The organism is Streptomyces sp. NPDC007971 (genome assembly GCF_042958635.1).
Taxonomy (GTDB): domain Bacteria; phylum Actinomycetota; class Actinomycetes; order Streptomycetales; family Streptomycetaceae; genus Streptomyces.
The window spans coordinates 422,304-478,437 of sequence record NZ_JBIBJK010000001.1 but is presented as its reverse complement, the minus strand read 5'-3'; the positions used below and the strand labels follow the sequence as shown (position 1 = coordinate 478,437).

Here is a 56,134-nt window from a genome sequence, read left to right as displayed (position 1 = left end):
GCGACCGGGCCTTCTGCGTGGGCCAGGACCTCAAGGAGCACATCGGGCTGCTCGCCGCGGACCGGGAGACCGGGTCCGGGCAGACGATGAGCACGGTCAAGGAGCACTACAACCCGATCGTGAAGGCGCTGGCCGGGGCGTCGAAGCCGGTGGTAGCCGCGGTGAACGGGGTGGCGGCCGGGGCCGGCTTCGGCTTCGCGCTCGCCGCGGACTACCGGGTGGTGGCCGACACCGCCGCCTTCAACACCTCCTTCGCGGGCGTCGCGCTGACCGCGGACTCCGGCATCTCCTGGACGCTGCCGCGGGTCGTCGGCCCGGGCCGCGCCGCCGACCTGCTGCTCTTCCCGCGCAGCATCAGCGCCCAGGACGCACTGCAGCTGGGCATCGCCAACCGGCTGGTGCCCTCCGCCGAGCTGCGCGCCGAAGCCGAGAAGGTGGCGCGTGCGCTGGCCGAGGGGCCGACGGTGGCCTACGCGGCGATCAAGGAGGCGGTGGCCTACGGAATGACGCACTCCCTCGCCGAGACGTTGGAGAAGGAGGACGAGCTGCAGACGCGGGCGGGACAGTCCGAGGACCACACGATCGCGGTGCAGGCGTTCGTGAACAAGGAGAAGCCGAAGTACCTGGGCCGCTGAGCCGGGGGGCGTAGGCACCGTGGGGAACCGCGGGCCCGCCGAGGCCGGCCGCGCCCACGCGGCAAAGCCGCCTGCCGACGCGGGCCCGCGCCCCTTATGCGGGCGGCGCTCCTTATGAGGGTCGCGCTCCTTGTGAGGGGCTTCTCGCCACGCAGGTCTCCAGGTGGTCGTTCACCAGACCGCATGCCTGCATCAGGGCGTACGCCGTGGTCGGGCCGACGAATCTGAGGCCGCGCTTCTTGAGGGCCTTGGACAGGGCCGTGGATTCCGGGGTGACCGCGGGGACGTCGGCCAGGGCCTTCGGGGCGGGCCGGGCGGACGGGTCGGGGGCGTGGGACCAGATCAGTTCGTCCAGGTCGCCCTCGGCCCAGTCGGCGAGCACGCGCGCGTTGGCGAGTGTCGCGTCGACCTTGGCGCGGTTGCGGATGATGCCCGGGTCGGCCAGCAGCCGCTCGCGGTCCTCGTCCGTGAACACGGCGACCTTCTCGATCCGGAAGCCGGCGAAGGCCGCCCGGAAGCCGGGGCGGCGACGCAGGATCGTGATCCAGGACAGGCCCGACTGGAAGGCCTCCAGGCTGAGCCGCTCGAAGAGGGCGTCGTCGCCGTGGACCGCACGGCCCCACTCCTCGTCGTGGTACGCGACGTAGTCCTCGGTGGACAGGGCCCAGGGGCAGCGCAGCGCGCCGTCGGGTCCGGCGAGGGCCGCTCCGTCGCTCATCGCTGGTCCTCCTCGTGGGCGGGCTTGTCCAGCCGGACGTGCGCGGCGGCGCGGGCACCGGCCAGTGCGGACTCCAGGTCGGCGATACGGGCGTCCCGCTCGGCGAGTTCCGCGGCGAGGCGGCCGAGCGCGTCGTCCACGTCGCTCATGCGGTAGCCGCGCGGGGCCAGCGGGAAGCGCAGGCTCTCCACGTCCGCCCCGCGGACCGGGCGGTCCTCGGGCAGCGGGTCCTGCAGCCGCTCCGGTGCCACCTCGGGCAGCGGGCCGCTCTCGCCGCCGCCCACCACGGCGAGTGTCACCGCGGCCACCACGACAGCGAGGGCGACGACCAGGAACAAGAACATAACCATCGCTAGAGGTCCCCACGCTCGAAGTGCCGGAAGCCGAATCTCTCAGGTCCGATCGTGCCATGCGAGTCTGACAGTTAGGGTCGCAGGCGGCCGTACTGCGGAAGGTACTAGGAGAGGTCACAGCGGATGCTCAGGCTGGGCAGGCGGGAATTCGGGGCGCACGAACCGGTGATCATGGCGATCGTGAACCGGACCCCGGACTCCTTCTACGACCAGGGGGCCACGTTCCGCGACGAGCCTGCGCTCGCACGCGTGGAGCAGGCGGTGGCCGAGGGCGCCGCGATCATCGACATCGGCGGGGTGAAGGCCGGGCCGGGCGAGGAGGTCACGGCCGAGGAGGAGGCGCGGCGGACGGTCGGTTTCGTCGCGGAGGTACGGCGGCGCTTCCCGGACGTGATCATCAGTGTGGACACCTGGCGGGCGGAGGTCGGCGAAGCGGTGTGCGCGGCAGGGGCGGATCTGCTGAACGACGCCTGGGGCGGGGTGGACCCGGGGCTGGCGGAGGTTGCCGCGCGCCACGGGGTGGGGCTGGTGTGCACCCACGCGGGGGGTGTGCAGCCGCGTACCCGACCGCATCGGGTGACGTACGACGACGTCGTGGACGACATCCTGAAGGTGACCCTCGGGCTTGCCGAGCGGGCGGTGTCGCTGGGGGTGCCCCGGGAGTCGGTGCTGATCGATCCCGGGCACGACTTCGGGAAGAACACGCGGCACAGTCTGGAGGCGACCCGACGGCTGGACGAGATGGTCGCCACGGGGTGGCCGGTGCTGGTGTCCCTGTCCAACAAGGACTTCGTCGGGGAGACGCTGGACCGGCCGGTGAAGGAGCGGTTGCTCGGCACGCTGGCGACGACGGCGGTGTCGGCGTGGCTGGGGGCACAGGTGTACCGGGTGCATGAGGTGGCCGAGACGCGGCAGGTGCTGGAGATGGTGGCGTCGATCGCCGGGCACCGTCCGCCTGCGGTGGCCCGGCGGGGGCTGGCCTGAGCACCAGGGAGCTCCGCTGCCCGCCCCCCCCCCCCCCCCCCCGACGCCGCCCACCCACACCACCCGACTCGGCCGGCCGACCGACCGGCCGACAAGCAAGGCAAAGCCCCCCACACCCAAGCCCCGGCCCCACTCCCCCAGCCCCACCTCTCCAACCCCCAAACCACCGCCCCCACCTCGGCCCACCGCCCCCGTCTCACACTCCTCAGCGCGCGAGGGGGCGGGCGAGAACCGAGGGGGCGGGCGGCAAAAGGGTGGGGAAGCGATGGGAAACCGATGGGCGGGCCATCTCCCAGCCGACCCAACCCCGACTCACGCCTCACAGCTGACCGAGGAGGCCAGGCAGGAAGGGGAGTGGGAAAGCGGCGAGCGGGCCACCTCCCAGCCAGCCGAACCCCGGCTCACGCTTCTCAGGGGACCGAGGAGGGCGGGCGGACAGGCAAGGGCGGGGCGGACACCAGGCCCCCCAAGCTCACCCGTGGCGGACCGAGACGGGGCGGGTGGGTGGGCGAAAGGGCCGAGGCAGCCCCCGGCGCACCTCCCAGCCCAGACCAACCCGCCCAGCCCCGACGCTCACCCCTCGGCGGACCGAGACGGGCGGGTGGGTGGGCAAAGAGGGGGCGCCGCCTAGCGGGCCGCCTCCTTGGAGACCAGGGCCACCGCCTCGTCCACGTCGTCCGTGACATGGAACAGCAGCAGATCCTTCTCGGCGGCCTTGCCCTGCGCCACCAGCGTGTTCTTCAGCCAGTCCACCAGCCCGCCCCAGTACTCGCTGCCGAACAGGACGATCGGGAACCGCGTGACCTTCTGGGTCTGGACCAGGGTGAGGGCCTCGAAGAGTTCGTCGAGGGTGCCGAGGCCGCCGGGAAGGACGACGAAGCCCTGCGCGTACTTCACGAACATCATCTTCCGGACGAAGAAGTACCGGAAGTTCAGGCCGATGTCGACGTACGGGTTCAGCCCCTGCTCGAAGGGCAGCTCGATGCCGAGGCCGACCGAGATGCCGCCCGCCTCGCACGCACCCCTGTTGGCCGCCTCCATGGCGCCCGGTCCGCCACCGGTGATCACCGCCCAGCCGGCCTCCACCAGCCCCCGGCCGAGCCGCACCCCCGCGTCGTACTCCGGCGAGTCCACGAGCGTACGCGCCGACCCGAACACACTGATGGCGGGCGGGAGTTCGGCGAGCGTGCCGAAGCCTTCGATGAACTCCGACTGGATGCGCAGGACCCGCCAGGGGTCCGTGTGGACCCAGTCCGAGGGGCCGCCCGCGTCCAGCAGGCGCTGATCGGTCGTACTCGGCGTGACCTGGCCACGCCGCCGGAGGACCGGTCCGAGCCGCTGCTCGTCCGGCGGCTGCTTCTTCCCCTCGGGGTTTCCGGTAGCCATGTGCGCTCCCTCCGCTTGCCGGTAGTTCGACCTCAGCCTAGATCTACGCGGGTTACGGAGGGGGGACGTGAGCATGTCCGCCCGAGAGGCCCCACGGGGTCCTTACGCCGTGAGCCAGTCCCGCAGGCGCTCCTCGCCCGCCAGAATCTTGGCTGTTTCGACCCTTTCATCCCTCTTGTGCGCCAAGTGCGGATTGCCCGGACCGTAGTTGACCGCGGGGACGCCGAGCGCGGAGAAGCGGGAGACGTCCGTCCAGCCGTACTTGGGCAACGGGGTGCCGCCCACCGCCTCGATGAAGGCGGCCGCGGCCGGGTGGGAGAGGCCGGGCAGCGCGCCGGGGCTGTGGTCGTCGACCACGAACTCGGTCACCCCGCAGTCCGCGAACACCTCGCGGACATGGGCGACCGCCTCTTCCTCGGTGCGGTCGGGGGCGTAGCGGAAGTTGACCGTGACCACGCACTCGTCCGGGATGACGTTGCCGGCCACTCCCCCGGAGATGCCCACCGCGTTCAGGCCCTCGCGGTACTCCAGGCCGTCGATGAGCGGCCACCGGGGCTCGTAGGAGGCCAGCCGGGCGAGGATGGGGGCCGCCGCATGGATGGCGTTGGAGCCCATCCAGCCGCGCGCCGAGTGGGCCCGCTCGCCCGAGGTCTTCAGCAGCATCCGCAGGGTGCCCTGGCAGCCGCCCTCGACCTGCCCGTCGGAGGGCTCCAGCAGTACGGCGAAGTCGCCGCGCAGCCACTCCGGGTGGGCCTCGGAGACATGCTTGAGGCCGTTGAGCTCGGCGGCGACCTCCTCGTTGTCGTAGAACACGAAGGTCAGGTCGCGGTTGGGGGCGGGAACCGTCGCCGCGATGCGCAGCTGGACGGCCACACCGGACTTCATGTCGCAGGTGCCGCATCCCCACAGGACACCGTCCTCGTCCAGCCGGGACGGCACGTTGCCGGCGATCGGCACCGTGTCGATGTGGCCGGCCAGGACGACCCGCTCCGCGCGGCCCAGGTCCGTCCGGGCGATCACGTTGTTGCCGTACCGGTCCACGGCCAGGTGCGGAAGGGCACGCAGGGCGGCCTCGATCGCGTCCGCGAGGGGCTTTTCGGTACCGCTCTCGGAGGGGAAGTCGACCAGCCGCGCGGTGAGCTCGGCGGCGTCCAGCGTGAGGTCAAGCGAGGTGTCGGCCATGGCTTCGACCCTAGCGTGCGGCCGGCGGGGCCCGGGGCGGCGCAAGCTCCGAGGCCGGGCGCAAGGGGCGCACACGGCTCCAGTACCTTGTACGCGTGCCAGAGCCGTCCCCCACTCGCCCCAAGCGCCGCGGCCGCCTCCTGCGTATCAGCGCGGCGCTGTTGGTCCTGTCCGCCGTCGCCGCTTACCTGGTGGTGCAGTACGTCACCGGGGGCGGGGGTGCGCCCGGCTGCAAGGTGCTCTCCGGCACGGGAGACGGGACGTCGTACGAGTTCACGCCCGAGCAGGCGGCGAACGCGGCGACGATCGCAGCCGTCGGGACCGGGCGGCGCATGCCGGAGCGTGCGGTGACCATCGCGCTGGCCACCGCCCTGCAGGAGTCGGGGCTGCGCAACATCGAGCACGGCGACCGGGATTCCCTGGGCCTGTTCCAGCAGCGGCCCTCGCAGGGCTGGGGCACCGAGCAGCAGATCATGGACCCGGACTACGCGTCGGGCATCTTCTACGCGCACCTGGCGAAGGTGCCGAACTACACCGACCTGCCACTGACGGTGGCCGCCCAGCGGGTGCAGCGCAGCGGCTACCCGGAGGCGTACGCGAAGCACGAACCCGACGCCACGCTCCTTGCTGCGGCCCTGACCGGGCGCGCGGCGGCCACGCTGACCTGCGACGGGCGCCCGGAGCGCACCGCGGCGGCAACCGGTCCCGATGCGGTGCGGGCCGCGCTGGTACGGGACTTCGGGCGGGACGCGCTGCAGGAGACCGGTGCGGAGGTGGGCGGTACGGCGGTGCCCTCGCCCTCGCCGTCCCCGAGCGTGACGGCGACCGCGCACGGGCGGACCGTGACCGTGCCGGTGCCCGACGGCACGAGGACGGACGCGACCGGGCGCGGGGAGCGGCAGCGGGGCTGGCAGCTGGCGCACTGGGCGGTCGCCAACTCCTCGGCGCTGCACATCGACCGGGTGGTGTACGCGGGCCGGGAGTGGACCGGGAGCGGCGGCGACGGCCAGTGGCACACGACCGGTTCACAGGGGGCCGGTGGTGCGGAGCAGTCCGCGGGGGCGGTCCGGATCGTGACCGGACAGTAGTACGGCAGCTCACCCGGCCGGGTTGTGCGACCTCGGGGCGGGCGCATTTCCCCGGGAATTTCGGCGCGATCGCGAAAATCCCGGGAATTCAAGGGCCGTAAGGATTCTGCATGATCTTGAACGGGCGCCCTTTGCCCGTTTTTATCCACAACTGATAATGCGATGCGTTATCCATTCTTTACCTTCGCCGTCCGCAACCTTCCTCGGCTTCGAGCGGTAGTCACGGCGTCCGAGAACGGACACACAACCCAGTTCTCTCCCGTCGAATGGAGCATCATGTCCCTCCCCCTGACCCGCCGGATCGCCCGTGCCGCGCTGATCGTCGCAGCAGGAGCGGCCGCCGGGGTCGGTGCGGCCGGCTCTGCCGGCGCGGCCACGAACCTGCCGGCGACCACCCCGGAACTGAGCGGTCTGACCGCCCTGGACACGGCGAACGCCGGCACCGCGGTCGACGGTGCGACGACGCACGTCACCGGCGTCGCGGGTGACGCGGGCACCCAGGCGATCCGGAAGGCGGTGCCGACCGTGAGCAAGACCGCCGGCGGTGCCGCGAAGAAGACGACGCCCACCGTGCAGAAGACCGCGGGGACTGCGGTCGGGACCGTGGGGAGCACCCTCGGCGAGACCGCGGCCACCGCGACCAAGAGCGGGCTGTCGACGGGCTCCATCGGCAAGGGCGGGCTGCCGGTGAACGGCGTGTCGCCGCTGGGCGGCTGAGCTCGGCAGTCGTCGACCTGACGGAGACGGGGTCCAGGGAATTCCCTGGACCCCGTCTCCGTGTCTCCGTGTCTCTGCGTGCCCGCGTACCAGCGTGTCCGTGTCCGTGTCCGTGTCCGGCGGCCGGCCTACGCCTTGAGGCGGGCCACCGCCGCCCGCACCCGCTCGTCCGTCGCCGTGAGCGCCACGCGCACGAACTTCTCGCCCGCCTCGCCGTAGAAGTCGCCGGGGGCGACCAGGATGCCCAGGTCGGCCAGGTGGGCGACCGTCGACCAGCAGGACTCGTCGCGGGTGGCCCACAGGTAGAGGCTGGCCTCGCTGTGCTCGATGCGGAAGCCGTGCTCCAGGAGGGCCGCACGCAGGAGCGCACGGCGGGCCGCGTAGCGCTCGCGCTGGACGCGGACGTGCTCGTCGTCGCCCAGGGCCGCCACCGCCGCCGCCTGCGTCGGCGCCGAGGTCATCATGCCGCCGTGCTTGCGGATCTCCAGCAGGGGGCCGAGGACGGCCGGGTCGCCCGCCAGGAAGGCCGCACGGTAGCCGGCCAGGTTCGAGCGCTTGGAGAGGGAGTGGACGGCCACGATGCCGTCGTAGGAGCCGCCGTTGACGTCGGGGTGCAGGACCGAGACCGGGTCGGCCTCCCAGCCCAGCTCCAGGTAGCACTCGTCGGAGAACAGCAGCACGCCGTGCTCGCGGGCCCAGGCGACGATCTCCGTGAGTTCCCGCTTGCCCAGCACCTTGCCGGTGGGGTTGGACGGCGAGTTCAGCCACAGGAGCTTCAGGTTCGCCGGGTCCAGGTCGCGCGGGTCGTCGTAGACCTCGTGGCCGGCGCGGGCCAGGCGGGCGCCGACCTCGTAGGTCGGATAGGCCAGGCGGGGGTGGGCCACCCTGTCGCCCGGGCCGAGGCCCAGCTGGGTCGGGAGCCAGGCCACCAGTTCCTTGGAGCCGACGATCGGCAGCACGTGGCGGTCGGTGACGTCGCGGGCGCCCAGGCGGCGCTCCAGCCAGCCCGTGATGGCGGCACGCAGCGCGGGGGTGCCCCACACCGTCGGGTAGCCCGGGGAGTCGGCCGCGTCGATCAGGGCCTTCTGGATCAGCTCGGGGACCGGGTCGACCGGGGTGCCGACGGAGAGGTCGACGATGCCGTCCGGGTGGGCTGCGGCCGTCTTCTTGTACGGCTCGAGCCTGTCCCAGGGGAAGGTCGGAAGGCGGTCGGATACTGCGGACACGGGATGTGCTCCCTTTCGTCGGTACGGCAGACGCCTCTTCGTCGGTAGGGCGGACGCCTCTGGGCCAGTACGGCAGGCGCCTCTGGGCCGGTACGGCAGGCGCCTCTGGGCCGGTATGGCAGGCGCCTCTTCGCCGGTACGGCAGGCGCTTCCCGGCCCGCACTACGGCGCACGCCTTTCGGCCGGTACGGCAAACGCCTCGGTCCCGTACGGCGGTGATCGGGTGATCGGGCCGTACGGGACCGAGGCGGCGCTGGGGCCCCGGTTCCGGCGCGGCCGGGAACCGGGGAAGCGGGCCGCTAGGCCGCGGCCGCGGTCACTCGCCCTGCGGCGGCAGCGCGGCGATGAAGGGGTGGTCGCGCTCGATCAGCCCCAACTTGCTGGCGCCGCCGGGAGACCCGAGCTCGTCGAAGAACTCGACGTTCGCCTTGTAGTAGTCCTTCCACTCCTCCGGAGTGTCGTCCTCGTAGAAGATCGCCTCAACCGGGCAGACCGGCTCACAGGCACCACAGTCGACGCATTCGTCCGGGTGGATGTACAAGGACCGCTGGCCCTCGTAGATGCAGTCGACCGGGCACTCCTCGATGCACGCCTTGTCCTTCACGTCGACACAAGGCTGCGCGATGACGTAGGTCACGCTGTCGTTCCTCCTCGATAGGGCGCTGGCGGGCCTCCTCAGGCTCCGCCGCCTGGCGCGCGGGAGCGCGGCGTCGTCGATGCCCGCCTCTAGTATCTCCGTTCCGGGGCATGATCCATACAGGAGGGGTGAACCGACCAGTGGAAATATCGGCGCAGGGACGCCCAGAGGTCCGCATCACCGCTGCTGACGTGGGAAAACGGGTCTCCGTGAGGCGCTTGAACACACCCAGGGTGACAGACGAGAAGTTCACCGACACGGTGGGTGTTCTCACATCATGGGACGACGGCGTGCTCATGATCACACGTCGGGATGGACAGAGCGTCCACATCCTGGAGTCCACGCTGGTCGCGGGCAAGGTGGTACCGGCCGCGCCGGCCCGCCGCCGTGGCCCCGCCGCGAGCTACCCGGAGCTGGCGCACGTCGCCGCCCGCGCGTGGCGGCCGGTGCAGAGCGAGCGGCTCGGCGAGTGGGAGCTGAGGGCCTCCGGCGGCTTCACGCGGCGGGCGAACAGCGTGCTGCCGCTCGGTGATCCCGGGCTTGCGCTCGACGCGGCCCTGGATGCCGTACGACGCTGGTACGGCGAGCGTGGCCTGCCCGCCTACGTCCAGACCGCCACCGGCGCCGAGGGCACGCAGGAGCTGCTGTGCGCGGAGCTGGAGCGGCGCGGCTGGGTCCGGGAGGTGACCGCCGAGCTGTGGATCGGGGCCCTGGCGCCGGTCGCGGACCGGGCCGAGGGCGCTGCGGTGGTGCTGTCCCGGGAGGCGGACGAGGCCTGGCTCGCCCGGTACCGGCGCAAGGGGGTGAGTGAGGTGGCACTGCGGGTGCTCGGGCCGGGGTCCCCCCGTTCGGGCGAAGCCGGGAGCGGAGGAGGCCCCTCGGTGTGGTTCGCCTCCGTGCCGGGCGCGGCGGCCGGCGCGCCCCCGGCGGCGATCGGGCGGTGTGTCGTGGACGGACGGTGGGCCGGGTTCGCCGCCGTCGAGGTCGACCCCGCCCGGCGCCGGCAGGGGCTGGCGACCGAGGTGATGGCCGCGCTGGCCCGGCGGGCCCTGGACGAGGGCGCCTCGGCGGCCTGGCTCCAGGTGGAGGAGGACAACGAGGCCGCCCGGGCCCTCTACACGGCACTCGGCTTCGCCCGGCACCACTCGTACCACCATTACCGGGAGCCGGACGCCGCCGGCCCCGGACGGTCGTAGGAACCGTCGTGGAAGGGCATGAGCCAGGCATGCGGCACCCGCGTCTTCCTCCCCCGTATCCGCCCCCGCCGGAGCGGTCCGCCGAGGTGCGCCGGCGGTTCGGCGAGGAGGCGCGGTCCGAGCGGCCGGATCTGTCGGCGCTGTGCCTGCTGATCGGCGCGCAGGCGGACGGTTCGCTGGACGAGGCGGGCATCGACGCGGCCCAGCTGGAGCTGGACCGGCTGGCCGGCGAGCTGCCGTACCGTCCGGGCGGCCCGCAGGCGTGGGCGCAGGCGCTGTGCCGGCTGCTGGGCGAGCGCTACGGGTACGCGGGCTCGGCCGCGGACTACGACAGGCTGGAGTCCTCGCTGCTGCACGAGGTGCTGCGGCGGCGGCGCGGGTTGCCGATCCTGCTCTCGGTGGTGTGGCTGGAGGTGGCGCGGCGGGCGGGCGCGCCGGTGTACGGGGTCGCGCTGCCGGGACACTTCGTGGTCGGCTTCGGTCCGGCCGAGGAGCAGGTGCTGGCCGATCCGTTCGACGGGGGGCGGGTGCTCTCCGGTACGGATGCCGATCTGCTCGTGGTGGGGGCGACCGGGGCGCCGTTGCAGCCGTCGATGCTGGTGCCCGCGGCGCCGCTGGAGGTCGTGCAGCGGATCCTGAACAACGTCCGGGCGTGGGCCGCGTCCCGGCCGGAGCGCTCGGACGTGGGGTTGTGGGCCGTGGAGCTGGCGCTGCTGCTGCCCGCGCATCCGGCCCGGTTGCGCTACGAGCGCGGGCAACTGCTGGTGCAGCGGGGCGAGTACGTGCGAGGGGCACAGGAGCTGGACGCGTACGCCCACCTGATCGAGGTCGTCGACGAACCGGCCGCCCGCAAGATCCGGGAGCAGGCCCACTCGGCGCGCGCGATGCTCAACTGACCTGGCCGTCCGGGCTCGGGCACGTGCTGCGTCCGCCTTTTTGGCCCGAACGTGCGCCCACGGCGGAGCCGCAGATCGACTCGGCCCCGCGCCCCCGAAGGGCGGGCCTCCTCACAGCCAGCCCTTCTCCCGTGCGATCCGCACCGCCTCCGCCCGGTTGCGCACCGCCAGCTTCTGGATCGCGGTGGAGAGGTAGTTGCGGACCGTGCCCTGGGAGAGGTGGAGGGCCTTGGCCAGCTCGGCGTTGGTGGAGCCGTCGGCCGCCGCGCGCAGCACCTCGCGTTCGCGCTCGGTGAGCGGATTGGCGCCCTCGGCCAGGGCGGCCGCGGCCAGGGTGGGGTCGATGACCCGCTCACCGGCCAGCACCTTGCGGACGGCGGCGGCGAGTTGCGCGGCCGGAGCGTCCTTGACGAGGAAGGCGTCGGCACCGGCCTCCATGGCGCTGCGCAGATAGCCGGGACGGCCGAAGGTGGTGAGAACGACGAGCTTGACCGCGGGGAACGCGCGGTGCACCTCGGCCGCCGCCTCGATGCCGGTGCAGCCGGGCATCTCGATGTCGAGCAGCGCCACGTCGACGCCGTGCGCGCCGACGGCCGCCAGCACCTGGTCACCGCGGGCGACCTGAGCGACGACCTCGATGTCGTCCTCAAGGCCGAGGAGTGCTGCCAGCGCCTCCCGGACCATGGACTGGTCCTCGGCCAGAAGAACCTTGATCGTGCTCGTCATGCCCCGGATCCTACGTCCACCGAAGTGGCCGTGGGTACGCGGGCGACCAGCCGGAATCCACGCCTGATGCGGACCGCCTCCAGGGTGCCGCCGGCCTTCTCCAGACGCTCCGTGAGACCGGTCAGGCCGTTGCCGGGCCCGTTGCCGCTGCCGCCGGATCCGTTGTCCTCGACGGAGAGTTCGAACCTCGGGCCGTCCAGGGTCTGCCGGTGCACGAGCTGGATCAGGCACTTGTCGGCGCCGCTGTGCCGGACCACGTTGGTGACGGCCTCGCGCAGCGCCCAGGCGAGGGCCGACTCGGCCTCCTCGGGGACACCGGTGAGGTCGGGTTCGGCCGGGACCTCGGCGACGACTCCGGCGGCCGTCAGGGCGACCTGGGCGCCGGCGAGTTCCTCGGCCAGGCGGGGGCGGCGGTAGCCGGTGACGGCCTCGCGCACGTCGACCAGGGCCTGGCGGCTGACCTGTTCGATGTCGGCGACCTGCTGGGCCGCCTTGTCGGGGTGGTCGGGCAGCATCCGGCCGGCCAGCTCGCTCTTCAGCGTGATCAGGGAGAGCGAGTGGCCGAGCAGGTCGTGCAGGTCGCGGGCGAGCCGCAGCCGCTCCTCGTTGGCGGCGAGCTGGGCGACGGTGGCCCGCGCCTTGCGCAACTCCACGGTCGTACGCACCAGCTGGCCCACGCCGACCATCGCGAACCCGAGGAGCACGACCAGGAGCAGGCTTTCGTCCACCTCGCTGTGGCCGTCGGCCAGTCCGGCCAGATACATCGTCACGGTCGTCGCAGGAACCGCCCAGAAGGCGGCCCGGACCGGCAGGGTCGCCCCGCAGGCGACCGACACGTAGACGAAGAGCCCGAGCCAGTCGCTGCCGAGGGTGAAGGCCAGCAGGGGCGCGAGGACTCCGAGGACCGCCAGGAGCGAGACGACGACCCGCGGTGTGAACGGCCGTCCGATGTTCCGGAAGACCAGTGTCAGATAGGTGACGACGAAGGCCGTGAGGCCGGCCCAGCCGGCGACGGTGGCAGCGGCGGTGTGGTGCGCCGAGGTCAGGTCCCTCACCGGGGTCCTGAGGAAGACCAGCCAGACGCCGATCCACAGCGACTTCACCAGCACCTCGCGCCGGTTTCCGGGTCCCTGGCCGATGCGCACCTGCACCTCGGACCGTTCCTCGCGGGCTCGCGGGTCTTCCGTCATCGTGTTCACGCCTTCAGCGTGTCCTTCCGGTACAGCCAGGCCGCGCCGCCCGCGAAGAGGACGAAGTAGACGGCGAGGACGGCGACGTCCGTCGCGCTGGGGGCCTGGTTCTGTTCGATGGCCCGTCCCAGTTCAGCGTACGCGTGCGTGGGCAGCCACTTGGCTATGTCCTGCAGGATCTGCGGGAACGTGGTCGAGGGCATCCACAGGCCGCCGAGGATCGACAGGCCGAAGTAGACGATCATCGTGATGGGACGGACCGCGTCCCCGGAGGCGACGTAGCCGATGGCGACGCCGAGCGCGGCGAAGACGAGGCTGCCCGCCCAGATGACACCGGCGAGGGCGAACCACTGCCAGGCGTCCAGGCGTACGTTCTTCACGGCGGCGGCGACCACGAACACCATGACGATCGACGGCAGGCTGACCACGGCCGCGCTGGCCGTCTTGGCGAGGACGTAGCCGCGCCCGGGCAGCGTGGTGAGCCGCAGCTGGCGTACCCAGCCGCTCTCGCGCTCCTTGGCGATCCGCTCGCTGTTGCCCATCAGGACGGCGGTCAGGGCGCCGAAGGAGGCCATGGAGACCATCAGGTAGGTGGCGACGGTCAGTCCGGTGTCGCTGACCTTCTCGTTCGAGCCGGAGCTGCTGGAGAAGATCAGGTAGATCATCGAGGGGTAGAGCACCGAGAAGAACAGGAACTTCTTGTTGCGCAGGGCGCGGGCGAGTTCGAGCTTGATCAGGGCGTTCATGACTGCTTGGCCTCCTCGGCCTCCGTGATGGCGACGAAGGCCTGCTCAAGGCCGAGCCCGGCGACTTCGAGATTGCGGGGGAAGACGCCGAGGCCGTACAGGGCGTGGACGGTGGCGTCGGCGTCGGAGGACTGGATGCGGACGGTCTGGCCCGACCCCGCGGCGGAGGCGCTGTGGGACACGGTGATCGAGGTGAGGAACGGCAGGGCGCGCAGGGCGGCCTCGTCGGTCTCCCCCTCCAGGTCGAAGGAGACCTTGCGGGCGCCCGCCTTGGCCTTGATCTCGGCGGCGGTGCCGTCGGCGAGGAGCCGGCCGCGGTGCAGCACCAGGACCCGGTCGGCGATGGCGTCGGCCTCTTCGAGGTAGTGGGTGGCGAAGAGGACGGTACGGCCCTGGTCGGCCTGCTCGCGCATGGTGGCCCAGAAGGCCTGGCGGGCGGAGACGTCCATGCCGGTGGTCGGCTCGTCCAGGATGATCAGGTCGCTGTCGCCGGCGGTGGCGAGGGCGAAACGGACGCGCTGGGCCTGGCCGCCGGAGAGCTTGTTGACCTTGCGGTCGGCGATCTGCGTGATGCCGGCGCGGGCCATCACGTCCGCGGCCTTGTACGCCTTGGGGTGCAGCGAGCAGGCCAGCTTCACCAGTTCGGCGACGGTGACCTCGTCCATCAGGCCGCCGCTCTGCAGCATGGCTCCGACGCGGCCGGTGACGATGGCCTCACGGGGGGTGCCGCCGAACAGACTCACCGTGCCGCCGTCTGCCTGCTTGAGGCCGAGGAGCAGGTCGAGGGTGGTGGACTTGCCGGCCCCGTTCGGGCCGAGAAGGGCGACGGTCTCACCCGGGTACAGCCGGAGCGAGATCCCGTCGACGGCCTTCACGTTCCCGTAGGTCTTGGTCACCTGGTCGAACCCGACCACCGGGCTGGTGGTGGCCGGTGCCGCTGTCGTTGTCATGCCCTCCATGCTGGCCGAGGGTGCGCGTGCCCGGCAGTGTCGGGGGTCCCGAGTGCCGGATGACAGTTGTCATACCGAGCGGCACCGCCCTGTCATGTCGTGCGGCGTGGCCGCCGGGAACGCGTGAAGGCCCGTCCTCGCGGACGGGCCTTCGTGCGTGCGTGTCAGCTCGGGTTGGTCTCGATGACGGCGACCCGGTTGGTCTTGCTCGTCAGCGCCTGGCGCAGGGCGACGTAGACGTCCTGCGGGGTGACGGCCGTCTTCTTGCCGTTGGCGCGGGTGATGAGTACGCCGTCGAAGGTCTTGCCGTACAGCTGCTGAAGGGCGGCCAGATCGGGCTTGTCGACCAGTTTGGCGTCCGGGGTGGACACCACCCTGAGGAACTTCCAGAGCGATTTCTCGGGGCTCATCAGGACGACGTGCGTCGCGTCGGTCTGCACCTTGACGTTGGCCGACATCGCCGGCTCGGCGAACTCCTTCATCTCCCGGTCGACCTCGGCGTTGGAGACCGTCGGCTGCTTGGTGGCCGTCGGCACGGTGACCGGGGCCGCCGTGCCCGTCTCCACCATCGTGCGGTACGCCTGCTCGACCGCCTGGGTCGAGCGGCCCGCGTCGATGGCCTTGCCCGCCTTGCCGTAGACCGCTACGGCCTTGCCGGCCCGGAAGGCGATGGAGCCCTCGGTCACCGCGCCGGAGCCGGAACCGCCGCCGGCCTGCTGGAGCGCGGCCTGGAGCTTCTCCTCGTCGACCGGCATGACCGGCTCCACGACCCGGTTCTGGCCGAAGAGGGAGCCGATCACGGAGACGGGGTTGTAGTCGCTCTTCGCGGCCGCGGCGACCGTGAGGGTGCTGTCGAGCTGGAGGCCCGCCTTGTCCGGCGTGAGCGGGACCGTCCTGCCGCCCACCGACAGCTTCAGCGGCTTGTTCACCCGGTCGCCGAACGCCTCGTCGAGCTTCTTGACGGCGTCGTCGCGGGTGCCGCCGCCGATGTCCACGCCGAGCACGGTGGTGCCCTTGGGCACGTCGGTGTGGTTCATCAGCAGCCCGGCGCCGTAGGCACCGCCCACGACGACGAACGCACCGACGCCGAGCAGCACGAGCTTGCTGCGGCCCTTCTTCTTCGGCTTGGCCTTGGGCTGCGGGGCCGGGGCGGGCAGCTTGGGCGCGGTGTGGGGCACCGGGCCGTCCTGGTTCGCGCCGGTGCCGAACGGGGAGTTCCCGGCGGCGGGGACGACCGGGATGCCGCTGGTGACGGTGTGCCCGGAGACGTTGTCCGGGGAGCGGTAGCCGGGCGCGCCGGATTCGGGGGCCGGCTTCTGCGGGGTGAGGATCGCGGTGTCGTCACTGAGCCCGCCGCCCGGAACACCCGGAACGCCGGGAAGGCCCGGAACACCCGGTCCCGCGAGGGCGCCGGGGGCGAGCGGACCGCCCTGGCCGTTGCGGTCGTTCGCGCCGCCGGGGCCGCCGTAGCCGCCCGGGCCGTCGAAGGACTCGGCGGGCTCGCCGACGAGGTTGCTGAGCGCGCTGGCCGGCGGGACGAGGGAGCTGTCGCCGGTGACCGGGCCGCCGGTCGGGCCCGCGGGGCCCTGCGGGCCGCCGGGGCCGCCCCGGCCGTTGGGTCCGTTGAAGCCGCTGGGGCCGCCCGGCCCGCCCTGGCCCCTCGTGCTGCCGGCACCGGTGCCGGCGCCGAGTCCGTTCTGGCCGCCCTCGGAGAAGTACGGCAGGTCGTCACGGCTCGGGTCGCCGCCGGAGGCGCCGGGCAGGGAACCGCCCCGCGAACTCGCGGCCAGCGCCTCGGTGACGTCGAAGGAGCCGGTGCCGCCGCCGTGCCCCGGGGCCACGGGGCCGCCGGTGGCGCCGGGCAGGCCCGAGCCGTTCGTGGAACCGGGCCGCGCGCCCGGCGCGCTCATGGAGCCGACCACGCCACCGGGGCGTCCGGCGCCGGGGCGGGCGCCGGTGGCGCCGGATCCGGCGGGGCTGCCCGGCAGGGGGCCGGGCGTGCCCGGGGCGGTCGCGGAACCGCCGGGTGTCCCGGCGCCGTTCGTGCCGCTGCCGCCCGGACCGCCCTTGGGGGCGGCCGACTTGCGGGGCGCGAACCAGTCGCTGGTCTTCTCCTCGCCCTGCGCCGCGAGCTCGGCGGGCGGCTCGGCAGGGCTCTGGGGCGGAGCGGCGGCGGGGGCGGGCGGCGCCTCGGCGCCCTTTTCGTCCCCGGCGCCCTCATTGTCCGCGACGGGCGTGCGCACGACGACCGGCGGGATGGGCCGCGATCCTGGGATGTTGATCCGGATCCGCGTCGTCAGCGTGGTCTCGGTCTTGCGTTCCTCCGGCTGGGTGGCCGAACGGCCCCCGTCCGTACCGGTGTCGGAAGCCATGGGGGTGCCGTACGGGGGCGTCCCCGAAGGGTATGCGGCTCCGCCGCGCCCGTTGGGCCCGGAGGACGGAGTGTCAGTTTCACGACTCAAGGCAGGTTCTCCCGGTTGGCTCCACCGCCCGTTACACCTCAGCGGGCAGCTCGGCGGCGCGCACCACCATACTGTCCGCGTCTGGCGCGCATCCCATGACCGCCGAGGAAACCCACACCGGACTCGCACCTGCGCCGCACGGCGAAGTGGTACGTCACTTGCCAAGTCGGGCGGGGCCGCCACCGGGTTGCCGCCCGGGGGCAAGGGTGGCACAGATCACAGCCAGGGCCATGCCGCCGAGCAGGAAGAGGTAGGAGCCGCCTCCCGCGCCGAACAGGAAATCGCCTTCCGGGCGGCTGTTGACGAGCAGGATGACGGCGATGATCCAGCCGACGACCGGCGCGACCGCCCCGCCCCGGCCGCCGAGCACGTACGCCCCGCCGACGAACGTCCCGGCCGCGCCCGCGAGGGCGAGCAGCAGGCCGCCCGGGAACCAGGCGGCCTGCACCAGGCTCCCGGCGAGCCCGACGAGCGCGCCGAGCAGGAACAGTCCGGCATAGGCGGCCATCCGCCCGGCGGAGGGGCGCTGCAGCGGCTGGGCGAGCAGGGGGCCGCGTCCGGCGTCGCTCATCACGCCTCCTCGATGCCGGCGAACAGGTCGCTCTCGCCGGGCTGTGCCGTCCCGCGCACCAACTCGTAGTACTCGGTGGTGAACAGCGGCTGGGCCAGGTCGTTGGAGAGCGCGAAGTACGGGCGGCCCGGGGCGACCTCGATCTGGGTGGCGTGGGCGCGCATCGCGGCGGCCTTGGCTTCGGCGTGGGCGGTGCCGTCGACGGCGGTGGTGATCCGCTCGTCGTCGACCACGCCCGGTACGTCGGCCACGGAGCCGCTCTTCTCGAACGGCAGTGTGTCCAGCTCGTCCTCCAGACGGGCGAAGGCGGCCTCCGCCACGGAGCGGGGGACCCGGTTCCAGTAGACCTTGGCGATCTCGTGCCCCTGCTCGGCCGCCCGTTCCACGGCGCGCATGGCGACGCGGTGGGCCTGGACGTGGTCGGGGTGGCCGTACCCGCCGTTGTCGTCGTAGGCGACGAGGACCTGGGGGCGGACCTCCAGGATCACCTCGGCCAGCAGGGCGGCGGCCTCGTCCACATCGGCCTGCCAGAAGCAGGCCGGATCGTCGTTGTCCGCGATGCCCATCATCCCGGAGTCGCCGTAGCGGCCCGCGCCGCCGAGCAGCCGGACGTCCTCGACGCCCAGCTCGCGCAGGGCGGCGGTGAGCTCGCCGCGCCGGTGCGTGCCGAGGGCGGCGCCGGTCAGATGGCGCAGGGCGGGCGGGATGACTTCTCCGCGCTCACCGAGGGTGCAGGTGACCAGGGTCACATGGGCGCCCTCGGCCGCGTACCGGGCCATGGTCGCGCCGTTGTTGATCGACTCGTCGTCCGGGTGCGCGTGCACCAGCAGCAGTCGCCGGGAGGGCCGTTCCGTCATGGGACCACCCTACGAGGCGGCCGCCTTCTCGCCTGCCACCTCCTGGTCGCTTCTCATTCTTCACTGTCCAGCACATGGGCGACAGCCAGCGCAATCCGCTCGATCCAGTCGATGGCGTCCGTCACCTCCGCCTCGTCAATGGGGCGCCGCTGCTCGAGATCGCCGTCGATCAGGTCGGCGTCGTGCGCGATTTTGTTGCGCCGCTGAGTGATCTCCAGATAGCGGCTGCGAAGCTTCTTCTCGTTGAGCGAGGTGCGCTCCTGGAAGAACTCCTTGTTGATGCACCCCGCCGCCTCGTACCAGACCTTCTTTTCCGTCACGAGCTTGAGCACTTCGGAGATCTTTCCGGGATGCTGGAGTGCCTGCCCCGAGAGCTTCTCCCGTAGGTGCTCGACCACAGCTTCGGACAGGGTGACGTCGCCGCGCCGCACGGCCTCGACCCTGTGCAAGGGCAACTCGTACACCCGGAGCTGGTACGGCATCTCGGGGCTGTCCTTGGCCGCCAGCTCGGCGACCCGACGCAGGACCTCCTCGTGCAGCCAGTGATCGATGGCCGCGACCGCCTGAACCCAGGCTGCCCTGTAGAAGTCGTCGATGTCGATCGTGGGAGACCGGAAGGGCGTGAGCATGGCACCCGCTTTGACCATGCGCCGGGCGTAGGACAGGTTCGTCATGAACGCATCGAACTGCCGTGTCTGCGGTCTGGAAATGGACATGCGCTACCCCGTGGGAACTCTTCGTGACGATCTTTACGAGAACGATTCCCGAGACTCAGGGGGGTCAGTCAAGCCAGGCGAGGGCGTCCCGGATCAAGGTGGCCGAAACCGGCCCATCCGCATCCGGAACACGCCCTTCGGCGTCAGGGCCGGGGATCCTCGCCGCTCTCGTCCTTGTACCGCGGCAGACCGTCCGTCGAGATCGTCCAGTCGGCGATCGTGATGTCCTCGCCATAGACGAAATCCTTGCGCGTGGCGTAGCGGGGGCCCTCCGGGGTGGAGTGGATGTCAGACAGGACGGCACCAGTGCCGGTACGAGGGTCGAAGATCGCGTAGACGGGGATGCCCATCAGGGGATAGTCGCGAACCTTGCCCACCCAGTCGTTGTCCGGGTTGGAGCGGGAGACGATCTCGATGGCGGCGATGAGCGCACGAGGGTCGATGGAACCCTCCGTATCCATGTCCTCTTCTGCGATCACCATGACGTCGGGGCGCCTCATGATGGCCTCGGGCGCGTCCTCCACGTCGGGCTCACCGGTATGAGCCACGATCTCTTCCGGCATCGCCTTCTCCAGGCGCTTTCGGAGCCGTAGCGCCGTCAGCTCATGCCGGCCGATGGGCGACATCATGTCGTGGACGATCCCTTCCTTGGTGATCTCGAATTTGCCCGGGACGGTGTCGTCCGTGGACTGCACGAAGTCCCGCATGGCCCGGTACCGGTGCGAAGCGCCCTGCCGTGAGTCGTCCGGTGCGATGGTCATGGCGCTCGCTCCTCGTCTTCTGTGCCCAGGGGCAAGGATCGTCACGTTCATGCTAGGCGGCCTCCGGGACATCGCATCGGCAGTCGCGGCAGCGGCCGGGTCCGGGCGCTCGGAAGGCGCGGTCACAGCCTTCGCAGGTCTGGAGCGGGTGCCGTACGGGCGGCGGGGCGGCCGGTGCGCGGAACGGGGGTGGGGGCGGCAGCTGGGCGGCGAGGCGGTGGGCCAGCAGGGCGGCGGGCCGGTGCAGCCCCTCGGACGGCAGGTCGGCGGTCAGTGCCTGCCGTACGGCGGTGGGGCTGACGTCGCGCTCCAGCCAGGCGGCGACGCCGGGGGCCAGGTGTGCCGCGTCGGCTGCTGACAGGAGTAGGCGTGGATCGTGGCGACGCAGATCGGCGAGGAGATCGGCGGCGGACTGGACCAAGGCCGGGGCGGTGCAGGCCGGCTGGGGTACAGCGGGGAGAGGTTTGCGGGTGCGGTCGGGTGTGTGGCCGCTGGGTGTCGCTGTCGTCCGGGGGACGGGGCGGTCGGGGCAGCTCGGCCTGTCGGCGTGGCGCCGGGCCGCAGGCTGGTTGCAAGAGGTCGTGCGGGTGACGATGCGGCCGCCGGGGACGCGTTGACGTTCGCGGCGGAGGTAGCCGTGGGACTCCAGTTCACGCAGTGCGGCGGCGATACGGGTCGCTCCCTCGGGGAAGCGGGCGGCGAGAGTCTTGATGTCGACGCGGGCGCCCTTCGGCAGCGACTGGATGTGACAGGCCAGGCCGATCGCGAGGAGGGAGAGGTCCGGGTGCTGGGTGAGGTGGTTGCCGATCACCGTGAAGCTGGTGGTGTGGCGGGTGTGGTCGTGGATGAGCCCACTGGCGTGGTGGCCCCGGTTCGGGTGCTTGTTGCCCGCGATACGGGCCTGGGCGCGCGGCGGCACGCTAGGGTGCTGGGTACCCATCGGGAAGCTCTTCTCTTCCTCGGTGGTCAGGCCCTCGCACTGGGATTGCCGTCCCGGCGGGGGCCGTCGCATGTCTGCGGTTGTGTTGCGCTGAGCGTAGGGGTGCCGGGGGCCGCGGAATCCAGTCGATCCGGGGATGTTCACCCGGCCGAGTGAGCGCGGGCCACGGGCGGGAGGGGTGGGGTTTGGTGGGGTTCTTTTCCCCGCGGTTCTTTGCTCTTCAGTCGCGGGCGTCACCGGAACCCGTGGGAGCGGGATCCGGTGCTGGAAGGCGCAGTTCGGCCCAGACGGTCTTGCGCGGGAAACGGCCCTCGGCGACACCCCAGCGATCGGCGAGCGCATCTACGAGCAGCAGGCCACGGCCGGACTCGGCGTGCGTGTCCGCCACTTGGAGCCTGGGCAGACGGTCACCGCGCGTGTCGGTGACTTCGACGCGCAGGGTGCGGCCGACCACGTACAGCGTGAGACGGAAGCTGCGCCCGGGAAGGCGGCCGTGAGTGGCGGCGTTGGCTGCCAGCTCGGCGACGATGTGGGTCGCGGGGGCCGGCGGAAGCCCCCAGTCGCGGAGCTGGTCGGCCGCGAGCAGCCGAGCCAGGCGGGCACCGCGCGGGGTACAGGACAGCAGAACGCTGAAGTTGAGGATGTGGCCATCGAGTTGAGCCGTGGCCTCGGCGATTTCCTGATTCACGTCACTCAGAGTGGCCGGTGACGCTTACCGTGATGAGTGATTACGCCGTTGCGTACGGTGACTGTCCGGTGGTTGTCCGGTGGTGTACGGGCTTGTCGGCAGCGGATGTACGGGTACGGGCGTTGCGGCACGACGGTACGACGGAGGGGCGCGCGCTGATGACGGTCGACGGAGATGCGGAACGGCTCAAGGATGAGACGGATGAGCCGGGTTGGGAGGTGGACCCGGACGACGAGTGGGGTGTCGCGGTCATCGCTACCGTCGGGCGGCAGCTGAAGCTGCGACGGGAGGCGGTGGGGATGAAGGCCGGCGATTTCGGCAAGGTCGTCGGCTACGGCGAGGACATGGTCTACAAGATCGAGGGCGGCAAGCGGATTCCCCGGCCGGAGTATCTGGACAAGGCCGACAAGCTGTTGAGGGCGGGTGGACTGCTCTCCGCGATGAAGGAGGACGTGGAGAAGGTTCGGTACCCGAAGAAGGTGCGGGAACTGGCCGAGCTGGAAGCCAAGGCTGTGGAGATGGGAGTGTACGTCGGGCTCAGCATCCATGGTCTGTTGCAGACACCGGAGCATGCGCGGGCCTTGTTCGAGGTATCCCAGTCCGCCTACTCGGAAACCGAGTTGGAACGCTTGGTCGCCGCACGCATGGGCCGTAAGTCCATCTTCGAGCGGGACCCGGCACCGGCACTCAGCTTCGTCCAGGAAGAGGTGACGCTGCGCCGAAGGGTTGGAGGCACAATGGTGTGGCGTCAGCAGCTCGAACATCTGCTGGAGGTGACTGGGCTACGCAATGTCACCCTGCAGGTGATGCCGACGGACTCCGGTGCCCACCCCGGACTGAGCGGCAAGATCGAGGTGCTGAAGTTCGAGGACGGTACGGCCGTAGGCCGCTCCGATGGAGCGTTCAACGGTCGCCCGACTTCTGATCCGAAGCAGCTCCGCATCCTGGAGCTGCGGTACAGCACCATCCGGGCTCAGGCCTTCTCCCCACGGGAGTCGCTGGCCTTTATCGAGCAACTGCTGGGAGAAGCATGATCCGCGAGACCGCTGCAGGTGGCATTTCCGAGCTGGCGTGGTTCAAGAGCAGTTACAGCGATGGTCCCGAGGGCGACTCCTGCGTAGAGATCGCCATAGCACCCCGTACTGTCCACGTCCGCGACTCCAAGAACGTCAAGGGCCCCCGGCTCATGCTGACGCCGGGGGCCTGGGCTCACTTCGTGTCGTACGCGTCCGAAGACTGAGCCGACGGGTCGGTTACTCGACCTCGGCCTCCGGTACATCGACCTCGCCGCCCAAGGAACGGGCGATGGCCGTGAACTCGTTGAGAGCGGACTGGAGGTCGCGGACGATCTCCTCGGCGATCACCTCGGGCGGCAGACCGCTGTCGGCGTCGTCGAGGGCCGGGTCCTTCATCCACGTGATGTCGAGGTTGACCTTGTCGCGGGCGACGAGTTCCTCGTAGCCGAACTTCTTGAACGGCCCGTTCTCGTCCTCGGACTCGACACGGGCCGACCGGGGCTCGCCGGGACGGTAGGCCGCCACGAAGTCGTTCAGGTGGCCTCGGGTGAGCGGGCGCTGCTTGAGCGTGAAGTGCTGGCCGGTGCGGAAGTCGTAGACCCACGTCTCGGTGGTGTGCGGCTTGCCGTCTGCGCGCGGGGGCTTCTTGTCGAAGAAGAGGACGTTGGCCTTGACGCCGCCTGCGTAGAAGATGCCGGTGGGCAGTCGCAGGATGGTGTGCAGGTCGAACTCGTCCAGGAGCTTGCGGCGGACCTTCTCACCGGCGCCGCCCTCGAAGAGGACGTTGTCGGGCAGGACGACGGCGGCACGTCCCCCGACAGCAGTGAGCGACATGATGTGCTGCAGGAAGTTGAGCTGCTTGTTGGTCGTCGTCGCGGTGAAGTCGTCGCGGTCGTACTGGATGTCCTCCTTCTCGACCTCGCCGTCCTGACCGATCACGGTGATCGCGGACTTGCGGCCGAAGGGAGGGTTGGCGAGGACGAGGGTGGCGTGCTTGCCGCTGGGCTTGTCGGCGAGGGCGTCGCCGACGGTGATGAGGCTGGGACCGTCGCTCTTGCCGATGCCGTGGAGGAGCATGTTCATGGCGGCGAGGCGGGCGGTGCCGGTGACGAGTTCGTTGCCCCAGATCTTGCGACCACCGTCGTAGGCCATGCGCTCGTCCAGCGACATGGTCTTCATGTGGTGCTCGCGGATGTAGGCGTGGGCCGCGATGAGGAAGCCGCCGGTGCCGCAGGCAGGGTCGGTGATGGTGTCGTCCGGGCCGGGCTGCATGACGTCGACCATGGCGTCGATGAGCGCGCGGGGCGTGAAGTACTGGCCGGCGCCGGTCTTGGTGTCGGAGGCGCCCTTGGCGAGCAGACCTTCGTAGGCGTCGCCCTTCAGGTCCGTCCCGGTGACGGTCCACTCTTCCCGGCCGATCAGCTCAACGACGAGCTTCTCCAGAAGGGCGGGCTTGGTGATCCGGTTCTGGGCGTCGGCGAAGATCGTGCCGATGGTGGTGTCGGGCTGGCTGCCGAGGTGTTCGAGGATGTCGCGGTAGTGCTTCTCCAACTCGGCGCCACGCTTGCCTGCCAGCGACTGCCAGTTGTACTTGACCGGGACGATCGCACTCATGTCGTGCCCGTCCCACGGATCATTCTCGATCTCGTCGACCATCTTGAGGAAGAGCAGGTAGGAGAGCTGCTCGACGTACTCAATGGTGGACATGCCGTTGTCGCGGAGGACGTTGCAGTAGTTCCAGAGCTTGGAGACCAGGGTGTTGGTCTGGGCAACGACCTTGGCCGTCTGGGCGGACTGTTCGGCAGGCTGCTGGGCGTCTGCGGGGGCGGTCACAGGTCGAACTCCTGCTGTACGGCGAGGGCGGGGGCGGGGGTTGGTTCGGGGGCGGGTCCGATTGCTTCTGCGGCTCGCGGGGCGGGGGCCTTTGCCGACCTCTTGACCGCGGCCTTGCGGGGGCGCTTGGTCTTGGGCTGAGCGGCGCGGTCGGCAGTGACACGGGCCAGCGCGACCTGGGCTGCTTCGTCGCGCGGATCCTGATGGACCAGTTTGCCGTCGAAGGCTGTGCACAGTAGCGCGTTTCGCAGTCCGACCGACCTTCGTCGTGCACGGTCCAGTTCCGAGGAGACACGGGCGACACGTTCCATTTCGTCGCGCACTTCCACGACGACGCGTTCCTGCACCTCAAGAGACGGAACAGGCATGGTGAAATTCTCGATCGTCGACTGATCGATCTTGGGCATCGAACCCGCGAGCCCTTTCGCCCGGGCCCTGAAATAGGAACGGCCACGTCGACTCTGCAAAATCAGGGTCACATATTCAGGGAGTACGTCATCATTCACGCGGACTCGAATCAGAAGATCCGGAAAGATAGCCCAATCATCGGCCCCCTCGTACATGGCCGTGGTGCCGACGAGCTCCGGCGTGTTCGACCTTTGAACGAGAATGTCTCCCCGGGTCAGCCACAGGTCCCGCACTCTGTGCGGGTCAGCCACGGTCAGCTTGGTATTGGTGTCGCTGAACACACCCTGAGTGACTGCCGTCAGATTGAGCGTACGAATACCAAACGGGTCCGAAGTCGCCTTCGCAGAATGCCCGTTACGCAGCGGCTCCTTTATAAGTTCGCCGAGCCGCTTCGTGGCCGCATCGTCAACCCTTTGCAGCGCGACCGTCATAGCTGCTGAACGCAAGCCGTGCGCCCGCCCTTGGCATGAATCCAAACTCGCGACGGCCGCATCAAGCCGCGACAACTGCTCTTCGAGCACCTCGACGATGCGGCGCTGCTCAGCAACCGGCGGCAACGGAACGGGTACCTCACGCAGTCGCTGCTGTGGTAGGTGCTTGATGGTGCTCCCTGTCGCAAAACGCACAAGCTTCCCAGAAGATGCGGCGTGCTCCAGGTAGTAGCGCAAGTACTTGGTCTCCAGCACAGACGAAGGGCGTACACGATGGAGCGCCTTCTGATAAGCGATGGGCTCAGGCACATTCCAAATAGCGCAGCGCCCGATCTCCCCGCCCTCGCAGACAATCAGGTCCCCCATGGAGACCGTGAACCGGCCTTTCTCCTCCGGCTCGATGTCCATAGTTGAGAGGTCAGTGCTGTCAATCCTGCCCCATTGCACATTGACGTTGCGCAAATAGGGTGTCGGGTGCAGTCCCGTGGACTGCTTCTTGTCCAGCATCTTACCGAGCGCCGTATCGGCGATGTCCCCCAACTTGGCCCAAGCCCACCCCGCCGGAAGCTCCCTCTCCCCGTCCACGCTCACACTCAAGCCAGTTCCTGATTCAGCTCATCCAACAGTTCCAACGCCTTGTCCTTCTCCCCGAACGCTCGCATGAAGCCCCGGCCTCCGCCGCGCTCGGAGAAAGGTGCGTGTCCGAAGTCTCCCGGCTCGATGCCGATGTCGGCGGCAATGGCGTTCCTTATCCGCTCCAGCCACCACAGCTGGTCGTCATTGAACTCCACACCCGCCTGCCGCTGCCGCAGCAGCCAACCCTCGAAGCGCTCCTCGACCACCGTACGGTACGGGCGGAGCTCGTCATCCGCGCCGAGCTCGTAGCGGATGAGGCGTATGAGATCGCCCAGGCCCGCCTCCTTGCCGGGGCTGGCTGCCGCCTTGCCGAGCTGCTCGTAGTGGTCCCACAGGACCGTCGGCGTCCAGGCGCGGTTGGTCGCGCGGACCTTGGCCGCGAGTTCCTTCAGCGCAGTACGCGCCTCGCGCGGACTGACACGCGCCCCGCTGCCCAGGGCGACGCGGATCGCCGCGTTCTCGTCCTGCTGCTCCTTGGTGAGGAGTCCGTTCCACTCCACGAGTTCCTTGCGGGCCCGCTCCTCGCGGGGTATCTCGCGAAGCTCCGTGACGAGCACCTCTGTCGTCTCGTCGTATGTGAGGTCCTGCTGGTGGCGGATCTCGAGGATCAGCTTGCGCAGCTCCGGGCGCGAGGTGAGGGGCGCCACGGCGTCCTGGACCTTCTTCCGGGCCAGCTCGGGGCCGCCTTCGTGGCGAGCCTGGTCCTGGGTGTCGACGTCCACCGCGTCCGCGATGCGCCGGGCCAGGTCGGCCAGGCTGACGCCGCCGGACGTCTGGGTCAGGAGGGTCTTCTCCTCCTCGCCCAGCTGGCGGTCGATGCGGGCCAGGCGGCGCCCCAGGGTCTCGGCCTCGTCCGCCGTCAGCGACCGTGTGCCCGCCTTGTCCAGCAGCTTCGCCAGCGAGACGCCGCGTTGTTCGCCGGCCGGGATCAGAGGCCGGGCGTCCACCAGAGGCGAGTCGGTCACACCCACCGCGTCCATGAGGACGAAACGGTCCTTCGTCAGGTCGGGTGCCGCATCCGGTGTCACCTTCTTCAGGTCGTCCGGGGCGATGGAGCGGGCCCCTCGTCCCTTCATCTGCTCGAAGAGCACCGGACTCTTCACCGACCTCAGGAAGATCACGCACTCCAGCGGCTTCACGTCCGTGCCGGTGGCGATCATGTCGACGGTCACGGCCACCCTCAGGCGAGGTGAGTTGCGCAGGTCGTTGATGAGCGAGTCGGGGTCGTCCCCGTTCGCCCGCGACCGATAGGTGATCTTCTTCGCGAACTCGTCGCCCCGGTCGAAGACCTCCTTGACCTGCTTCAGAACCTCTTCGGCATGGTCGTCACCCGCGGCGAAGACCAGGGTCTTGGGGAGGTCGGCGCGGCCGGGGAACCACCGCTGCCAGTTGTTCTTGTAGGTCGTCAGCACGGCCCGGATCTCGTCCTCGGTGATCACCGAGCGGCCCAGCTGTGAGGTGGTGTAGGTGAAGTCGTCGTCCAGTTCCTCGTACCGCTGGGCACGGGTCTGCCGGTCCCGGATCCGGACGGTCGTGCCCTTCTCGATCTTCGCACCGCCGTTCTCGCGCAGGTCGGTGTTGAGGCGCACGATGTCGAAGTCGACGTTGACCCCGTCGGCGACAGCCTGTTCGTAGGTGTACTTCGAGACCTCGTTGTTGTCGAAGAAGCCCTTGGTCTGGCGGGTGGGCGTGGCGGTGAGGCCCACGAGGTGGGCGTCGAAGTACTCCAGGACCCCGCGCCACAGTCCGTAGATCGAGCGGTGGCACTCGTCCACGACGATCACGTCGAAGGACTCGATGGGGACGTCCGGGTTGTACTCGACGGTGATCGGCTCGTCCGCCGTGTACGTCTCGTCCAGCGCGGCGCCCGCCGATTCGTCCGTCTCCGGTTCGTCCGTCGTCTCCGCTTCGTCCGTCAGTGGCTCGCCCTTGAGGAGCGCGTACATACGCTGGATCGTCGAGACCACGACCGAAGACGTGTCCTGGAGCCCGCCGCGGCCCAGCATGTCGACGTTGTAGAGGTCGGTCAGCTTCCGGTTCTCGTCCGGCGTGCGGTACTTGTCGAACTCCGCGCGGGCCTGGCGGCCGAGATTGTTGCGGTCGACGAGGAAGAGGACCCGGCGGGCACCCGCGTGGCGAAGCAGACGGTAGGTCTCCGTGACCGCCGTGAAGGTCTTGCCGGCGCCCGTGGCCATCTGGATGAGGGCACGGGGCTTGTCGGCGGCCAGCGAGCCCTCCAGGCCCGTGATCGCCTCCACCTGGGCCATGCGTAGACCGTGCGTCTCCAGCAGCGGCATGCTCGTGCGCAGCGCCGCCCGGAACGTGGGCGCGTCCGGGTGCTCGTCGGCGTACCGCATCCACGCCGCGAGGGTCTCCGGGCGGTGGAAGGTGAAGACCTCGCGGGAACGGGCCTCCGGGTCGATCCGGTTGACGAAGTACGTCTCCGTGCCGGTCGTGGCGTAGCGGAACGCGAAGGGCTCCTCGCGGCGCCACACCGCCATGGCGTGCTCCTTGAGCACACCCGCCGCGTAGCGCTCGTTCTGGGCGAGAGCACCGGACAGCGGCGTTCCCTCACGCTTGGCCTCGATGACGCCGACGATCTTCCCGTCGACGTAGAGGACGTAGTCGGCACGGCCGGTCGCCACGGTGAACTCGCGGACGGCGACGCCCTTGCTGCGCTCGTCCAGCGGGTTGGCATCCGCCTTGTCCTGGATCACCCAGCCCGCCTTGACGAGCATCGCGTCGATCTTCGCCCGGGCCTGCACCTCGTTGAGCGGTGCCGGGCGCTGGGCGCGCTCCACGATGGCCTCGCGCGCTGCGGAGGCGATCTTGCGGGGCTGGAGGCGTTCGAGGTCGTACCGGTGCTGGTGCGCTGCCCGGAGCTCCGCGACCTGCGCCTGCAATTCCTCGACCTGTGCGGCGTAGGTGGCCTTGGCCTGTTCGACATGGGCGATCAGTGCCTCGGCCTCGGCGCGTGCCCGCCGTTCGGCCTCCAGCCGGTCGCTGGTCTCCGAGAGCTTGACGCGAGACTCTGCCAGCGTGCGTCGATGCCCTTCCAGCGCCTCGCGCAGCTGTGCGGTCTCCTCGGGATCCGTCGCTACCGTCTCGGCCGGGAGCGTAGGGGGTACGAACGCCGTCACCGTGCGCGTGCCGCCCATGGCCCGGTCGAAGAGGTCGCCCAGCTGCCAGCACAGCTTCAGGGCTTCCAGCGCCTTCGTCGTGTCGAAGAGGTGGTTGTGCGCGGCGTCGTTGCGGCCCCGGCGCAGCTTGTCGAACGCCTCACGGCTCCAGCCGACGAGCACGCCCGCGCGCGTAAGCGCGTTGAGGCGGTCGAACTGTGTCGTGCCCTGGACGCAGGTACCCGTGCGGGTGACGAACTCCTCGGCCAGCACCTCACCGAACTGCCCCGCACTGACATAGGCGGCGTTCGGGTTGGTCAGGACGGTGAGTTCGGCCTGCGAACCGTAGATCGCGAGAAGCGGCTGGTACCCGTACAGACGCCCGAAGTTGGGTGATGCCTTCGCCAGTTCCCGGAGCCGTCTGTCCACGTCCTGCTCGTCCACCCGCCGCCCCCAGCGTTCGCTCGTCCTCGGAGGGTAAAGCTTACGAAGCCGGGCAGCAGGAGGCAGCAGAATGCGTCAGAACTTGATGCTGCCGATCATGCTGGCGACGTTCGTCGTCAGCTCGCTGATCGTGGGAGCGACCGTCGAGGAGGCGAGATAGAAGCCGAGCAGGACGCAGACCACCGCATGGCCGCCCTTCAGCCCTGACTTCTTGATCAGCAGGAAGACGATGATCGCCAGCAGCACCACCGCCGAAATCGAGAGTGCCACGGCGGCTCACCTCCAAAGATCCCAGGTACACGGGGGGTTCGGACTATGGGGGTTGTGACTCGGTTGTAGATCGGTAGATCAATTCCATGCACACGCCAGCGGGTTCATACCCACTCAGCGGTAGTGATCATAACTATCCGTGCTCGCGCATCGCTCGGCGCACGGCCGCACAAGGGGGCGCATGGCCAATATGGTCGGGGTATGACGACCGAGGCTGACTCCTTCCCCCGTCGGCACGCCCGCACGCAGCGGTTCACGCTCGGCGCGCCGCGCGCGTTCACCGTGGCACCCGACGGCTCGCGTGTCGCGTTCCTGCGTTCCGGTTCGGGCACGGACCGGGCCAACTCCCTGTGGATTCTCGATCCGGCGAGCGGCACGGAGCGCATCGCCGCCGACCCGCACGCCCTCCTGCACGGCGCTTCGGAAGAGCTCTCGCCCGAGGAGCGGGCACGCCGGGAGCGCAGCCGGGAAGGTGGCGCCGGCATCGTCGGCTATGCCACCGACGCCGCCCTGGAGTTGGCGGCTTTCGCCTTGTCAGGGCGGCTTTTCACGGCCGGACTGCCGACCGGCACGACCCGCGAACTCCCCGTGCCCGGACCGGTGATCGACCCGCGGCCCGCGCCCGACGGGCGGCACGTGGCGTACGTCGCGCAGGGCGCCCTGCGGGTGGTGGGCGCCGAGGGCGAGGACGACCGGGCGCTGGCCGAGCCGGAGTCGGACGCGGTCACCTACGGGCTGGCCGAGTTCATCGCGGCGGAGGAGATGTCGCGTTCGCGGGGATTCTGGTGGGCTCCCCAGTCGGACCGGCTGCTCGTGGCGCGCGCGGACGACACGCCGGTGCGGCGGTGGTGGATCGCGGATCCGGCCCACCCGGAGCGTGAGCCGGACCACGTCGCCTACCCGGCGGCGGGGACGGGGAACGCGGACGTACGGCTGTTCGTCATCGGCCTGGACGGCGCCCGCACGGAGGTCCTCTGGGACCGTGCGCGCTATCCGTATCTGGCGCGAGTGCACTGGTCAGAGGCGGGGGCGCCGCTGATCCTGGTGCAGGCGCGGGACCAGCGCAGCCAGCTGTTCCTGGCGGTGGACCCGGACTCCGGGGCGACCCGGATGGTGCACGCGGATGAAGATCCAACATGGCTGGAACTTTTCGCCGGTGTGCCCTGCTGGAACCCGTCCGGACAGCTCGTGCGGATCGCGGACGAGGGCGGGGCGCGGGTACTGGCGGTCGGTGAACGTCCGCTGACGGGGCCGCAGTTGCACATCCGTGCGGTGCTGGACGTGGGCCCCGGTGATGTGCTGGTCACGGCCTCGGCGGGCGAGGAGGCCCCGTCCCCGCAGACCGGCGAGATCCACGTCTACCGGGTGAACGAACTCGGCATGGAGCGCGTGTCGCAGGAGCCCGGGGTGCACTCGGCGGTGCGGGCCGGGGACACGACGGTCCTGGTGTCCGCCACGCTCGACAGGCCGGGCACGCATGTCCAGGTGCTGCGTGACGGAAAACCGGCGGCGACTGTCCGATCGTTTGCCGAAGATCCCGGTTTGTCCCCCGGCGTGACCCTCACCGAGGGGGGCGCACGCCGAATTCCGTGCGCCGTGCTTATGCCTAAGGACTACCCCGGTGACACTCCCCTTCCGGTGCTGCTCGACCCCTACGGCGGCCCGCACGGCGCCCGCGTGGTGGCCGCCCACAACGCCCATCTGACCTCGCAGTGGTTCGCCGACCAGGGCTTCGCGGTGATCGTCGCCGACGGCCGGGGCACCCCGGGCCGCTCGCCGGCCTGGGAGAAGGCGATCCACCGCGACTTCACGCTCACCCTGGACGACCAGGTCGAGGCCCTCCAGGACCTCGCGCGACGCTACCCGCTGGACCTGTCCCGGGTGGCCGTCCGCGGCTGGTCCTTCGGCGGCTATCTGGCCGCCCTCGCCGTCCTGCGCCGCCCCGACGTCTTCCACGCGGCCATCGCCGGCGCCCCGGTCACCGACTGGCGCCTGTACGACACCCACTACACCGAGCGCTACCTGGGCGACCCCGACCGGGACCCCGAGGCCTACCTCCGCAGTTCGCTGGTGACCGACGAGGGCCTGTCCTCCCCCGCCGGGCCGGACCGCCCCCTGATGATCATCCACGGCCTGGCCGACGACAACGTGGTGGCCGCCCACACGCTGCGCCTGTCCTCGGCGCTGCTCGCCGCGGGCCGCCCGCACGAGGTGCTCCCCCTGTCCGGCGTCACCCACATGACCCCGCAGGAGCAGGTCGCCGAGAACCTCCTGCTGCTCCAGGTGGACTTCCTCGAACGATCACTGGGGTGACCGCACCGACCGCCGTGAACTGCGTTTACACGCAGGCAACTTCGCGGAAGCGGCACCGATATACGGACGCGCGAGGCTGAACAGCGTACGGCCGTGCGGGTGCCGTGAGCGGGCCGGGACGCGCCATGTCGTCCCGGCCCGTTGCCGTCCGCAGGCCATGCCGGCCCGTTGCTGTCCACAGGTCATCCCGACGCGGTTGCCGTCCACAGGTCATGCCGGCCCGGTTTGCCGTCCGCAGGTCATGCCGGCCCGTTGCCGTTGTGCGCGGGCTTCGGCGGGTCCTCGGGGGCCACGACCCTCTTCTCCTCTGCGAAGTGGCAGGCCGAGTCGTGGGCCGCGGGACCGCCCGTGGGCCGGAACACTACCGGGACGGCCAGCGCCGGCACCTCCCGGGCGCAGCGCTCCTGGGCCTTCCAGCAGCGGGTGCGGAAGCGGCAGCCCGAGGGGATGGCCGTCGGGGAGGGCACGTCACCGGTGAGAATGATCCGCTCGCGGCGTTCGCGGGCCGCGGGGTCGGGCACCGGGACGGCCGACAGCAGCGCCTGTGTATAGGGGTGCGTGGGGTGGTCGTAGATCTCGGCCTGGCTGCCGATCTCCACGATCCGGCCCAGGTACATGACCCCGACCCGGTCCGAGATGTGCCGGACGATCGACAGGTCGTGCGCGATGAAGACGTAGGAGAGGTCGAACTCCGACTGGAGCCGGTCCAGCAGGTTGATCACCTGCGCCTGCACCGAGACGTCCAGGGCCGACACCGGCTCGTCGGCGACGATCACCTCGGGGCGCAGCGCCAGCCCCCGGGCGATGCCGATGCGCTGGCGCTGCCCGCCGGAGAACTGGTGCGGGTAGCGGTTGATGTACTCCGGGTTCAGGCCGACGACGTCGAGGAGTTCCCGCACCCGGCGGCGCCGGTCGCCCTTGGGGGCCGCCTCGGGGTGGATCTCGTACGGCTCCCCGATGATGTCCCCCACCGTCATCCGCGGGTTGAGGGAGGTGTACGGGTCCTGGAAGACCATCTGGATGTTGCGCCGGACGGCCTTGAGGGCCCTGCCGGACAGCCCGGTGATGTCCTCGCCCTTGAACCGGATCGAGCCCGCCGTCGGCCGCTCCAGGTGGCACAGCATCTTCGCCACCGTCGACTTGCCGCAGCCCGACTCGCCGACGATGCCCAGGGTCTCGCCCCTGGCGAGGGCGAAGTCGACGCCGTCGACCGCCTTCACCACGCCGACCTGCTTCTTGAAGAGGATCCCCCGCATCAGCGGGTAGTGCTTGACGAGGCCGCTGACCTCCAGGATCGGCTCAGCCATGGAGGCACTCCCTCCAGAAGTGGCAGGCGCTGCCCCGCTCCTGGTCGACCTCGTACAGCGGCGGCACGTCCGTGCGGCACAGATCCTGGGCCATCGGGCAGCGCGGATGGAAGGCGCAGCCGGGCGGGATGTCCATCAGGTTGGGCGGCAGGCCCTTGATGGCGTACAGCTCCTGCCCCTTCTGGTCCAGGCGCGGGACGGAGTCCAGCAGGCCACGGGTGTAGGGGTGGGCCGGCGCCTTGTAGATGTCGTGCACGGGGGCCGACTCGACGATCCGGCCCGCGTACATCACGGCGATGCGGTCGGCGACGTCCGCGACGACTCCGAGGTCGTGGGTGATGAGGATCAGCCCCATGTGGAACTCGCGCTGCAGCTCCGCGAGCAGCTCCATGACCTGGGCCTGCACGGTGACGTCCAGGGCCGTGGTGGGCTCGTCGGCGATGATGAGCGCCGGCTGGAGCGCCAGCGCCATGGCGATCATGATGCGCTGCCGCATGCCGCCGGAGAACTGGTGGGGATAGTCCCGCACCCGCTGGGCCGCGCCGGGGATGCGCACGCGGTCCATCAGCTCGACGGCCCTGGCCCGCGCGTCCTTCTTCGACATGCCCCGGTGCACGACGAACATCTCGCCGAGCTGGTCGCCCACGGACAGCACGGGGTTGAGGGAGGACAGGGCGTCCTGGAAGATCATCGCCATTCCGGCGCCGCGGAGCCTGCGCCGCTCCTCCTCCTTCAGTTTCAGCACGTCCCTGCCCTGGAAGAGGACCTCCCCGCCGGTGATCCGCCCCGGCGGCGTGTCGAGGATCCCCATCACGGCCTGGGCGGTGACCGACTTGCCCGAGCCGGACTCGCCGAGCACCGCCAGGGTCTCCCCCTCGCCGACGGCGTACGACACCCCGTTGACGGCCTTGGCGATCCCGTCCCGGGTGCGGAACTCCACGTGCAGGTCGCGTACGTCGAGCAGCACGGCGCCGTCACCTCAGCTTCGGGTCGAGGGCGTCGCGCACCGCGTCGCCGAGCATGATGAAGGCCAGGACGGTGACCGCGAGCGCGCCGGAGGGCCACAGCAGCGCGTGCGGGGCGTTGCGGATGTAGGGGGAGGCGGCGGAGATGTCGATGCCCCAGGAGACGCTCGGCGGTTTCAGTCCGACGCCGAGGTAGGACAGGGTCGCCTCCAGCGCGATGTAGGTGCCCAGGGCGATGGTCGCCACGACGATCACGGGCGCCACGGCGTTGGGCGCGATGTGCCGCAGCAGGATGCGGGAGTTCGACGCGCCGAGGGCGCGGGCCGCCTGCACGTAGTCGTTCTGCTGGGCGGTGATGACCGAGCCGCGCGCGATGCGGGAGATCTGCGGCCAGCCGAGCAGCACCATGAACCCGATGACGGGCCAGACCGTATTACTGGTCACCACCGAGAGAAGGACGAGACCGCCGAGGACGACCGGGATGGCGAAGAAGATGTCGGTGGTCCGGGACAGCAGCGAGTCCCAGACGCCGCCGAAGAAGCCCGCGAGGCCGCCGAGCACCGACCCGAGGAGAGCGACCCCCAGCGTGGCGCACACGCCCACCGTGACGGACGTACGGGCGCCGTAGACGGTCCGTGTGTAGACGTTGCAGCCCTGGCCGTCGTAGCCGAAGGGGGCGCCCGGCCCGGGCCCGTCCTGGGCCTTGGACAGCTGGCACTTCAGCGGGCTGCCGGGGGCGATCGCCGAGGGCCACAGGGAGATGAAGACCAGGAAGAGGATGACGAGGGCGGAGACCAGGAAGACGGGGTTGCGCCTGAGGTCCCGCCAGGCGTCGGACCACAGGCTGCGCGGCTTGCCCGCCGGACCGGTCCCCTCGGGTCCGCCCGGGATCTTCTCCAGCGTCTGCGCCTCGCTCGCCGCGAGGTCCATGGCGCCGCCCGCCCCGGTCCCCGCGATGGCCCGGTCGGACTCGTACGGCTGCTCAGGCATAGCGGATCCTCGGGTCGAGTACGGCGTACAGGAGGTCCACGAGCAGGTTGGCGACCAGGAACACCAGCACGAGGACGGTCACGAAGCCGACCACCGTCTGGGTGTTCTGGCGCACGATGCCCTGGTAGAGCTGGTAGCCGACGCCGTGGATGTTGAAGATCCGCTCGGTGACGATCGCGCCGCCCATCAGCGCGCCGATGTCGGCGCCGATGAAGGTGACCACGGGGATGAGGGAGTTGCGCAGCAGGTGCCGGGTGATGACCCGGCGGCGGGGCAGACCCTTGGCGATGGCCGTACGGACGTAGTCGGACCGTCTGTTCTCGGCGATGGAGGTGCGGGTCAGCCGGGTGACGTAGGCGAGCGAGACGGAGGCGAGGACCAGGCCGGGCACGATCAGTTCGCCGAAGGCCGCGTCCGGGGAGACGGACGGCTTGATCCAGCCCCACTGGACCCCGAGCAGCAGCTGGAGCAGCAGACCGGTGACGAAGGTGGGGACGGAGATCACGACCAGGGTGGCGAGGAGGACGCCGGTGTCGACGGGGCGTCCGCGCCTGAGGCCCGTCAGGACGCCGAGCGTGATCCCGATGACGATCTCGAAGAGGATGGCCACGACGGTCAGCCGGATGGTGACGGGGAACGAGGTGGACATCAGCTCGGTGACCGGCTGGCCGTTGAACGCCGTACCGAAGTCTCCGGTGAAGACGTTCCCCATGTAGGTCAGGTACTGCTGCCAGAGCGGCCTGTCCAGGCCGAACTCCTTCTTCAGCTGCGCGGCCGTCGCCGGATCACACGCCCGCTCGCCGCACAGCCCCGCGATGGGGTCGCCCATCACGTTCACCATCAGGAAGATCAGCAGCGTGGCCCCGATGAAGACCGGGATCATCTGGAGCAGCCGCCGGACGACATAGCGCCCCATGGCCGCTCAGCTGACCTTGATCTCGTCGTAGACGGGGACGCTGAAGGGGTTCAGTGCCACGTTGGACAGACGCTCGGAGTAGCCCGCGCTGCCGTTCTGGTACCAGAGCGGGATGGCGGCCATGTTGTCCCGTACGACGCCCTCGGCCTGCTGGAAGGTGGCGACGGCCTTGACCTGGTCCGTCTCCGCGTTGGCCTGGTCGACGAGTCGGTCGAAGTCCTTGTTGGACCACTTGCCGTCGTTGGAGGAGGCGTTGGTGTAGTAGAGCGGCTGGAGGAAGTTCTGGATGAGCGGGTAGTCCATCTGCCAGCCCGCCCGGAACGGGCCGCTCATCTTGTGCTGCCCGATCTGGTTGCGGAAGTCGGCGAACGTGCCGACCGGATTGCCGACGCAGGCCTTGTCGTTGCCGAGCGCGTTGTTCACGGAGTTGCACAGCGCGTCGACCCACTCCCGGTGCGAGCCGGTGTCCGCGTTGTACGTGATCTTCACCTGGCCGCCGGGGAGCCCGCCGCCCTCCTTGATCAGCCGCTTGGCCTCGGTGGGGTTGTAGTCGCAGGCGGTGCCGCACAGGCCGGCCTTGAAACCGCCGTTCGGGCCGAGCACCGGCGAGGTCCAGTCGGTGGCCGGGGTGCGGGTCTGCCGGAAGATCGTGTCGGTGATCTGCTTGCGGTCGATCGCCATGGACAGACCCGTGCGGACCTTCTGCGATCCCGGCTTGTTCCAGGCGGGGTCGTAATAAGGGAAGGCGAGGGTCTGGATGATGCCGGCCGGGTTGTTGATGTAGCGGTCGCCGAGGTCGCTCTTGACGTTCTTCAGCTGCGAGGCGGGGATGTCGTCGGCGAGGTCGAGGTTGCCGGCCAGCAGATCGGTGTAGGCGGTGTTGCTGTCGGTGTAGACCTTCAGGGTCACGCCGGCGTTCTGGGCCTTGTCCGGCCCGGGGTAGCCGCCCCACTTCTTGAGGACCATCTGCGAGCCCTTCGTGTAGGACTCGATGGCGTAGGGCCCGTTGCCGACCGGCCGGCTCAGCCAGCCCGAGTGATCGGTGAAGAAGGCGCGGGGCAGCGGGGCGAAGGCCGCGTAGCCGAGGGTGTCGGGGAAGCTGGAGAACTTCTGGTTGAGCTTGACGGTGAAGGTGTGGTCGTCCACGACCTTCAGGCCGGACAGCATGTCGGCGGTCTGCGAGCCGCCGGCGGGGTGGACCTTGTCGTAACCCTCGATGTAACCGAAGAAGTAGGCGTTCTTCTGGTTGTTCTTCAGGCTCGCCCCGTAGTTCCAGGCGTCCACGAAGGACCTGGCGGTCACCTTCTCCCCGTTGGAGAAGGTCCAGCCGTCCTTGACCTTGATCGTGAAGTTCTGCGAGTCCTTGGTGTCGATGCCCGCGGCGAGCATGTTCTTCGCCTCGCCGGTCTTCGGGTCGTAGCGCTTCAGGCCCCGGAAGACCATGTCGAGCACCTTGCCGCCCTGGACCTCGTTGGTGTTGGACGGCTCCAGCGGGTTCTGCGGGTCGCCCCAGGAGGAGCTGAGCACTCCGGCGCCGCCCCCGCCGCCCGAGCCGCCACCCCCGCAGGCGGTGGCCACGAGCGCCACTGCCGCCGCGCCGGCGGCCCATCGGGCGTGCGTGGTTCCGCGCATGGCATGCCTCCTCCGTGACCACTGACCCACTAACGGTCAATATCGGCCGAAAGGAGACATACCGCATGCCCGCCGCCCGATTGAGCGGCCTTTAGAGGGACACGTCATCCGAATGCAGGCAGCCGCCGGAGCAGGCCCGGACGATCTTGCCACCGTAACGCAATGGATCTCTGTACAACGATGCCGAAACGTTGGATTGCGACGGGCCGATGTACGCATGTCGACACACCACCGTCCGCATATCGAACTTCTTGACTGAATTGTCCGGTTAGTCCGATGTGAAGCACGGATTGATTACGGCGTGCTACCCGCGTAGCTACAAATTGGTCAAGCCAGAGTAAAGAAGGTAAATAGACAACCAAGGCGGTCGAGAATTTATTGACCTTGAATGAATTGCGTTGAAAAAGTCCGGCGTAGCCCGTAGGGGAGCGCCCTGCGGAGTCATCAGACCCTCCCGTGGGCCAGGAGCACCATGACCCCCCCTACTCCATCTGCGGCTGCCCCGCTTGAGGTGACCGACGAGACCGCGACGAAGTCGAACACTTCGGGCGGCTCGAAGGGCAGCGAGAACCGCTCTCCGGGCCGACTCGCCTGGAAGCGCTTCAAGCGTGACCGCACGGGCGTTATATCCGCCTACGTCGTGATCTTCTTCTTCGTGATCGCGATAGCAGCACCGCTCATAGCGAAGCTGTACGGCAAGGACCCGTACACCACCTACGCGAGCCAGGACCCGAGCCTGCTCGACCCCTTCGCCTACCCGGCGGGCCCGAACGGTGGCATGAGTTCGGACTTCTGGTTCGGCATCGAGCCCCAGCTCGGCCGGGACGTCTTCACCTTCCTGCTGTACGGCATCCGCACCTCGCTCGGCCTGGCCGTGGCCGCCACGATCCTCACCGTGGTCCTCGGCGTCGTGGTCGGCGTCACGGCGGGCTACCTGGGCGGCAAGACGGACTACCTGGTCAGCCGGGTCATCGACATCCTGCTGTCGTTCCCGTCGACGCTCTTCTTCATCGCCTTCATGCCGGTCGTCTACGGCCTCTTCGTCGCCCCCGACGACAACATCCCGACGTGGCTGCGCGCCCTCGCCCTGATCGTGGTGCTGACCGTGTTCGGCTGGGCCTCCATCGCGCGTCTGCTGCGCGGTCAGGTCCTCGGCCTGCGCGAGCGCGAGTTCGTCGAGGCGGCCAAGGTCACGGGCGCATCCCCGATGCGCATCGTGTTCAAGGAACTGCTGCCGAACCTGTGGACACCGATCATCATCCAGTCCACGCTGTTGCTCCCGGCGCTCGTCACCACCGAAGCCGGTCTGTCCTTCCTCGGCGTAGGCATCATCGACCCGACCCCGGACTGGGGTGTCATGATCGCCCGAGGTTCGCAGTTCTACTCCCAGGACATCACCTTCATGCTCTTCCCGGGCATCTCGATGGTGATCTTCGTCGTCGCCTTCAACCTGCTCGGCGACTCCGTGCGCGACGCGCTCGACCCCAAGTCCAAGCGGTAGCACTTCCTTTCCACCCGGTCCGGCTCGATGGTGTCCGACTGGTCCCGACCGTCAGAATCGACCCTCATAGGCAGGCTCAGCATGTCCTTTTCTCGTAGAAACTTCCTGATCGCCACCGGTGTGGCCGCGGCCTCCACGACTGTGCTGAGCGCCTGCAGCAGCGGCAAGAGCTCCACCGACAAGAACATCCCGTCGGTGAGCAAGGCCAAGACCATGAACATCCCGGTCGGCACCAAGGCCGACTCGGCGGGTCCGGCCCCCGAGGTCACGGGTGCGGTCAAGGGCGGGACGATCTACTCGCTCGACCAGTTCGACATGGACCACCTTGACCCGGCGCAGATCTACGTCTCGACCGAGCAGGCCATCACGCGCCCGATCCTGCGTGGTCTGACCGGTTACAAGATCGACGAGAAGGGCGGCTGCACGCTCGTCGGCGACGTCGCCACCGACGCCGGCACCATGAAGGACGGCGGCAAGACCTGGTCCTTCACGATCAAGGACGGCATCAAGTGGGAGGACGGTTCCGACCTCTCCATGGACGACGTCCGCCACACCGTCGAGCGCCTCTTCGCCTCCTTCGTGACCGAGGGTCCGCGCTACGTCCAGCAGTGGATGGTCGGCGGCGACAAGTACAAGGGCCCGTACGACGGCAAGAAGCTCGACTCGATCGAGATCTCCGGGAAGACCGTCACCTTCCACCTCACCGAGCCGCGCACCGACTTCAACTACACGCTGGCCATGGCGGGTTACAGCCTGGTCAACAAGAAGCACGACACCAAGGAGAAGTACGACAAGCGCCCGTTCGCGCTGGGTCCGTACAAGATCGGCAGCCGTGACATCGGCAAGTCGCTGACCTACGTGCGCAACGAGCACTGGGACCCGAAGACGGACGCGATCCGCAACGCCTACCCGGACCAGTACGTCTTCCAGTTCGGCTTCGAGCTCGTCGCCTCCACCGACCGCTACGTCGCGGACAAGGGCAACGACCAGTACGCGATGTCGATCTTCAACGAGGTCGCGCCCGAGCGCGTCGCGCAGGTCATGACCAACGCCACGCTCAAGAAGCGCGTTCTCACCCAGGTCGACACGGTCACCTACTACTGGCCGATCAACATGACCCGCATCAAGGACGTCAAGGTCCGCAAGGCCATCAACCTGGCCTGGCCGCACCAGCAGCTGCAGACCATCCGCGGCGGCGCCTCCACCAGCGAGCTGGCCACCACCATCCTGAGCCCGGTCACCCCCGGCTACCAGAAGTTCGACCTCTACGGCACGGACAAGAAGCCCGGTGGCGACCCGGCCGCGGCCAAGGCGCTGCTGAAGGAGGCCGGCAAGATCGGCCAGAAGCTGGTCATCGCCTACCAGCAGTCCGACAACGCGGTGAAGCAGGCCGTCCAGATCAAGAACTCGCTTGAGGCGGCCGGCTTCCAGGTCGTCAACAAGCAGGTCGACAAGACGACCTTCTACACGCAGATCGGCAAGATCGACAACGACTTCGACCTGTTCGCGGCCGGCTGGAGCCCGGACTGGCCGAACGGCTACTCGGTCTTCTACCCCTGCTGGAGCGGCAAGAACATCGGTGACGGCCGCAGCAACTACGCGCAGCTGAACGACCCGAGCGTGAACAAGGCGATCGACGCGGCCGCCAAGATCGCCGACGTCGAGGCCGCCAACAAGGCCTGGGGCGCCATCGACCGCCAGATCATGGAGCTGGCGCCGGTGGTCCCGGACTACCACTCGATCCGTAACTGGATGCACGGGTCCAAGGTCGGCAACGTCGTGTACGACGCCGGCAACACCTGCGTCGCGCTCTGCAAGCTCTACGCCATGAAGTAAGCGCGCTAGATCCTCCGGGGGCGGCCACGACCTGGCCGCCCCCTACGGCCCACCCCCCTACCCCCGGCGACGGCGCCCCGTCCGGAAAGTCACGCCCCATGCTCCGCTTCCTTGTCCGCCGAGTTCTCGGCGCGCTGGTCATTCTCCTGATCATCAGCGCCGTCACCTTCTGGCTCTTCTACGCCATCCCGCGTGACCCCGCCATGATGTCCTGCGGCAGGAACTGCACGCCCGACATGCTCAAGCAGGTCCGGCACAACCTGGGCATCGACCACCCGGTCCCGGTCCAGTACTGGTACTGGCTCAAGGGCATCTTCGTCGGGCGCAGCTACGGCGACTTCGGCAACTGCAACGCGCCCTGCCTCGGGTACTCGTTCGCCAACCGTGAGCCCGTCCTCGGCACGATCATGAACCGGCTCCCGCTGACTCTCTCGCTGGCCTTCGGCTCCGCCGTCGTCTTCCTCTTCTTCGGTGTCGGCGCGGGCATGCTCGCGGCGGTCAAGCAGGGCAAGTGGCAGGACAAGCTGGCCAGCTCCGGCTCGCTGATCGCCTCCTCGCTGCAGATCTACTTCGTCGGCTACATCGCGATGTACTTCCTGGTCGCAAAGCTCGGCATCCTCGACAACCCGTCGTACACCCCCATCACCGACGACCCCGTCCAGTGGGCCTCCGGTCTGCTGCTGCCGTGGCTGGTGCTCGCCCTGATCTGGACCGCCAACTACACGCGTATGGCGCGCTCCCAGCTGGTCGAGACGCTCAGCGAGGACTACGTCCGCACCGCACGGGCCAAGGGACTCTCCCGGCGCAAGGTGTTCTTCCGGTTCGCCTGGCGCGGCGCGATGGGTCCGATCGTCACCATCTTCGGCATCGACCTCGCCACGCTCATCGGCGGCGCGATCATCACCGAGTCCGTCTTCAGCCTCCAGGGCGTCGGCCGGCTCGCGCTGAAGTCCGTGGACCAGAGCGACCTGCCCATGGTCCTCGGCGTCACCCTGCTGTCCGCCGGCGCGATCGTGATCTTCAACATCATCGTGGACGCCGTCTACGCCCTCATCGACCCGCGGATCCGGCTCGCCTGACCTCCGCCCCATCCCCGACCCTCGCATCACCCCCCTCAGGAGCGTCCCCGTGACGAGCACCGATCAGCAGCCGTTCCTCTCCATCAAGGACCTAAAGGTCCACTTCTCCACCGAGGACGGAATCGTCAAGGCCGTCGACGGTCTCAGCTTCGACCTGGCCAAGGGGCAGACCCTCGGCATCGTGGGCGAGTCGGGTTCCGGCAAGTCCGTCACCAACCTCACGATCCTGGGCCTGCACGACCGCGCCCACACCGCCATCGAGGGCGAGATCCTGCTGGACGGCAAGGAACTGCTCACCGCCTCCGAGAGGGAGCTGGAGCGGCTGCGCGGCAACAAGATGGCCATGATCTTCCAGGACGCGCTGGCCTCGCTGTCGCCGTACCACACCATCGGCGCGCAGATCAGCGAGACCTACCGCAAGCACACGGGCGCCTCCAAGGCCGAGGCCCGCAAGCGCGCGATCGAGATGCTGCGCCGGGTCGGCATCCCGCAGCCGGACATGCGGGTGGACGACTACCCGCACCAGTTCTCCGGCGGTATGCGCCAGCGCGCCATGATCGCCATGGCGCTGGTCTGCGACCCCGAGCTGCTGATCGCGGACGAGCCGACCACGGCCCTCGACGTGACGGTGCAGGCCCAGATCATGGACCTGCTCAAGGACCTCCAGCAGGAGTTCGGCACCGCCATCATCTTCATCACCCACGACCTCGGCGTCATCGCCGACATCGCGGACGACGTCCTGGTGATGTACGGCGGCCGGTGCGTGGAGCGGGGCACCAAGAAGGAGGTGCTCCGCACCCCGGACCACCCCTACACCCTCGGCCTGCTGAACTCGATGCCGAGCCTGAACGGGCCGGTCGACGTGCCGCTGACCCCGATCCCCGGTTCGCCGCCCTCGCTGCTCAACCCGCCCACCGGCTGCCGTTTCCACCCGCGCTGCACCTTCGCGGAGAAGGTGTCCGACGGGCTGTGCTCCAGCGACCGGCCCGCCCTTGAGGTCATCGAGGGCCGTGGCTCCGCCTGCCACCTCACCCAGGAGCAGAAGCAGGAACTCTTCGCCGACTTCGCCGCAACCCGGCACAACTGACGGACACGAGACGGGACTTCACGACCATGAGCAACACAACCCCCCTCCTGGACGTCTCCGGGCTGACCAAGCACTTCCCGATCAAGGGCGGCTTCCCGATCCGGCGCACCGTCGGCGCGGTGCAGGCCGTGGACGGCCTGGACTTCCAGGTGTCCGAGGGCGAGAGCCTGGGCCTCGTCGGTGAGTCGGGCTGCGGCAAGTCGACCACGGGCCGGCTGATCACCCGCCTGCTGGAGCCGACCGGCGGCAAGATCACCTACCGCGGCCAGGACATCACGCACGCGGGGCGCAGCCAGCTGGCGCCGATCCGCTCCGAGATCCAGATGATCTTCCAGGACCCGTACGCCTCGCTGAACCCGCGGCAGACGGTCGGCAAGATCGTCTCCGGTCCGATGGAGATCAACGGCATCAACCCGCCCGGCGGCCGCGAGAACCGGGTCCGGGAGCTGCTGGAGATCGTCGGCCTCAACCCCGAGCACTTCAACCGCTTCCCGCACGAGTTCTCCGGCGGCCAGCGCCAGCGCATCGGCGTGGCCCGCGCGCTCGCCCTGGAGCCGAAGCTCATCGTCGCCGACGAACCGGTCTCCGCCCTGGACGTCTCCATCCAGGCCCAGGTCGTCAACCTGCTCCAGAAGGTCCAGCGGGAACTCGGCATCGCGTTCGTGTTCATCGCCCACGATCTCGCGATCGTCCGGCACTTCTCGCAGCGCGTTGCGGTCATGTACCTCGGCAAGATCGTCGAGATCGCCGACCGCGAGGACCTGTACGACAACCCGCGTCACCCCTACACCCGGGCGCTGCTCTCCGCCGTGCCCGAGGCCACGGTGGACGAGGAGCCGCGCGAGCGCATCCGCCTGGTCGGCGACGTGCCCTCCCCCATCAACCCGCCCTCCGGCTGCCGCTTCCGCACCCGCTGCTGGAAGGCGACGGAGAAGTGCGCGACGGAGGCCCCGCCGCTGGTCCAGGCGGACGGCAACAAGCCCGGCCACCTGACCGCCTGCCACTACCCCGAGACGACGGAGACCATCCCGGCCCCGCGCCTCTCCAAGGACCCCGAGGCGGCGGCCTGACACACCCCTTTCCGTCAGCCGCCCCCTTGTGGAACGGACTTTCTCGGCCCATTGACCCGAGCCCATGAACGTCCGCTCCAGGGGAGCGAGGGCCCGCACGTCTCCGGATGTGCGGGCCCTTCTCGTGGGCGGCGGCCTCAGGCGTACACCAGCAGTTCGTCACACGTGTTCGTGCCGCCATGGTTCACCGTGAAGTGATTTTCCGGCGAGACCGCATCCGCCCCCGCCGGACTACGCCGCTCCCGTCAATTCGCACCACACGTACTTGCCGCGGTTCCCGAACCGCGCCGACGGCTGCCACCCCCAGTAATCCGCACAGGCCACCACCAGCCCCAATCCCCGCCCGGCCTCCACCAACTCGCCCGCCGACGACAACGGCACCGGAGGCTCCGGCGGCGCCGGATCCGTGTCCCACGCCCCGATCCACACCACCCCCTCCACCGTCCGCCGCACCCTGAGCGCGGCCGGTCCCTTCGTGTGGCGTACGGCGTTGGAGACCAGCTCCGCCGCCAGCAGCTCCGCCGTGTCCAACAACCCGGTCAACCCGTGCAGGGTCAGGATCAGACGCAGAGTCCGGCGACAGACCGTGACCGCTCTCAGGTCGTTGGGGATGTAGAGGGTGTAGTCCCAGGTCTCGGGCATGCGTCATCGACTCCAGTCGGTGGGTGGGAATTTCGCGCGCGGCGGCATTGCCGCAGCCGTCAAGGCACGACGGAGCAGTGCGCTTCCGCTGCGTTCACGTCGCGTCACTGACGGTAGAGCCACAATTTGGGACCGGGCAAGCTGCTGTCGTAATCTGCACCTCGAACGGGGTACTTCTCCGCAGCAGTTGAACACAGGGAGGAATGCATGGCGCGCAGGAAGCAGCCCACCGCACGCCAACAACGTCTAGGTGCTGAACTGCGGAAACTGCGGGAGGTCGCAGGGCTCAAGGGGCTCGAAGCCGCCGCACTGCTCGGGACGGACTCGGCGCAGATCAGCCAGATCGAGTTCGGCACGGCGGGGGTAAGCGAGGAACGCGTGCGACGGCTCACCGCTCACTATGCCTGCACGGACTCCGAGTTGATCGACGCACTGGTGGCGATGGCAACGGACCGTACGCTCGGATGGTGGGAGGAGTACCGGGGACTATTGCCCACCCTGTACCTGGATCTTGCCGAGTTGGAGCATCACGCAACCTACCGGCACGATGTGGAGTTCCTGCACGTCCCGGGCCTTCTTCAGACCGAGGACTACGCGCGCGCCGTCTTCTCGTACCAGGTCCCCGTTCTGCCCGACGAGGAACTGGAGTTGCGCGTCCGCCATCGGATGGATCGGCGGGTTGTCCTCGAAGGCCCCGACCCTGTGCCGTACGAGGCGGTCATCCATGAGGGAGCGCTGCGCATCCGGGTCGGTGACCGCGCTGCTGCACGGGCTCAGCTCGTCCAAGTTCTGGAGCTCTCCGACGCCGATCACGTCAGCGTGCGCGTGATTCCCTTCGACCTCGACGGCTTCGCAGGGGCTTGGAGCGCCATGATGTATGCGGGCGGGAGCGTACCCAAGCTCGACACAGCTGTCCGCGACTCACCACACGGCACCGCCTTCATCGATTCCGAAGCTCAGCTCAGCGCGTTTCGAACGCTCTTCCGTAAAGTAGAGGCTGTGGCGCTCGAACCGGCGCGTTCGCGCGATTTCATCCACAGGCTGGCGAAGGAGTTGTGAAGCATGCTGACCCCCGACACCTGGCAGAAGTCGTCCTACTCCGGCGGAGGAGAAGGCAACAACTGCGTCGAGATCGCCGACAGCCGCACCCACATATCCATCCGCGACTCAAAGACCCCGTCCGCCGGCATCCTCGCCTTCCCGCCCGAGGCCTTCGCTCCCTTCATCGAAGCTCTCAAGCACCCAGAAGCCGAACCTCGTCCATGAGGTGAGCCGGGCGGTGGCCGTTGGCGCTCGCCCCGGCACAGGGGGACTTCATCCACCGGCTGTCGAAGGAGCTGTGAGCATGCTGACCCCCGACACCTGGCGGAAGTCGTCCTTCTCCGGTGGCGGCCAGGGCGACGCCTGCGTCGAAGTCGCACACCTGGACACCCACATATCCATCCGCGACTCCAAAGCCCCGGCCAGGGCAACCCTCACCTTCCCGGCCGAGGTCTTCACCCCCTTCGTCGAAGGCCTGAAAGAGGCTTATTCCGAGCGGAGTTGAGAGTCGGCTACTTGGACTCGACCCGTCCGAGTGGACGGGGGCCGGTCGTCAGCGCGTCGCGCGCCACCTGCCAGGCGGAGTCCCCGGGGTAGAGCTGGGTGCGGAGGTAGGCCCAGGTGAGCCGCTGGACCGCAGACACCCGCTCGGGGTCCTCGTCCGTGGTCTCGGCGACGTCGTAGCCGGAGACCCCGCCGAGTCCGTGCTCCGCGTCGAACAGGGTGAGCAGGGATTTGGGGCCCGGGGCGAGGACGTACGGATCGGCGTGCCAGTCCGGACCGCGGACCGTCAGGTGGGCGGAGGCGTCCTTGTCGCCGGCGACCACGAGCGCGGGCGTCGTCATCTCCGAGAAGTCCGTGGTCAGGAAGAAGGAGAGATTCTCGGCCACGGACTCGGTGAGGGCATCGCCGCCCCTGCCGGGCGCGGCCAGCAGGACACCCGCCTTGATCCGGGGATCGGCCAGGTTCACTTCCGTTCCGTCGTCCGGATCGGTGAGCCGGGCGCCCAGCAGCAGGCTCGCGGTGTGGCCGCCCATCGAGTGCCCGGCCACGGCGACCGTGCTCCGGTCCAGGCGCCCGAGGAGCTGCGGGACGGCGGCCTCGATCGCGTCGAGGTGGTCAAGGATGCGCGTCATGTCCTCGGCCCGTGATCGCCAGTACAGGGGCGCCCCGGGAGTATCGGGATCCAGGGTCAGCGTCCTTGAGCTCAGATGGGTGGGCTGGATCACGACGAAACCGTGCGCCGCCCAGAAGTCGGCGAGGGGGGCGTAGCCGTTCAGCGAGGAGAGGTGGTTCGAGTAGCCCTGGCCGTGCGAGAGGAGGATGACCGGCAGGTCGCTCCCGGTCACGGGCGCGGAGACGCGCACCTGAAGGTCCACGGCCCGGCCGGGAGCCGGCAGCACCACCGGACTGACGGAGAGGACGGGAGTGGGCGGGCCGAAGGTGTCGAAGGTGTCGAGGGTGTCAGCCGATGCATTCACGGTGTTTCTGTCCCTTCAAAGGCTTGGTTCACGGAGAGCCGGATCGGTCCTGCCGGTCGGTCAGCGGCGGCGCAGCGACGAATCGAGCAGCGCGGGCGGGGTGTCCGACTTCTCGTGCGCGGCGAGGTCGGTACCGGGGGCGACGATCGTGTCGACCGCGTCGAGCACGTCGGCCGGGAGCACGGTGTCGGCGGCGGCGAGCTGCGCGCGCAGGTGGTCCGGGGTGCGGGGGCCGATGAGCGCGCTGGTCACGGCGGGATGCGCGGTCACGAATCCGAGGGCCAGCTGGATCATCGTCAGGCCGGCCTCGGCGGCGACCGTGACCAGCCGTTCGACGGCGTCGAGCCTGGCCCGGTTGGCGGGGACGGTGAGGTCGAAGCGCTGGGGCATGAACGTCGAGCGGTGGGTGGTGATCTCCCGGTCCCTGCGGACCGCGCCCGACAGCCAGCCCGAGGCCAGCGGGCTCCACACCAGCACGCCGAGCCCGTATTCCTGGCAGACGGGCAGCACGTCGGCCTCGATCCCGCGCTGGAGGACGGAGTAGCTGGGCTGCTCGGTGACGTACCGGCCCAGGTGGTGCTCGCGGGCGGCCCACTGGGCCTGGACGATGCGGTGGGCGGGGAACGTCGAGGAGCCGAAGTAGCGGATCTTTCCCGCGCGCTGAAGGTCGGTCAGGGCGGACAGGGTCTCCTCGTCGCTGGTGGCCGGGTCCCACCGGTGGATCTGGTACAGGTCGACGTGGTCGACGCCGAGGCGGCGCAGGCTGTCCTCCAGGGCGGTGACCAGCCAGCGGCGCGAGCCGCCGCGGTGGTTGTGCCCGTCGCCCATCGGCAGGGCCGCCTTCGTGGCCAGCACGATGTCGTCGCGACGGCCGGCGATGGCCTTGCCGACCATCTCCTCCGACTCGCCGGCGCTGTACACGTCGGCGGTGTCGATGAGGTTGATCCCGGCTTCGAGGGCCGCGTCGACGAGGGCGGTGGCCTCGTCCTGGCCGGTGCGCCCGATCCGGCCGAAGTTCATCGCGCCGAGTGCGAGGGAGCTGACCTGTACCCCGGTACGGCCCAGGGTGCGGTACTGCATGAGCGTGTTCCTCCCGTGCGGGTGCGGCATGGGACCGGGCACGGCTTGGTACCGGGTCGCCGCTCTGGCATCATGAGTAAGCGGAACCGTGTTCCGTTAACGACGATACGGAACGCCGTTCCGTTTTGGCAACCCGACTGGGAAGGGAGCTGCGCGGTGAGCGACGCGGACAAGGACACGGAGCCCCCGGCCCGGTCCAAGCGGGCGGACGCCCGGCGCAACAAGGAGAACCTGCTGGATGCGGCCGCCGCGCTCTTCGTCACGTCGGGCGTGGACGCGCCGGTGCGTGACATCGCGGCGCGGGCGGGGGTCGGAGTGGGCACGATCTACCGCCACTTCCCCACTCGGGCGGACCTCATCATCGCCGTCTACCGCCACCAGGTCGACGCCTGCGCCGAGGCCGGGCCGGCCCTGCTGGCGAGCAGCGCGAGCCCCTACGCGGCGCTGGAGCGGTGGATCAACCAGTTCGTCGACTTCCTGGTCACCAAGCACGGACTCGCCGCCGTGCTGCAGTCCGACGACGCGGGCTTCGACGCGCTGCACGCCTACTTCCTCGACCGTCTCGTGCCCGTGTGCACCCAGCTGCTCCAGGCCGCGGCCGCGGCCGGCGAGATCCGCCCCGGACTGCAGGCCTACGAACTCATGCGGGGCGTCGGCAACCTCTGCGTCGGAGCGGAGAGCGACTCCCGGTACGACGCCCGTCGGCTGGTCGCGTTCCTCGTCGCGGGCCTCGGCATGCCAGAGGGCCGAAGCGCGGCCGAGGCTCCCGACCCCCGGAAAGCCGAAGGTCCCAACGCCGGGGAAGATGAATCTCGTTCATGAAGTGCGCCCGTTCCTGACGCACCGTTCAGCATCGTGTGTCAAACTGCCGCGGTGGTAGATCATTCGTTCGCCGATCTCTCGCTCGCCTCGCTCTACGACAGCCTCAATCCCTGGGGTCCGGGTGATGACTTCTACCTGGAGCTGGTGAGATCCGCCGGCTCCGTGCTGGACGTCGGCTGCGGTACCGGACGGCTGCTGCGGCAGGCACGGGCCGAGGGGCACCGGGGGCGGCTGATGGGCCTCGATCCGGCGGCCGCCATGCTCGTCCAGGCGCGGCGGGCCGAACCGCGCGTCGAGTGGGTGCTCGGCGATCTGCGTTCGCGGCGGTGGAGGGCGGAGTTCGACCTGGTCGTCATGACCGGGCACGCCTTCCAAGTACTGCTCACGGACGAGGAGTTGCGCGTCTGCCTGGGCGCCGTGCGGGACGCGCTGGCGCCCGGCGGGCGCTTCGTCTTCGAGACGCGGAATCCGGCCGCCCGGCCCTGGGAGCGCTGGACCCCGGACCGGGTGCACGAGGTGACGGACGAGCACGGCGCCGCCGTACGCGTCTGGCACGAGGTCCAGGACGGACCCGTCGGGGACCGGGTGACCTTCACCGAGACCTTCCAGGGCGAGGGCTGGGACCGGCCCCGGGTCAGCACGGCGACCCTGCGCTTCCTGGACGCCGGGGCCGTCTCCCGCTTTCTCGCCGAGGCCGGCCTGACGGTCGACGAGCAGTACGGGGACTGGGGGCGGGGGCCGCTCACCCCCGCCGGTCCGGAGATCGTCACCGTCGCCCGGCGGGCCTGAGGCCTACTCCCCCGCGGACTTCGAGGAATCCTCCAGCGCCGCCAGCGCCGGGTCCAGCACGATGTCCTCGTCCCGGGCCGCGGTCGTCGGCTCCTCCGGGAAGTGGCACGCCGTCAGGTGACCGGAGCGGTTGCCGGAGATCTGCACCAGCGGCGGCTCCTCGCTCGCGCACTTCTCCTGCGCCTTCCAGCAGCGGGTGCGGAACCGGCAGCCGGAGGGCGGGTTGATCGGGGACGGGACGTCGCCGGCCAGGCGGATGCGCTCGTGCTCGGGCGCCTCGTCCTCCGTGAGGTTCACCTCGGGGACCGCGGAGAGCAGGGCGTGGGTGTAGGGGTGGCGCGGGCGCTCGTAGATGGACTCGCGGTCGCCCACCTCGATGATCTTGCCGAGGTACATGACCGCGACACGCTGCGAGAAGTGCCGCACGACGGCCAGGTCGTGGGCGATGAACAGGAACGCGATGCCGAGCTCCTTCTGCACCTGCTGGAGCAGGTTGACGACCTGGGCCTGGATGGAGACGTCGAGGGCCGAGACCGGTTCGTCGGCGACGATGAGCTTCGGCTCCAGGGCGAGCGCGCGGGCCACGCCGATGCGCTGGCGCTGGCCGCCGGAGAACTCGTGCGGGAAGCGGTTGAAGTGCTCGGGGTTGAGGCCGACGATCTCCAGCAGCTCCCGGACCCGGTTCTCGCGGCCGCCGGGCGGGTCGATGTCGTTGATCTCCATCGGACCGGAGATGATCTTGCCGACCGTCTGCCGCGGGTTCAGCGACGAGTACGGGTCCTGGAAGATCATCTGGATCTCCGAGCGGATCGGCGCCAGCTGTCTGCGGGTGGCATGGCTGATGTCCCGGCCGCGGTACGAGACCGAACCCGCCGTCGGCTCCAGCAGGCGGGTGATCAGCCGGCCCGTGGTCGACTTGCCGCAGCCCGACTCGCCGACCAGGCCGAAGCTCTCGCCGACGTGCACGGTCAGGTCGATCCCGTCGACGGCCTGGACATGGCCGACCGTACGGCGGATCGGGAAGCCGCCCTTGACCGGGAAGTGTTTGGTCAGCGCCGAGACTTCCAGCAGCGGCTCGGCAGCCGTGTCGCCGGCGGCCTCGCGGCCGGCCGGGAGGACGAGGTCCTCTTTCATACGGGTGTCCTCCTAGCCCAGACGGGGCCTGATCTCGTCGACGAAGATGGTCCGTTTCTGTTCCGCCGTCAGATGACACGCGGAGGAGCGGTCCGGTGCCAGCAGCGGACGCTCGGTGGCACAGCGGTTGCCGCCGACCCGCTCCTGGAAGGTGCACCGGGGGTGGAAGCGGCAGCCGGGCGGCGGGGTGAGCAGGCTCGGCGGGGCACCGGGAATGGGCGAGAGCGGGGTGGCGAGGTCCGAGTCCAGCCGGGGCATCGAGTTCAGCAGGCCCCAGGTGTACGGGTGCTGCGGGGACCTGAGGACCTCGTCGACCGTGCCGCGCTCCACCGCGCGCCCCGCGTACATCACCATGATGTCGTCGGCCATGTCGGCGATGACACCGAGGTCGTGGGTGATGAAGACGATCGCCGAGCCGAACTCCTGCTGGAGGTCCTTGAGCAGGTCGAGGATCTGCGCCTGCACGGTCACGTCCAGCGCCGTGGTCGGCTCGTCGGCGATCAGGAGGTCCGGGTTGCAGATCAGCGCCATGGCGATCATCGCGCGCTGGCGCATACCGCCGGAGTACTGGTGCGGATAGTCCCGGGCCCGCTCCGCGGGGTTGGGGATGCCGACCTTGGCGAGCATCTCCACGGCGCGTTCCCAGGCCGCCTTCTTGGAGACGCCGCGGTGCTTCATGAACGGCTCGGCGATCTGCCGGCCGACCGTGTAGAAGGGCGACAGCGCGGTCAGCGGGTCCTGGAAGATCATCGCCACCCGGTTGCCGCGGAGCTTCTCCATCTCCTTCTCGGTGGCGGTGATCAGTTCCTTGCCGTCGAACAGGATCTCGCCGTCGATCGTGGTGAACAGGGGGTCGTGCAGCCCCAGGATCGTCAGGTTGGTGACCGACTTCCCGGAACCCGATTCACCGACGATGCCGAGGGTCCTGCCGCGGTGCAGGTCGAAGGAGAGCCGGTCGACGGCCTTGACCGGGCCGTCCTCCGTGGAGAACGTCACCTGCAGGTCGCGTACCGACAGGAAGCCGTCCGGCCCCGCCGGGGCCGGTTCGCCCGCGGCCTTGGTCATGGTGGTCACAATGCTCGTTCTTCCTAGGAGAGCCGGATGCGCGGGTCGATCCACGCGTAGGTGATGTCGGTCAGGATGTTCAGGATCAGGATGAAGAAGGCGCCGAAGAGCATGACGCCCATCGTCAGCGGCAGGTCCTTGTTGACCGCGCCGTCCACCGCGAGCCGGCCGATCCCCTGCAGGGAGAAGGTCAGTTCGGTGACGACGGCACCGCCGAGCAGCGCGCTGAGGTCGATGCCGAGCACGGTGACGATCGGGATGAGCGAGCCGCGCCAGGCGTAGCGGAAGAAGACGTACTTGCGTGACATGCCCTTGGCGCGGGCGGTGCGCACATGGTCCTCGGCCAGCTGCTCGATCATCGAGGAGCGGGCCATACGGGTGTACTGCGCGGTGAAGATGGTCGCCATCACGCACACCGGGATCGACATGCCGACGAACCAGCCGACCGGGTCCTGGGTGACGGGGACGTACTTCGGGTCCTCCATCCAGCCCGTGCTGTAGACGAGGATGGTCAGCACGATGGGCCCGAGGAAGTAGATCTGGAACGAACTGAGCACCATCGACGCGCCCGTGGCGACCTTGTCCACGACGGTCCCCCGCCGGTAGGCGGCGATCATGCCCGCGCCGATGCCGAGGATCAGGAAGACGATCGCCCCTCCGACGGTCAGCGTGAGGGTCAGCGGGAACCGGTCCATGATGGTGCTCCAGACCATGTCCCCCGAGTAGAACGACACGCCCAGACACGGAGCCGAGCAGTGACCGGTCGGGAAGTCACGGCCCGTCACGATGCCGGACATGAAGTCCCAGAACTGCTGGGCCAGCGGCAGGTTGAGGCCCAGGGCGTCCCGGATGTCCGCCAGTCGCTGGGGCGTACAGTCCTTGCCGCAGGCCAGGGACGCGTAGTCGGACGGTGCGGCCACGAACAGGAAGAACGTCGCCGCCCCGATGAGGAAGAGCGTGACGAAGGCGCCGACCGTGCGCCGGATGATGAACTGAAGCATGGCGGGCTGGCTGCTCTCTGGTCGGACGGTGGGGAGGGTGCGCCGGACGCGGGGCCCGGGCGCGGAGCCCGGACACGAGGCCCGGTGACAGGGCCCGGGCGCGGGGGCACGCTCGCCTGGTGCGTGCCCCCGCGGTCAGATGCGGCTCACGACTTCAGGTACAGCCGGGTGATGTCGATGAGGCTGGACACCGAGCCGTAGCGGGCACCGCCCACGTTGGAACCGGAGATCTGGAACTGCTTCGTGTACCACAGCGGGGCCGACGGGACGACGTTCTCCAGCAGGTAGTGCTCCGCTTCCTTCCACGTCTTGGCGGCCTCGGCCGGCTTCTCGGTCAGCGCCTTCTTGATGAGGGCGTCGACCTTCGGGTCCTTGACGTGCGAGTAGTTCGAGGAGCCGTCGAAGACCTGCGAGCCGTCGTAGATCGGCGTGACGACCGTGGCCGGGGACGGCCAGTCCTGGCCCCAGCCGCTGATGTAGATGTCGTAGGGGTTCTTGAGCTTGCCGATCTGCTCGTAGTAGCTGGCGGCGTCGATCTCCTTGGAGACGATGGTGAAGCCGACCTTGGTGAGCGCGTCCTCGATGGCGACCTTGCGCTTCTGGCCGTTCTCGCTGTTGCCGTAGGCGAAGACGAGCTTCTTCTCCGACGCCGGGACGTCCTTGAGGAGTTCCTTGGCCTTGGCGATGTTGCCCTGCGGGGTCTTCAGCCGGCCGTAGGGGTCGTAGGCCGGCTCGTAGCCGGGCAGCGTCGGGGCGAAGTAGTTCGGGGCGACGTCACCGCCGTAGACACCGCCCTCGCCGGCGATGAGGGACTTGGAGTTGACCGCGTAGGCGACGGCCTTGCGGACCTTGATGTCCTTGACCCGGTCGAGGTTGAAGGTCAGCTGCATGACGTAGGGCTGGTAGCCCTTGACCGTGCGCTTGCTGGCCTCGGGGTTGTTGATGACGTCCTGGATCTGGGTGGCCTCGACGCCGTTGGTGAGCTGGATGGCGTTCTTGTTGTCGCCCTCGTCGGCGATCAGCCGCTTGGTCTGGGTCGACTCGGTGACGCCGAACTGGATGTTGAACCCGTCCGCGTACTGGTGGCGCACGGAGTCGGTCTTCGGGTCCCAGTTGGTGTTCTTGACCAGCTTCAGCAGCTTGCCGGCCTTGTTCTCGGCGATCTTGTACGGACCGGTGGCGTCCGGCTTCTTCTCGTACTTCTCCTTGGTGTCGGCCTTCGCCGGGACGATGGCGTAACCGGCCATGGCGAGCGTCTGCGGCAGGTCCTGACGCGGTGTGTCGAAGTGGAAGACGATCGTCTTGTCGTCCGGGGTGTCCAGCACCTTGGCCGGCAGGTGCTTGCCGTCGAAGCCGCCGCCGGGCAGCGCCTTGCGGTAGTCGGCGCCGCTCAGCCAGGTCTGCAGGTAGGTGGGGCCGTCGAAGATGAACTTCGCGTACAGGCGCTCGATGCTGTGGCGGACGTCGGCCGAGGTGATGGCGTTGCCGTTCTCGTCCTTGATGCCGTCCTTCAGGGTGAAGGTCCAGGTCTTGCCGCCGTCGGAGGACTTGCCGGAGTCGGTGGCGAGGTCGCCGGCGACCGAGACGTTGCCCTTGTCGTCCTCCTGGAACTGGGTCAGACGGCGAAAGAGCAGGTTGGCGACCTGGCCGGCGTCGGAGACATAGATCTGGCCCGGGTCCAGGTGGGAGAGGCCGGCCTCCTGGTAGACCGTGATGGTGCCGCCGCTCCGGGCGCCGGGGACGTCCTTGGCGGGTCCGGTCGAACCGGCGGCGTCGACGTAGGTGACCGCCTTCGACTGGACCGCGGCCTGGTTCTGGTCCTTCTTGGAGTCCGTGCCGGACTTCCCGCCCGTGTTCTTCGAGCAGGCCGCCGTCAGGACCAGGGAGCCGGCCGCGAGGGCTATGACGACGGCGCGCGCTCTGCGTGAGCTGTGAGACAACATGTGGCGAATCCACCTACCTGTCGCTGTTGTTATCCGTGAGTTCTGCCGGGCGCCGGCCCGACGGGCCGACCGGGGGCGGCAGCCACCCCCACCCAACGGACGGCCTATCGCCCGGACTTGGGGTCGAACGCGTCCCGTACGGAGTCACCGAGGAGGTTGAAGCACAGGACGAAGATCACCAGTGCCACTCCGGGGAAGAACATGAACGCCGGGTCCTGCTCGGCGTACCGGGCGCCGGCGGCGAAGAGGCGGCCCCAGTCCGGGGTCGGCTCGACGAAGCCGACGCCCGCGAAGGAGAGGAAGGCGATGCTGAGGATCGTGCTGGGCAGCGTGTAGGTGAACTGCACCAGGATCGGGGTCACGACGTTCGGCAGGATCTCCTTGCGCACGATCCGCCAGGGCGAGGCGCCCGAGACCTTGGCCGCCTCGACGAACTCCCTTTCCCGCAGGGACAGTACCGTCGACCTGACGAGGCGGGCCATGCCCATCCAGCCCAGCAGCCACAGCACGATCAGCATGGCCAGGGCGCGGAAGTACGTCGGGGTCGCCTCGCGCGGGTTCACGAAGAACGAGGTCACCACGGGCATGAAGGCGATGAAGAACAGCTGTTGCGGAAAGGAGAGGAAGAAGTCGGTGGCACGGCCGATCCAGTAGTCCG

The 56,134-nt window shown here is 69.5% G+C and carries 53 protein-coding genes (2 of these 53 only partly in view); 19 read left to right on the top strand and 34 right to left on the bottom strand.

The window, feature by feature from the left end; genetic code table 11:
• Window positions 1-635, top strand: the 3' portion of a protein-coding gene (locus ACFZCP_RS02145; protein ID WP_391423249.1) for an enoyl-CoA hydratase-related protein. Its footprint begins 169 nt before the window's first position; only the last 635 of its 804 coding nucleotides appear in the window; the start codon falls outside the window, past its left edge; the stop codon is at window positions 633-635.
• 112 nt (window positions 636-747) lie between these two features.
• Here the strand turns inward: ACFZCP_RS02145 and ACFZCP_RS02140 are convergent, their stop codons facing one another.
• Entirely contained in the window at window positions 748-1,353 is a 606-nt protein-coding gene (locus ACFZCP_RS02140; protein WP_391423247.1) for a DNA-3-methyladenine glycosylase I, read from the bottom strand.
• Entirely contained in the window at window positions 1,350-1,703 is a 354-nt protein-coding gene (locus ACFZCP_RS02135) for a DivIVA domain-containing protein (RefSeq protein WP_391423245.1), read from the bottom strand. The genes ACFZCP_RS02140 and ACFZCP_RS02135 overlap by 4 nt, the downstream gene beginning before the upstream one ends.
• A 126-nt stretch (window positions 1,704-1,829) precedes the next feature.
• Here ACFZCP_RS02135 and folP point away from each other — a divergent pair, with 126 nt between their 5' ends.
• Window positions 1,830-2,690: a dihydropteroate synthase gene (gene folP / locus ACFZCP_RS02130; protein WP_391423243.1), complete on the top strand. Its 861-nt coding sequence runs from the start codon at window positions 1,830-1,832 to the stop codon at window positions 2,688-2,690.
• Between the two features lie 627 nt (window positions 2,691-3,317).
• Here the strand turns inward: folP and ACFZCP_RS02125 are convergent.
• Together ACFZCP_RS02125 and dapE are read right to left on the bottom strand one after the other, a co-directional pair.
• Window positions 3,318-4,076, bottom strand: coding sequence for a TIGR00730 family Rossman fold protein (locus ACFZCP_RS02125; RefSeq protein WP_362687916.1), 759 nt, complete (start codon window positions 4,074-4,076; stop codon window positions 3,318-3,320).
• A 102-nt stretch (window positions 4,077-4,178) separates the two neighbouring features.
• Window positions 4,179-5,258, bottom strand: coding sequence for a succinyl-diaminopimelate desuccinylase (gene dapE, locus ACFZCP_RS02120; protein WP_391423240.1), 1,080 nt, complete (start codon window positions 5,256-5,258; stop codon window positions 4,179-4,181).
• Window positions 5,259-5,353: 95 nt separating this feature from the next.
• Between dapE and ACFZCP_RS02115 the strand changes: the two genes are divergently transcribed.
• Both ACFZCP_RS02115 and ACFZCP_RS02110 read left to right on the top strand, forming a co-directional pair.
• The gene (locus tag ACFZCP_RS02115) at window positions 5,354-6,346 is read left to right on the top strand and encodes a heavy metal transporter (RefSeq protein WP_391423239.1); all 993 of its coding nucleotides are present in this window, start codon (window positions 5,354-5,356) and stop codon (window positions 6,344-6,346) included.
• Window positions 6,347-6,622: 276 nt separating this feature from the next.
• Window positions 6,623-7,063: an ATP-binding protein gene (locus ACFZCP_RS02110; protein WP_391423237.1), complete on the top strand. Its 441-nt coding sequence runs from the start codon at window positions 6,623-6,625 to the stop codon at window positions 7,061-7,063.
• A 128-nt stretch (window positions 7,064-7,191) separates the two neighbouring features.
• On the opposite strand, the gene ACFZCP_RS02105 is transcribed toward ACFZCP_RS02110, so the two are convergent.
• Both ACFZCP_RS02105 and fdxA read right to left on the bottom strand, forming a co-directional pair.
• Entirely contained in the window at window positions 7,192-8,289 is a 1,098-nt protein-coding gene (locus ACFZCP_RS02105) for a bifunctional succinyldiaminopimelate transaminase/glutamate-prephenate aminotransferase (RefSeq protein WP_391423235.1), read from the bottom strand.
• Between the two features lie 316 nt (window positions 8,290-8,605).
• Window positions 8,606-8,926, bottom strand: coding sequence for a ferredoxin (gene fdxA, locus ACFZCP_RS02100; RefSeq protein ID WP_018561461.1), 321 nt, complete (start codon window positions 8,924-8,926; stop codon window positions 8,606-8,608).
• 110 nt (window positions 8,927-9,036) lie between these two features.
• Here fdxA and ACFZCP_RS02095 point away from each other — a divergent pair, with 110 nt between their 5' ends.
• A complete protein-coding gene (locus tag ACFZCP_RS02095) occupies window positions 9,037-10,122 on the top strand; it encodes a GNAT family N-acetyltransferase (RefSeq protein ID WP_391423232.1) in 1,086 nt (361 codons plus the stop codon).
• A 29-nt stretch (window positions 10,123-10,151) separates the two neighbouring features.
• Complete coding sequence (locus ACFZCP_RS02090; protein ID WP_391423230.1) at window positions 10,152-11,018, top strand: tetratricopeptide repeat protein; 867 nt, start codon at window positions 10,152-10,154, stop codon at window positions 11,016-11,018.
• Between the two features lie 111 nt (window positions 11,019-11,129).
• Here ACFZCP_RS02090 and ACFZCP_RS02085 read toward each other — a convergent pair whose 3' ends face one another.
• The 11 genes from ACFZCP_RS02085 to ACFZCP_RS02035 form a co-directional block, all read right to left on the bottom strand.
• Window positions 11,130-11,744 (bottom strand): response regulator transcription factor, encoded by a 615-nt coding sequence (locus ACFZCP_RS02085; protein WP_362687937.1) that lies wholly within the window; start codon window positions 11,742-11,744, stop codon window positions 11,130-11,132.
• On the bottom strand, window positions 11,741-12,934 hold the full coding sequence (locus tag ACFZCP_RS02080) for a histidine kinase (RefSeq protein ID WP_391423690.1): 1,194 nt from the start codon (window positions 12,932-12,934) through the stop codon (window positions 11,741-11,743). The genes ACFZCP_RS02085 and ACFZCP_RS02080 overlap by 4 nt, the downstream gene beginning before the upstream one ends.
• A gap of 5 nt (window positions 12,935-12,939) precedes the next feature.
• Complete coding sequence (locus ACFZCP_RS02075; RefSeq protein WP_391423227.1) at window positions 12,940-13,680, bottom strand: ABC transporter permease; 741 nt, start codon at window positions 13,678-13,680, stop codon at window positions 12,940-12,942.
• Entirely contained in the window at window positions 13,677-14,630 is a 954-nt protein-coding gene (locus tag ACFZCP_RS02070; RefSeq protein WP_391423225.1) for an ATP-binding cassette domain-containing protein, read from the bottom strand. Before ACFZCP_RS02070 ends, ACFZCP_RS02075 begins: the two co-directional genes overlap by 4 nt.
• A 164-nt stretch (window positions 14,631-14,794) precedes the next feature.
• Window positions 14,795-17,092 (bottom strand): hypothetical protein, encoded by a 2,298-nt coding sequence (locus ACFZCP_RS02065; RefSeq protein ID WP_391423223.1) that lies wholly within the window; start codon window positions 17,090-17,092, stop codon window positions 14,795-14,797.
• Between the two features lie 154 nt (window positions 17,093-17,246).
• Complete coding sequence (locus tag ACFZCP_RS02060; RefSeq protein ID WP_362687949.1) at window positions 17,247-17,663, bottom strand: DUF6113 family protein; 417 nt, start codon at window positions 17,661-17,663, stop codon at window positions 17,247-17,249.
• Window positions 17,663-18,520 (bottom strand): N-acetyl-1-D-myo-inositol-2-amino-2-deoxy-alpha-D-glucopyranoside deacetylase, encoded by an 858-nt coding sequence (mshB, locus tag ACFZCP_RS02055; protein ID WP_362687952.1) that lies wholly within the window; start codon window positions 18,518-18,520, stop codon window positions 17,663-17,665. The genes ACFZCP_RS02060 and mshB overlap by 1 nt, the downstream gene beginning before the upstream one ends.
• 53 nt (window positions 18,521-18,573) lie before the next feature.
• Complete coding sequence (locus ACFZCP_RS02050; RefSeq protein ID WP_391423220.1) at window positions 18,574-19,194, bottom strand: hypothetical protein; 621 nt, start codon at window positions 19,192-19,194, stop codon at window positions 18,574-18,576.
• Between the two features lie 185 nt (window positions 19,195-19,379).
• Window positions 19,380-19,997, bottom strand: coding sequence for a Uma2 family endonuclease (locus tag ACFZCP_RS02045; RefSeq protein WP_391423218.1), 618 nt, complete (start codon window positions 19,995-19,997; stop codon window positions 19,380-19,382).
• A gap of 52 nt (window positions 19,998-20,049) precedes the next feature.
• Window positions 20,050-20,937, bottom strand: a complete 888-nt coding sequence (locus ACFZCP_RS02040; protein WP_391423216.1) for a helix-turn-helix domain-containing protein — start codon at window positions 20,935-20,937, stop codon at window positions 20,050-20,052.
• 220 nt (window positions 20,938-21,157) lie between these two features.
• Entirely contained in the window at window positions 21,158-21,625 is a 468-nt protein-coding gene (locus ACFZCP_RS02035) for an ATP-binding protein (RefSeq protein ID WP_391423214.1), read from the bottom strand.
• 158 nt (window positions 21,626-21,783) lie between these two features.
• Here ACFZCP_RS02035 and ACFZCP_RS02030 point away from each other — a divergent pair, with 158 nt between their 5' ends.
• Both ACFZCP_RS02030 and ACFZCP_RS02025 read left to right on the top strand, forming a co-directional pair.
• The gene (locus ACFZCP_RS02030; protein WP_391423213.1) at window positions 21,784-22,659 is read left to right on the top strand and encodes a Scr1 family TA system antitoxin-like transcriptional regulator; all 876 of its coding nucleotides are present in this window, start codon (window positions 21,784-21,786) and stop codon (window positions 22,657-22,659) included.
• Window positions 22,656-22,865 (top strand): DUF397 domain-containing protein, encoded by a 210-nt coding sequence (locus ACFZCP_RS02025; protein ID WP_391423211.1) that lies wholly within the window; start codon window positions 22,656-22,658, stop codon window positions 22,863-22,865. The genes ACFZCP_RS02030 and ACFZCP_RS02025 overlap by 4 nt, the downstream gene beginning before the upstream one ends.
• 13 nt (window positions 22,866-22,878) lie before the next feature.
• On the opposite strand, the gene ACFZCP_RS02020 is transcribed toward ACFZCP_RS02025, so the two are convergent.
• The 4 genes from ACFZCP_RS02020 to ACFZCP_RS02005 all read right to left on the bottom strand — a co-directional run bounded on the left by ACFZCP_RS02020 (window position 22,879) and on the right by ACFZCP_RS02005 (window position 29,782).
• Window positions 22,879-24,474, bottom strand: coding sequence for an N-6 DNA methylase (locus ACFZCP_RS02020; protein ID WP_391423209.1), 1,596 nt, complete (start codon window positions 24,472-24,474; stop codon window positions 22,879-22,881).
• Window positions 24,471-25,898 carry a restriction endonuclease subunit S gene (locus ACFZCP_RS02015; RefSeq protein ID WP_391423688.1) on the bottom strand — a complete coding sequence of 476 codons (1,428 nt, stop codon included), beginning with the start codon at window positions 25,896-25,898 and terminating at the stop codon, window positions 24,471-24,473. The genes ACFZCP_RS02020 and ACFZCP_RS02015 overlap by 4 nt, the downstream gene beginning before the upstream one ends.
• Before the next feature lie 8 nt (window positions 25,899-25,906).
• The gene (locus ACFZCP_RS02010) at window positions 25,907-29,497 is read right to left on the bottom strand and encodes a DEAD/DEAH box helicase family protein (RefSeq protein ID WP_391423207.1); all 3,591 of its coding nucleotides are present in this window, start codon (window positions 29,495-29,497) and stop codon (window positions 25,907-25,909) included.
• A gap of 90 nt (window positions 29,498-29,587) precedes the next feature.
• The gene (locus ACFZCP_RS02005) at window positions 29,588-29,782 is read right to left on the bottom strand and encodes a hypothetical protein (RefSeq protein WP_161287201.1); all 195 of its coding nucleotides are present in this window, start codon (window positions 29,780-29,782) and stop codon (window positions 29,588-29,590) included.
• Window positions 29,783-29,983: 201 nt separating this feature from the next.
• Here ACFZCP_RS02005 and ACFZCP_RS02000 point away from each other — a divergent pair, with 201 nt between their 5' ends.
• The gene (locus ACFZCP_RS02000; RefSeq protein ID WP_391423205.1) at window positions 29,984-32,095 is read left to right on the top strand and encodes an alpha/beta fold hydrolase; all 2,112 of its coding nucleotides are present in this window, start codon (window positions 29,984-29,986) and stop codon (window positions 32,093-32,095) included.
• Between the two features lie 239 nt (window positions 32,096-32,334).
• Here ACFZCP_RS02000 and ACFZCP_RS01995 read toward each other — a convergent pair whose 3' ends face one another.
• The 5 genes from ACFZCP_RS01995 to ACFZCP_RS01975 are packed head-to-tail and all read right to left on the bottom strand — an operon-like array spanning window position 32,335 to window position 37,905.
• Window positions 32,335-33,402: a dipeptide ABC transporter ATP-binding protein gene (locus tag ACFZCP_RS01995; RefSeq protein ID WP_391423203.1), complete on the bottom strand. Its 1,068-nt coding sequence runs from the start codon at window positions 33,400-33,402 to the stop codon at window positions 32,335-32,337.
• Window positions 33,395-34,369: an ABC transporter ATP-binding protein gene (locus ACFZCP_RS01990; RefSeq protein ID WP_362687964.1), complete on the bottom strand. Its 975-nt coding sequence runs from the start codon at window positions 34,367-34,369 to the stop codon at window positions 33,395-33,397. The genes ACFZCP_RS01995 and ACFZCP_RS01990 overlap by 8 nt, the downstream gene beginning before the upstream one ends.
• A gap of 7 nt (window positions 34,370-34,376) precedes the next feature.
• Entirely contained in the window at window positions 34,377-35,357 is a 981-nt protein-coding gene (locus ACFZCP_RS01985) for an ABC transporter permease subunit (protein ID WP_391423200.1), read from the bottom strand.
• Window positions 35,350-36,273: an ABC transporter permease subunit gene (locus tag ACFZCP_RS01980; RefSeq protein ID WP_391423198.1), complete on the bottom strand. Its 924-nt coding sequence runs from the start codon at window positions 36,271-36,273 to the stop codon at window positions 35,350-35,352. Before ACFZCP_RS01980 ends, ACFZCP_RS01985 begins: the two co-directional genes overlap by 8 nt.
• A 6-nt stretch (window positions 36,274-36,279) precedes the next feature.
• Window positions 36,280-37,905 carry an ABC transporter substrate-binding protein gene (locus ACFZCP_RS01975; protein ID WP_391423197.1) on the bottom strand — a complete coding sequence of 542 codons (1,626 nt, stop codon included), beginning with the start codon at window positions 37,903-37,905 and terminating at the stop codon, window positions 36,280-36,282.
• A gap of 511 nt (window positions 37,906-38,416) precedes the next feature.
• Here ACFZCP_RS01975 and ACFZCP_RS01970 point away from each other — a divergent pair.
• The 5 genes from ACFZCP_RS01970 (at window position 38,417) to ACFZCP_RS01950 (ending at window position 44,478) form a co-directional block, all read left to right on the top strand.
• Window positions 38,417-39,406 carry an ABC transporter permease subunit gene (locus ACFZCP_RS01970; protein WP_391423195.1) on the top strand — a complete coding sequence of 330 codons (990 nt, stop codon included), beginning with the start codon at window positions 38,417-38,419 and terminating at the stop codon, window positions 39,404-39,406.
• Window positions 39,407-39,487: 81 nt separating this feature from the next.
• Window positions 39,488-41,242 carry an ABC transporter substrate-binding protein gene (locus tag ACFZCP_RS01965; RefSeq protein ID WP_391423193.1) on the top strand — a complete coding sequence of 585 codons (1,755 nt, stop codon included), beginning with the start codon at window positions 39,488-39,490 and terminating at the stop codon, window positions 41,240-41,242.
• 98 nt (window positions 41,243-41,340) lie between these two features.
• Window positions 41,341-42,321 (top strand): ABC transporter permease, encoded by a 981-nt coding sequence (locus ACFZCP_RS01960; protein WP_362687982.1) that lies wholly within the window; start codon window positions 41,341-41,343, stop codon window positions 42,319-42,321.
• 49 nt (window positions 42,322-42,370) lie between these two features.
• Complete coding sequence (locus ACFZCP_RS01955) at window positions 42,371-43,408, top strand: oligopeptide/dipeptide ABC transporter ATP-binding protein (RefSeq protein WP_391423191.1); 1,038 nt, start codon at window positions 42,371-42,373, stop codon at window positions 43,406-43,408.
• 26 nt (window positions 43,409-43,434) lie between these two features.
• Window positions 43,435-44,478: a dipeptide ABC transporter ATP-binding protein gene (locus ACFZCP_RS01950; RefSeq protein WP_391423189.1), complete on the top strand. Its 1,044-nt coding sequence runs from the start codon at window positions 43,435-43,437 to the stop codon at window positions 44,476-44,478.
• Between the two features lie 231 nt (window positions 44,479-44,709).
• Here the strand turns inward: ACFZCP_RS01950 and ACFZCP_RS01945 are convergent, their stop codons facing one another.
• A complete protein-coding gene (locus ACFZCP_RS01945) occupies window positions 44,710-45,120 on the bottom strand; it encodes an ATP-binding protein (protein WP_391423186.1) in 411 nt (136 codons plus the stop codon).
• Between the two features lie 207 nt (window positions 45,121-45,327).
• Between ACFZCP_RS01945 and ACFZCP_RS01940 the strand changes: the two genes are divergently transcribed.
• From ACFZCP_RS01940 to ACFZCP_RS01930, 3 genes are all read left to right on the top strand, one after another.
• Window positions 45,328-46,179, top strand: coding sequence for a Scr1 family TA system antitoxin-like transcriptional regulator (locus ACFZCP_RS01940; RefSeq protein WP_391423185.1), 852 nt, complete (start codon window positions 45,328-45,330; stop codon window positions 46,177-46,179).
• Between the two features lie 3 nt (window positions 46,180-46,182).
• The gene (locus ACFZCP_RS01935; protein WP_391423184.1) at window positions 46,183-46,386 is read left to right on the top strand and encodes a DUF397 domain-containing protein; all 204 of its coding nucleotides are present in this window, start codon (window positions 46,183-46,185) and stop codon (window positions 46,384-46,386) included.
• Window positions 46,387-46,465: 79 nt separating this feature from the next.
• Window positions 46,466-46,666: a DUF397 domain-containing protein gene (locus ACFZCP_RS01930; RefSeq protein WP_391423183.1), complete on the top strand. Its 201-nt coding sequence runs from the start codon at window positions 46,466-46,468 to the stop codon at window positions 46,664-46,666.
• A 7-nt stretch (window positions 46,667-46,673) separates the two neighbouring features.
• On the opposite strand, the gene ACFZCP_RS01925 is transcribed toward ACFZCP_RS01930, so the two are convergent.
• Window positions 46,674-47,642, bottom strand: a complete 969-nt coding sequence (locus ACFZCP_RS01925) for an alpha/beta hydrolase family protein (protein ID WP_391423181.1) — start codon at window positions 47,640-47,642, stop codon at window positions 46,674-46,676.
• Between the two features lie 60 nt (window positions 47,643-47,702).
• Window positions 47,703-48,722: an aldo/keto reductase gene (locus tag ACFZCP_RS01920; protein ID WP_391423179.1), complete on the bottom strand. Its 1,020-nt coding sequence runs from the start codon at window positions 48,720-48,722 to the stop codon at window positions 47,703-47,705.
• Window positions 48,723-48,878: 156 nt separating this feature from the next.
• On the opposite strand from ACFZCP_RS01920, the gene ACFZCP_RS01915 reads away from it, so the two are divergent.
• Window positions 48,879-49,544, top strand: a complete 666-nt coding sequence (locus tag ACFZCP_RS01915) for a TetR family transcriptional regulator (protein ID WP_391423177.1) — start codon at window positions 48,879-48,881, stop codon at window positions 49,542-49,544.
• 51 nt (window positions 49,545-49,595) lie between these two features.
• On the top strand, window positions 49,596-50,333 hold the full coding sequence (locus ACFZCP_RS01910) for a methyltransferase domain-containing protein (protein WP_391423175.1): 738 nt from the start codon (window positions 49,596-49,598) through the stop codon (window positions 50,331-50,333).
• A gap of 3 nt (window positions 50,334-50,336) precedes the next feature.
• Here ACFZCP_RS01910 and ACFZCP_RS01905 read toward each other — a convergent pair whose 3' ends face one another.
• The 5 genes from ACFZCP_RS01905 to ACFZCP_RS01885 all read right to left on the bottom strand — a co-directional run.
• On the bottom strand, window positions 50,337-51,467 hold the full coding sequence (locus tag ACFZCP_RS01905) for a dipeptide ABC transporter ATP-binding protein (RefSeq protein ID WP_391423173.1): 1,131 nt from the start codon (window positions 51,465-51,467) through the stop codon (window positions 50,337-50,339).
• 12 nt (window positions 51,468-51,479) lie between these two features.
• Window positions 51,480-52,541, bottom strand: coding sequence for an oligopeptide/dipeptide ABC transporter ATP-binding protein (locus ACFZCP_RS01900; protein WP_391423171.1), 1,062 nt, complete (start codon window positions 52,539-52,541; stop codon window positions 51,480-51,482).
• A 14-nt stretch (window positions 52,542-52,555) separates the two neighbouring features.
• Complete coding sequence (locus ACFZCP_RS01895; protein ID WP_362688015.1) at window positions 52,556-53,533, bottom strand: ABC transporter permease; 978 nt, start codon at window positions 53,531-53,533, stop codon at window positions 52,556-52,558.
• Window positions 53,534-53,679: 146 nt separating this feature from the next.
• Window positions 53,680-55,476 (bottom strand): ABC transporter substrate-binding protein, encoded by a 1,797-nt coding sequence (locus tag ACFZCP_RS01890; RefSeq protein ID WP_391423168.1) that lies wholly within the window; start codon window positions 55,474-55,476, stop codon window positions 53,680-53,682.
• Between the two features lie 104 nt (window positions 55,477-55,580).
• Window positions 55,581-56,134: the 3' portion of an ABC transporter permease subunit gene (locus ACFZCP_RS01885; RefSeq protein WP_391423166.1), read on the bottom strand. The gene runs 487 nt beyond the window's last position; the window shows 554 of its 1,041 coding nt (coding positions 488-1,041); its start codon lies off the right edge, out of view; it ends in the stop codon at window positions 55,581-55,583.

Coding starts and splice junctions, on each gene's coding strand:
- ACFZCP_RS02095 (WP_391423232.1), top strand. CDS start 9,037: ATGATCCATACAGGAGGGGTGAACCGACCAGTGGAAATATCGGCGCAG.
- ACFZCP_RS01945 (WP_391423186.1), bottom strand. CDS start 45,120: ATGCCCGAGACCTGGGACTACACCCTCTACATCCCCAACGACCTGAGA.
- ACFZCP_RS01905 (WP_391423173.1), bottom strand. CDS start 51,467: ATGAAAGAGGACCTCGTCCTCCCGGCCGGCCGCGAGGCCGCCGGCGAC.
- ACFZCP_RS01965 (WP_391423193.1), top strand. CDS start 39,488: ATGTCCTTTTCTCGTAGAAACTTCCTGATCGCCACCGGTGTGGCCGCG.
- ACFZCP_RS02045 (WP_391423218.1), bottom strand. CDS start 19,997: ATGACCATCGCACCGGACGACTCACGGCAGGGCGCTTCGCACCGGTAC.
- ACFZCP_RS01890 (WP_391423168.1), bottom strand. CDS start 55,476: ATGTTGTCTCACAGCTCACGCAGAGCGCGCGCCGTCGTCATAGCCCTC.
- ACFZCP_RS01940 (WP_391423185.1), top strand. CDS start 45,328: ATGGCGCGCAGGAAGCAGCCCACCGCACGCCAACAACGTCTAGGTGCT.
- ACFZCP_RS01920 (WP_391423179.1), bottom strand. CDS start 48,722: ATGCAGTACCGCACCCTGGGCCGTACCGGGGTACAGGTCAGCTCCCTC.
- ACFZCP_RS02070 (WP_391423225.1), bottom strand. CDS start 14,630: ATGACAACGACAGCGGCACCGGCCACCACCAGCCCGGTGGTCGGGTTC.
- mshB (WP_362687952.1), bottom strand. CDS start 18,520: ATGACGGAACGGCCCTCCCGGCGACTGCTGCTGGTGCACGCGCACCCG.
- dapE (WP_391423240.1), bottom strand. CDS start 5,258: ATGGCCGACACCTCGCTTGACCTCACGCTGGACGCCGCCGAGCTCACC.
- ACFZCP_RS01995 (WP_391423203.1), bottom strand. CDS start 33,402: ATGGCTGAGCCGATCCTGGAGGTCAGCGGCCTCGTCAAGCACTACCCG.
- ACFZCP_RS01930 (WP_391423183.1), top strand. CDS start 46,466: ATGCTGACCCCCGACACCTGGCGGAAGTCGTCCTTCTCCGGTGGCGGC.
- ACFZCP_RS02125 (WP_362687916.1), bottom strand. CDS start 4,076: ATGGCTACCGGAAACCCCGAGGGGAAGAAGCAGCCGCCGGACGAGCAG.
- ACFZCP_RS02085 (WP_362687937.1), bottom strand. CDS start 11,744: ATGACGAGCACGATCAAGGTTCTTCTGGCCGAGGACCAGTCCATGGTC.
- ACFZCP_RS02000 (WP_391423205.1), top strand. CDS start 29,984: ATGACGACCGAGGCTGACTCCTTCCCCCGTCGGCACGCCCGCACGCAG.
- ACFZCP_RS01975 (WP_391423197.1), bottom strand. CDS start 37,905: ATGCGCGGAACCACGCACGCCCGATGGGCCGCCGGCGCGGCGGCAGTG.
- ACFZCP_RS02110 (WP_391423237.1), top strand. CDS start 6,623: ATGTCCCTCCCCCTGACCCGCCGGATCGCCCGTGCCGCGCTGATCGTC.
- ACFZCP_RS02135 (WP_391423245.1), bottom strand. CDS start 1,703: ATGGTTATGTTCTTGTTCCTGGTCGTCGCCCTCGCTGTCGTGGTGGCC.
- folP (WP_391423243.1), top strand. CDS start 1,830: ATGCTCAGGCTGGGCAGGCGGGAATTCGGGGCGCACGAACCGGTGATC.
- ACFZCP_RS02140 (WP_391423247.1), bottom strand. CDS start 1,353: ATGAGCGACGGAGCGGCCCTCGCCGGACCCGACGGCGCGCTGCGCTGC.
- ACFZCP_RS01960 (WP_362687982.1), top strand. CDS start 41,341: ATGCTCCGCTTCCTTGTCCGCCGAGTTCTCGGCGCGCTGGTCATTCTC.
- ACFZCP_RS01935 (WP_391423184.1), top strand. CDS start 46,183: ATGCTGACCCCCGACACCTGGCAGAAGTCGTCCTACTCCGGCGGAGGA.
- ACFZCP_RS01895 (WP_362688015.1), bottom strand. CDS start 53,533: ATGCTTCAGTTCATCATCCGGCGCACGGTCGGCGCCTTCGTCACGCTC.
- ACFZCP_RS01985 (WP_391423200.1), bottom strand. CDS start 35,357: ATGCCTGAGCAGCCGTACGAGTCCGACCGGGCCATCGCGGGGACCGGG.
- ACFZCP_RS02030 (WP_391423213.1), top strand. CDS start 21,784: ATGACGGTCGACGGAGATGCGGAACGGCTCAAGGATGAGACGGATGAG.
- ACFZCP_RS01980 (WP_391423198.1), bottom strand. CDS start 36,273: ATGGGGCGCTATGTCGTCCGGCGGCTGCTCCAGATGATCCCGGTCTTC.
- ACFZCP_RS02075 (WP_391423227.1), bottom strand. CDS start 13,680: ATGAACGCCCTGATCAAGCTCGAACTCGCCCGCGCCCTGCGCAACAAG.
- ACFZCP_RS01950 (WP_391423189.1), top strand. CDS start 43,435: ATGAGCAACACAACCCCCCTCCTGGACGTCTCCGGGCTGACCAAGCAC.
- ACFZCP_RS02040 (WP_391423216.1), bottom strand. CDS start 20,937: ATGGGTACCCAGCACCCTAGCGTGCCGCCGCGCGCCCAGGCCCGTATC.
- ACFZCP_RS02060 (WP_362687949.1), bottom strand. CDS start 17,663: ATGAGCGACGCCGGACGCGGCCCCCTGCTCGCCCAGCCGCTGCAGCGC.
- ACFZCP_RS02090 (WP_391423230.1), top strand. CDS start 10,152: ATGCGGCACCCGCGTCTTCCTCCCCCGTATCCGCCCCCGCCGGAGCGG.
- ACFZCP_RS02080 (WP_391423690.1), bottom strand. CDS start 12,934: ATGACGGAAGACCCGCGAGCCCGCGAGGAACGGTCCGAGGTGCAGGTG.
- ACFZCP_RS02025 (WP_391423211.1), top strand. CDS start 22,656: ATGATCCGCGAGACCGCTGCAGGTGGCATTTCCGAGCTGGCGTGGTTC.
- ACFZCP_RS02050 (WP_391423220.1), bottom strand. CDS start 19,194: ATGACGAACCTGTCCTACGCCCGGCGCATGGTCAAAGCGGGTGCCATG.